55 protein-coding genes (2 of these 55 running past the window's edge) are annotated in these 56,918 nt (G+C 52.0%); 19 read left to right on the top strand and 36 right to left on the bottom strand.

Annotated features, from left to right (window positions below; translation table 11 throughout):
• Both E1N14_RS21820 and E1N14_RS21815 read right to left on the bottom strand, forming a co-directional pair.
• Positions 1-541, bottom strand: partial view of an alpha/beta fold hydrolase gene (locus E1N14_RS21820; protein ID WP_062793649.1) — the 5' portion only. The gene continues 473 nt to the left of window position 1, outside the view; the window shows 541 of its 1,014 coding nt (coding positions 1-541); the start codon lies at positions 539-541; the stop codon falls past the left edge of the window.
• A 67-nt stretch (positions 542-608) separates the two neighbouring features.
• A complete protein-coding gene (locus tag E1N14_RS21815) occupies positions 609-2,387 on the bottom strand; it encodes a DUF885 domain-containing protein (protein ID WP_037436247.1) in 1,779 nt (592 codons plus the stop codon).
• Between the two features lie 198 nt (positions 2,388-2,585).
• On the opposite strand from E1N14_RS21815, the gene add reads away from it, so the two are divergent.
• The gene (gene add / locus E1N14_RS21810; RefSeq protein ID WP_062793650.1) at positions 2,586-3,581 is read left to right on the top strand and encodes an adenosine deaminase; all 996 of its coding nucleotides are present in this window, start codon (positions 2,586-2,588) and stop codon (positions 3,579-3,581) included.
• Positions 3,582-3,644: 63 nt separating this feature from the next.
• Here the strand turns inward: add and hemN are convergent, their stop codons facing one another.
• The 6 genes from hemN to E1N14_RS21780 form a co-directional block, all read right to left on the bottom strand.
• Positions 3,645-5,021 carry an oxygen-independent coproporphyrinogen III oxidase gene (gene hemN / locus E1N14_RS21805; RefSeq protein ID WP_025009061.1) on the bottom strand — a complete coding sequence of 459 codons (1,377 nt, stop codon included), beginning with the start codon at positions 5,019-5,021 and terminating at the stop codon, positions 3,645-3,647.
• A gap of 349 nt (positions 5,022-5,370) precedes the next feature.
• On the bottom strand, positions 5,371-5,838 hold the full coding sequence (locus E1N14_RS21800) for a DUF2489 domain-containing protein (RefSeq protein WP_025009062.1): 468 nt from the start codon (positions 5,836-5,838) through the stop codon (positions 5,371-5,373).
• A gap of 11 nt (positions 5,839-5,849) precedes the next feature.
• Positions 5,850-6,374, bottom strand: a complete 525-nt coding sequence (yihI, locus tag E1N14_RS21795) for a Der GTPase-activating protein YihI (RefSeq protein WP_025009063.1) — start codon at positions 6,372-6,374, stop codon at positions 5,850-5,852.
• 47 nt (positions 6,375-6,421) lie between these two features.
• A complete protein-coding gene (locus E1N14_RS21790) occupies positions 6,422-7,108 on the bottom strand; it encodes a methyltransferase domain-containing protein (protein WP_025009064.1) in 687 nt (228 codons plus the stop codon).
• Between the two features lie 107 nt (positions 7,109-7,215).
• Entirely contained in the window at positions 7,216-7,470 is a 255-nt protein-coding gene (locus tag E1N14_RS21785) for a hypothetical protein (RefSeq protein ID WP_025009065.1), read from the bottom strand.
• A gap of 398 nt (positions 7,471-7,868) precedes the next feature.
• Positions 7,869-8,489 carry a c-type cytochrome gene (locus E1N14_RS21780; protein WP_025009066.1) on the bottom strand — a complete coding sequence of 207 codons (621 nt, stop codon included), beginning with the start codon at positions 8,487-8,489 and terminating at the stop codon, positions 7,869-7,871.
• Positions 8,490-8,658: 169 nt separating this feature from the next.
• Between E1N14_RS21780 and yihA the strand changes: the two genes are divergently transcribed.
• Positions 8,659-9,309, top strand: a complete 651-nt coding sequence (yihA, locus tag E1N14_RS21775; RefSeq protein ID WP_025009067.1) for a ribosome biogenesis GTP-binding protein YihA/YsxC — start codon at positions 8,659-8,661, stop codon at positions 9,307-9,309.
• Positions 9,310-9,962: 653 nt separating this feature from the next.
• Here the strand turns inward: yihA and polA are convergent.
• Complete coding sequence (gene polA / locus E1N14_RS21770) at positions 9,963-12,731, bottom strand: DNA polymerase I (RefSeq protein WP_025009068.1); 2,769 nt, start codon at positions 12,729-12,731, stop codon at positions 9,963-9,965.
• Between the two features lie 385 nt (positions 12,732-13,116).
• On the opposite strand from polA, the gene elbB reads away from it, so the two are divergent.
• Positions 13,117-13,770: an isoprenoid biosynthesis glyoxalase ElbB gene (elbB, locus tag E1N14_RS21765; protein WP_025009069.1), complete on the top strand. Its 654-nt coding sequence runs from the start codon at positions 13,117-13,119 to the stop codon at positions 13,768-13,770.
• A 112-nt stretch (positions 13,771-13,882) separates the two neighbouring features.
• Here the strand turns inward: elbB and glpG are convergent, their stop codons facing one another.
• From glpG to E1N14_RS21740, 5 genes are all read right to left on the bottom strand, one after another.
• A complete protein-coding gene (gene glpG, locus E1N14_RS21760; protein ID WP_062793651.1) occupies positions 13,883-14,716 on the bottom strand; it encodes a rhomboid family intramembrane serine protease GlpG in 834 nt (277 codons plus the stop codon).
• 3 nt (positions 14,717-14,719) lie between these two features.
• Complete coding sequence (gene glpE, locus E1N14_RS21755; protein WP_025009070.1) at positions 14,720-15,022, bottom strand: thiosulfate sulfurtransferase GlpE; 303 nt, start codon at positions 15,020-15,022, stop codon at positions 14,720-14,722.
• A gap of 78 nt (positions 15,023-15,100) precedes the next feature.
• Positions 15,101-16,126, bottom strand: coding sequence for an L-threonine 3-dehydrogenase (tdh, locus tag E1N14_RS21750; protein ID WP_025888990.1), 1,026 nt, complete (start codon positions 16,124-16,126; stop codon positions 15,101-15,103).
• 23 nt (positions 16,127-16,149) lie between these two features.
• Complete coding sequence (locus tag E1N14_RS21745) at positions 16,150-17,343, bottom strand: glycine C-acetyltransferase (RefSeq protein WP_025009071.1); 1,194 nt, start codon at positions 17,341-17,343, stop codon at positions 16,150-16,152.
• Between the two features lie 199 nt (positions 17,344-17,542).
• Entirely contained in the window at positions 17,543-18,187 is a 645-nt protein-coding gene (locus E1N14_RS21740; RefSeq protein ID WP_025009072.1) for a TetR/AcrR family transcriptional regulator, read from the bottom strand.
• 119 nt (positions 18,188-18,306) lie between these two features.
• Between E1N14_RS21740 and waaA the strand changes: the two genes are divergently transcribed.
• Positions 18,307-19,578, top strand: coding sequence for a lipid IV(A) 3-deoxy-D-manno-octulosonic acid transferase (gene waaA, locus E1N14_RS21735; protein ID WP_062793652.1), 1,272 nt, complete (start codon positions 18,307-18,309; stop codon positions 19,576-19,578).
• Here the strand turns inward: waaA and E1N14_RS21730 are convergent.
• Positions 19,564-20,280 (bottom strand): 3-deoxy-D-manno-octulosonic acid kinase, encoded by a 717-nt coding sequence (locus tag E1N14_RS21730; protein WP_062793653.1) that lies wholly within the window; start codon positions 20,278-20,280, stop codon positions 19,564-19,566. The two genes, waaA and E1N14_RS21730, sit on opposite strands and share 15 nt — an antisense overlap.
• A gap of 85 nt (positions 20,281-20,365) precedes the next feature.
• On the opposite strand from E1N14_RS21730, the gene E1N14_RS21725 reads away from it, so the two are divergent.
• The 3 genes from E1N14_RS21725 to E1N14_RS21715 are packed head-to-tail and all read left to right on the top strand — an operon-like array spanning position 20,366 to position 23,612.
• Positions 20,366-21,412: a glycosyltransferase family 9 protein gene (locus E1N14_RS21725; protein WP_025009075.1), complete on the top strand. Its 1,047-nt coding sequence runs from the start codon at positions 20,366-20,368 to the stop codon at positions 21,410-21,412.
• A 23-nt stretch (positions 21,413-21,435) separates the two neighbouring features.
• Positions 21,436-22,506 carry a hypothetical protein gene (locus E1N14_RS21720; RefSeq protein WP_062793664.1) on the top strand — a complete coding sequence of 357 codons (1,071 nt, stop codon included), beginning with the start codon at positions 21,436-21,438 and terminating at the stop codon, positions 22,504-22,506.
• Complete coding sequence (locus tag E1N14_RS21715) at positions 22,503-23,612, top strand: glycosyltransferase (RefSeq protein WP_062793654.1); 1,110 nt, start codon at positions 22,503-22,505, stop codon at positions 23,610-23,612. The genes E1N14_RS21720 and E1N14_RS21715 overlap by 4 nt, the downstream gene beginning before the upstream one ends.
• Positions 23,613-23,711: 99 nt before the next feature.
• Here the strand turns inward: E1N14_RS21715 and E1N14_RS21710 are convergent, their stop codons facing one another.
• The 6 genes from E1N14_RS21710 to E1N14_RS22130 are packed head-to-tail and all read right to left on the bottom strand — an operon-like array spanning position 23,712 to position 28,639.
• Positions 23,712-24,674 (bottom strand): WavE lipopolysaccharide synthesis family protein, encoded by a 963-nt coding sequence (locus tag E1N14_RS21710; protein ID WP_062793655.1) that lies wholly within the window; start codon positions 24,672-24,674, stop codon positions 23,712-23,714.
• A 36-nt stretch (positions 24,675-24,710) separates the two neighbouring features.
• Positions 24,711-25,436 carry a glycosyltransferase family 2 protein gene (locus tag E1N14_RS21705; RefSeq protein ID WP_025009076.1) on the bottom strand — a complete coding sequence of 242 codons (726 nt, stop codon included), beginning with the start codon at positions 25,434-25,436 and terminating at the stop codon, positions 24,711-24,713.
• Positions 25,433-26,989, bottom strand: a complete 1,557-nt coding sequence (locus E1N14_RS21700) for a capsular biosynthesis protein (protein ID WP_144128846.1) — start codon at positions 26,987-26,989, stop codon at positions 25,433-25,435. The genes E1N14_RS21705 and E1N14_RS21700 overlap by 4 nt, the downstream gene beginning before the upstream one ends.
• Positions 26,990-27,024: 35 nt before the next feature.
• On the bottom strand, positions 27,025-27,399 hold the full coding sequence (locus E1N14_RS21695; protein WP_025009077.1) for an HAD hydrolase family protein: 375 nt from the start codon (positions 27,397-27,399) through the stop codon (positions 27,025-27,027).
• Between the two features lie 24 nt (positions 27,400-27,423).
• On the bottom strand, positions 27,424-27,948 hold the full coding sequence (locus tag E1N14_RS22135) for a glycosyltransferase (RefSeq protein WP_247600979.1): 525 nt from the start codon (positions 27,946-27,948) through the stop codon (positions 27,424-27,426).
• Positions 27,908-28,639 carry a glycosyltransferase family protein gene (locus E1N14_RS22130; RefSeq protein ID WP_247600981.1) on the bottom strand — a complete coding sequence of 244 codons (732 nt, stop codon included), beginning with the start codon at positions 28,637-28,639 and terminating at the stop codon, positions 27,908-27,910. The genes E1N14_RS22135 and E1N14_RS22130 overlap by 41 nt, the downstream gene beginning before the upstream one ends.
• A 764-nt stretch (positions 28,640-29,403) precedes the next feature.
• Here E1N14_RS22130 and coaD point away from each other — a divergent pair.
• From coaD to E1N14_RS21665, 5 genes are all read left to right on the top strand, one after another.
• Complete coding sequence (gene coaD, locus E1N14_RS21685) at positions 29,404-29,895, top strand: pantetheine-phosphate adenylyltransferase (protein WP_025009078.1); 492 nt, start codon at positions 29,404-29,406, stop codon at positions 29,893-29,895.
• 5 nt (positions 29,896-29,900) lie between these two features.
• Positions 29,901-31,394 (top strand): capsule assembly Wzi family protein, encoded by a 1,494-nt coding sequence (locus tag E1N14_RS21680; protein ID WP_025009079.1) that lies wholly within the window; start codon positions 29,901-29,903, stop codon positions 31,392-31,394.
• Between the two features lie 256 nt (positions 31,395-31,650).
• Positions 31,651-32,382, top strand: a complete 732-nt coding sequence (locus tag E1N14_RS21675) for a glycosyltransferase family 2 protein (protein ID WP_025009080.1) — start codon at positions 31,651-31,653, stop codon at positions 32,380-32,382.
• A gap of 1 nt (position 32,383) precedes the next feature.
• Complete coding sequence (locus tag E1N14_RS21670; RefSeq protein ID WP_025009081.1) at positions 32,384-33,058, top strand: TVP38/TMEM64 family protein; 675 nt, start codon at positions 32,384-32,386, stop codon at positions 33,056-33,058.
• Positions 33,058-34,779, top strand: coding sequence for an ArnT family glycosyltransferase (locus E1N14_RS21665; protein ID WP_062793657.1), 1,722 nt, complete (start codon positions 33,058-33,060; stop codon positions 34,777-34,779). The genes E1N14_RS21670 and E1N14_RS21665 overlap by 1 nt, the downstream gene beginning before the upstream one ends.
• 7 nt (positions 34,780-34,786) lie before the next feature.
• Here the strand turns inward: E1N14_RS21665 and mutM are convergent, their stop codons facing one another.
• Genes mutM through E1N14_RS21625 form a run of 8 tightly spaced genes read right to left on the bottom strand, consistent with a single transcriptional unit; the run spans position 34,787 to position 41,750 of the window.
• The gene (mutM, locus tag E1N14_RS21660) at positions 34,787-35,602 is read right to left on the bottom strand and encodes a bifunctional DNA-formamidopyrimidine glycosylase/DNA-(apurinic or apyrimidinic site) lyase (RefSeq protein WP_025009082.1); all 816 of its coding nucleotides are present in this window, start codon (positions 35,600-35,602) and stop codon (positions 34,787-34,789) included.
• Between the two features lie 16 nt (positions 35,603-35,618).
• Positions 35,619-36,077, bottom strand: a complete 459-nt coding sequence (locus E1N14_RS21655; protein ID WP_025009083.1) for a hypothetical protein — start codon at positions 36,075-36,077, stop codon at positions 35,619-35,621.
• 53 nt (positions 36,078-36,130) lie between these two features.
• Complete coding sequence (gene moaA, locus E1N14_RS21650) at positions 36,131-37,117, bottom strand: GTP 3',8-cyclase MoaA (protein ID WP_062793658.1); 987 nt, start codon at positions 37,115-37,117, stop codon at positions 36,131-36,133.
• 8 nt (positions 37,118-37,125) lie between these two features.
• Positions 37,126-38,931 (bottom strand): bifunctional molybdopterin-guanine dinucleotide biosynthesis adaptor protein MobB/molybdopterin molybdotransferase MoeA, encoded by a 1,806-nt coding sequence (locus E1N14_RS21645; protein ID WP_062793659.1) that lies wholly within the window; start codon positions 38,929-38,931, stop codon positions 37,126-37,128.
• Positions 38,932-38,940: 9 nt separating this feature from the next.
• Positions 38,941-39,534, bottom strand: a complete 594-nt coding sequence (gene mobA / locus E1N14_RS21640) for a molybdenum cofactor guanylyltransferase MobA (RefSeq protein ID WP_025009084.1) — start codon at positions 39,532-39,534, stop codon at positions 38,941-38,943.
• Positions 39,518-40,225 (bottom strand): ABC transporter ATP-binding protein, encoded by a 708-nt coding sequence (locus E1N14_RS21635; RefSeq protein WP_044735567.1) that lies wholly within the window; start codon positions 40,223-40,225, stop codon positions 39,518-39,520. The genes mobA and E1N14_RS21635 overlap by 17 nt, the downstream gene beginning before the upstream one ends.
• A gap of 8 nt (positions 40,226-40,233) precedes the next feature.
• Positions 40,234-40,941 (bottom strand): ABC transporter permease, encoded by a 708-nt coding sequence (locus E1N14_RS21630; RefSeq protein ID WP_025009085.1) that lies wholly within the window; start codon positions 40,939-40,941, stop codon positions 40,234-40,236.
• Complete coding sequence (locus tag E1N14_RS21625) at positions 40,938-41,750, bottom strand: ABC transporter substrate-binding protein (protein WP_025009086.1); 813 nt, start codon at positions 41,748-41,750, stop codon at positions 40,938-40,940. The genes E1N14_RS21630 and E1N14_RS21625 overlap by 4 nt, the downstream gene beginning before the upstream one ends.
• 281 nt (positions 41,751-42,031) lie before the next feature.
• Here E1N14_RS21625 and E1N14_RS21620 point away from each other — a divergent pair, with 281 nt between their 5' ends.
• Together E1N14_RS21620 and E1N14_RS21615 are read left to right on the top strand one after the other, a co-directional pair.
• The gene (locus E1N14_RS21620; RefSeq protein ID WP_025009087.1) at positions 42,032-43,414 is read left to right on the top strand and encodes a sigma-54-dependent transcriptional regulator; all 1,383 of its coding nucleotides are present in this window, start codon (positions 42,032-42,034) and stop codon (positions 43,412-43,414) included.
• A gap of 2 nt (positions 43,415-43,416) precedes the next feature.
• Positions 43,417-45,525 (top strand): sensor histidine kinase, encoded by a 2,109-nt coding sequence (locus E1N14_RS21615; RefSeq protein WP_028780388.1) that lies wholly within the window; start codon positions 43,417-43,419, stop codon positions 45,523-45,525.
• Positions 45,526-46,223: 698 nt separating this feature from the next.
• On the opposite strand, the gene E1N14_RS21610 is transcribed toward E1N14_RS21615, so the two are convergent.
• Together E1N14_RS21610 and E1N14_RS21605 are read right to left on the bottom strand one after the other, a co-directional pair.
• Complete coding sequence (locus tag E1N14_RS21610) at positions 46,224-46,913, bottom strand: DNA-3-methyladenine glycosylase I (protein WP_025009088.1); 690 nt, start codon at positions 46,911-46,913, stop codon at positions 46,224-46,226.
• Between the two features lie 140 nt (positions 46,914-47,053).
• Entirely contained in the window at positions 47,054-47,923 is an 870-nt protein-coding gene (locus tag E1N14_RS21605) for an SDR family oxidoreductase (RefSeq protein WP_025009089.1), read from the bottom strand.
• A 119-nt stretch (positions 47,924-48,042) separates the two neighbouring features.
• On the opposite strand from E1N14_RS21605, the gene E1N14_RS21600 reads away from it, so the two are divergent.
• Positions 48,043-48,948: a LysR family transcriptional regulator gene (locus E1N14_RS21600; protein WP_025009090.1), complete on the top strand. Its 906-nt coding sequence runs from the start codon at positions 48,043-48,045 to the stop codon at positions 48,946-48,948.
• Positions 48,949-49,040: 92 nt separating this feature from the next.
• Positions 49,041-49,694: a glutathione S-transferase family protein gene (locus E1N14_RS21595; RefSeq protein WP_025009091.1), complete on the top strand. Its 654-nt coding sequence runs from the start codon at positions 49,041-49,043 to the stop codon at positions 49,692-49,694.
• Positions 49,695-49,702: 8 nt separating this feature from the next.
• On the opposite strand, the gene E1N14_RS21590 is transcribed toward E1N14_RS21595, so the two are convergent.
• Positions 49,703-50,233 carry a thioesterase family protein gene (locus E1N14_RS21590; RefSeq protein WP_025009092.1) on the bottom strand — a complete coding sequence of 177 codons (531 nt, stop codon included), beginning with the start codon at positions 50,231-50,233 and terminating at the stop codon, positions 49,703-49,705.
• 114 nt (positions 50,234-50,347) lie between these two features.
• Positions 50,348-52,387 carry an oligopeptidase A gene (gene prlC, locus E1N14_RS21585; protein WP_062793660.1) on the bottom strand — a complete coding sequence of 680 codons (2,040 nt, stop codon included), beginning with the start codon at positions 52,385-52,387 and terminating at the stop codon, positions 50,348-50,350.
• 364 nt (positions 52,388-52,751) lie between these two features.
• Here prlC and E1N14_RS21580 point away from each other — a divergent pair, with 364 nt between their 5' ends.
• From E1N14_RS21580 to gorA, 3 genes are all read left to right on the top strand, one after another.
• Positions 52,752-53,459: a hypothetical protein gene (locus E1N14_RS21580; RefSeq protein ID WP_025009093.1), complete on the top strand. Its 708-nt coding sequence runs from the start codon at positions 52,752-52,754 to the stop codon at positions 53,457-53,459.
• An 80-nt stretch (positions 53,460-53,539) separates the two neighbouring features.
• Entirely contained in the window at positions 53,540-54,064 is a 525-nt protein-coding gene (locus tag E1N14_RS21575) for a hypothetical protein (RefSeq protein ID WP_025009094.1), read from the top strand.
• 128 nt (positions 54,065-54,192) lie between these two features.
• Positions 54,193-55,551 (top strand): glutathione-disulfide reductase, encoded by a 1,359-nt coding sequence (gene gorA / locus E1N14_RS21570; protein WP_025009095.1) that lies wholly within the window; start codon positions 54,193-54,195, stop codon positions 55,549-55,551.
• 199 nt (positions 55,552-55,750) lie between these two features.
• Here gorA and E1N14_RS21565 read toward each other — a convergent pair whose 3' ends face one another.
• The 3 genes in view from E1N14_RS21565 to E1N14_RS21555 are tightly spaced (at most 35 nt apart) and all read right to left on the bottom strand, a layout consistent with a single transcriptional unit that may run on beyond the window.
• Positions 55,751-56,005, bottom strand: coding sequence for a hypothetical protein (locus E1N14_RS21565; RefSeq protein ID WP_062793661.1), 255 nt, complete (start codon positions 56,003-56,005; stop codon positions 55,751-55,753).
• 17 nt (positions 56,006-56,022) lie between these two features.
• Positions 56,023-56,787 (bottom strand): hypothetical protein, encoded by a 765-nt coding sequence (locus E1N14_RS21560; protein ID WP_025009096.1) that lies wholly within the window; start codon positions 56,785-56,787, stop codon positions 56,023-56,025.
• 35 nt (positions 56,788-56,822) lie between these two features.
• Positions 56,823-56,918, bottom strand: the end of a protein-coding gene (locus tag E1N14_RS21555) for an alkaline phosphatase D family protein (protein ID WP_025009097.1). 1,386 nt of this gene lie beyond the right edge of the window; 96 of the gene's 1,482 nt are visible here — the last part of the coding sequence; its start codon lies off the right edge, out of view; it ends in the stop codon at positions 56,823-56,825.

The following is a 56,918-nucleotide window of genomic DNA, read 5'->3' as shown; positions in this document are numbered from 1 at the left end:
TATTGAGTTTCCCCGCCAACCAACGTACGAAGTTGCGCGGCATTGGCAAACGGATCCCATACATGGGGGCAGAGAAGGCCGCGGCAGTAAATCTCTGGGGATATTGCTGCAAATACAGAGTTCCTATCGCTCCTCCCATGGAGTGGCCTACCAGAAAATACTGTTCATATTGGTTTGAAACTACTACTTGCTCAACGAAACAGTGCAAGTGATCAACATAGTCCTGAAACTTATCTATGTGCCCTTGGTGAGGATTGGCGGTTAGCCTGCTGGATAGCCCTTGCCCAATATGATCCAAGGCGTAGACACTAAAACCTTGCTGATAGAAGTCATGGATCAGCTCCCGATACTTGAGATAACTCTCAACCCGGCCATTGCTGATGACGACGGCCTGTTTCGCCTTTGGGTGGCAAATATAACCGTAGGCCAGCTCTTTACCGAATCCCACTGCCAGCTTGGCATGGGTGACACCTTGCCAGAAAGTCTCCAATTGAGACAGGGTTGAAGCGGGTTCTGCGTTGCGGGCCTGGGTCGTTACCATCCAATATTTCCTGATCTAAAAAAGCCAGTGCTCAAAGGCACTGGCCGAGTGTATCAGAAACAGGGCTTCATTGCTGTGAGGCGATAAAATCGGCTATCTGTTGTTCCAGCACAGACATGGGCACAGAGCCCTGTGCCAAAACTGCATCGTGGAATTGGCGGATATCGAACTTTTCCCCCAGGGCGTCTTCTGCTTGCTTTCGCAGACGTTTGATAGTCAGCTCGCCAATCTTGTAGGCCAGCGCCTGCCCAGGCCAGGAGATATATCTGTCTATCTCTGTGGTGACATTGTGCAGCGACAGAGCCGTATTACCGGCCATAAAGTCTATTGCCTGCTGACGGCTCCAGCCTTGGGTGTGCATACCTGTATCGACTACCAAGCGAGCGGCGCGCCACATCTCGTAAGTCAGGCGTCCAAAGTTGCTGTAGGGATCCTGATAAAAACCCCCTTCCAGCCCCAAATATTCACTGTATAGTCCCCATCCCTCGCCAAAGGCCGAGATATAGCTGTAGCGGCGAAAATCGGGCAGTTGCTCCAACTCCTGATTGAGGGAAATCTGCAGGTGGTGACCCGGAACAGCTTCATGCAGGGTGAGTGCTTCCAACTCATAGAGAGGGCGCTTATCCAAGGCATATGTGTTCACCCAATAAAAACCCGCCACAGTCTCCGAGTTGGAGCCGGAATAGCGCCCGGTTGTATATTTGGGGGCAATTTCTGCCGGTACAGGGGCTACGCCATAGGGTTTGCGTGGCAGCTTGCCAAAATAGCGTGGCAACATGGCGTCGGCTTTTTTGGCAATATAGGAGGCCTCTTTGAGCAGTTGCTCCGGCGTGCTCACATAAAAGCGTTTGTCTGTGCGCATAAAATGCAGAAACTCGGCAAAGCTGCCTTTAAAACCGGTTTGTTTGATGATCTGTTCCATCTCGGCGCGGATCCGTTTTACTTCACTCAGCCCCAGTTGATGGACTTGCTCAGGCGTCATATCCAGAGTGGTGTAGTACTTGACCCTGTTTTCATAAAAGGCCCGACCATTGGGCAGAGCTGATGCGGCAATGCTCTGACGGGCGCCAGGGATATATTCCTCGATCATAAAGTCGTAGAAGGCTTGATAGCTCGGTAACACATGCTGCTCGACACTGACGTACCCGGCATGGCTCAGTTCCTGTTTAAGATTGGCAGAAAAGTGTTCTGGAAACGTCTCAAACGGCTTGAAATAGCTGCTTTGCTGCACTGGTACCATATAGGCCTGAATACTCTGTTCAAACCCTCTCAGTACAGATTGCGGCTGAGTGATGCCCTCGGCAAGCCCTTGGCGCATCCAGTGTATCTGTTGCTGGAAGTAGCGCGGCAGAGATCGCAGCTTCTGCAGGTAATGACGGTAATCGGCTTCTGTCTTGAATGGCCCGAAGGCCATAGAAGCAATGTAAGCGTGAAAGCCACTCTCTGAGGTAATCGGCAGGTAATGGGCCTTGAACCTGAAGCTATCCACGCTCTCCTGCAATTGGTATTCGAGAATACTGGTATTGATGGCGGCTTCTTTGCTCAGCTGTTCTCTGGGTATGGCCTTTAGCCGTTGCAAAAGTGCTGAATTGGCCGCAGCATCGGCCGCCAGAGCTTCAGCTGACAAGTCTGCTAACTTACCCGCGGCCGAGTCATCGCCAAACTGGAAGGCCATCTGTGGGCTTTCTGCCAGCCTTTGCTGCCAGGCATCGGCTATTAGCTGCTGGAGTTGGCTATCGGCTTGGGATAGTTGCTTGCCTATTTCTGGCGTGTTGGCTTCATGAGTAGGGTGTTGGCAGGCGCCCAAGAGTCCGGTGAGCAATAGGGGTAGCAGGAGTTTTTTCATTTGATTTTGTTCCTTTTTTATCCTTGAGAACGGATTATGCCTCAAGCTTGGTGGCAGCCCCAGCCATTCGAGCTCACCTTTTGGTAACAAAGCCTGTCTGCAGACTAAGAGGTGTTAACAAAAGGCGTGTTACACTTAAGCGTCCCCAGACCAAAAAATAACTAAATTGGCGGGGTAGTTCATACAGGGGTTATTTTTATGATTGATACTTCAATTCCGTTGGTCGATTTACATCGCCATCTGGACGGTAATGTCAGGGTTGAGACCATATGGGAACTGGGTCACCAACATGGCATTGCCTTGCCGGCGGCCTCGCTTGAGGCCTTGGCACCTTATGTACAGATCCAGGGTAAAGAATCCAGCCTGGTGGCTTTCTTGAAAAAGCTGGACTGGATGGTTGCCGTGCTGGCCGATTTGGATGCGGTAAAGCGGGTGGCCTATGAAAATGTCGCCGATGCGGCATTGTCCGGGTTGGACTATGCCGAATTAAGGTTCAGCCCTTACTACATGGCAATGAATCACAAGCTGCCGATAGAAGGCGTGGTGGAAGCCGTTGTTGATGGTGTAAAAGCCGGGCTCAAGGACTATCAGGTTAAGATAAAACTGATAGGTATTCTGTCTCGCTCATTTGGTCAGCAGGCTTGTACTCAGGAGTTGGATGGCTTGCTCGCGCACAGGGAGTCTCTGGTCGCGGTTGATTTGGCCGGTGATGAATTGGGTTTCCCCGGTGAGTTGTTTAATGAGCATTTCAAACGGGTACGCGATGCTGGGCTTCAGATAACGGCTCACGCCGGAGAAGCCGCCGGTGCCCAAAGCATGTGGCAAGCCATCAAGGAGTTGGGGGCGACTCGCATAGGCCATGGGGTCAATGCTATTCATGATCCCAAATTGATGGAGTATCTGGTGGAACACAAGATAGGTATCGAGTCATGTCCCACCAGTAATCTACATACTTCTACTGTGAGCAGTTATCAAGAGCATCCGCTGCGAACCTTTATGGAAGCCGGTGTGCTGGTTGGCTTGAATACCGATGATCCAGGCGTCAGTGCCATAGATATCAAGCATGAATATCGTGTGGTTAAGCAGGAGATGGGCTTCACCGACGCTGAGTTGGCCAAGCTGCAGCGTAATGGCGTGGAGATGGCCTTCCTCTCAGACAGCGAGCGCCGGGAACTTTACGCCGCTAAAGCATAAAAGTTTGGTTAAGACACAAAAAAGCCGATGGATGATTCATCGGCTTTTTTATTCTACTCAGGGTTAAATTACCCGGGAGAACTGTTGCTGACGTGCCTTTTCTCGGAAGTAGACATCGAAACAGATACAGATATTACGGATCAACAGGCGCCCGGTTGGGCTGATGCTGATCTGACGGTTTTCAATGTTAACCAGTTTATCGTCGATAAAGGTTTGCAGCAGCTTGAGATCTTCGGCGAAGTACTCTTCAAACTGGATCCCCAGTTGTTGCTCCATCTTGACCATATCAAGCTCAAAGTGACAGATAAGCTGCTTGATCACCGCGCGACGGATTTCATCATCACGATTGAGTTTACAGCCTTTCCACAGAGCGTGGCCCTGCTCATCTATGGCTTCATAGTAAGGGCGAATATCTTTCTGGTTCTGCGCATAACAGTCACCAATCTGACTGATGGATGACACCCCTAGTCCAAGGAGGTCACACTCTTCCTGGGTGGTATAGCCCTGGAAGTTACGGTGCAATCGGCCTTCTCTTTGCAGCTTGGCCAGCTCATCATCGGGTTTGGCGAAGTGATCCATGCCTATGTATTGATAGCCGGCGCCGGTCAGGGTCTCAATAGTCTGATGCAGCATGTCCAGCTTCTGTTGTGGGCTGGGCAGGTGCTCATCTTTGATTTTTCGCTGGGCCGCGAAGCGGGCCGGCAGGTGAGCATAGTTGAATACAGACAGACGGTCTGGAGACAGATCCAGAATTCGCTGAATGGTTTCGGCAAAGGTTTCCGGTGTTTGATGAGGCAAGCCGTAAATCAAATCGACATTGGTAGAGACAAAGCCCATCTCTTTGGCCTTTTTGATCAGCGCAAAAATGAAGTCTTCATCCTGTTCACGGTTAACTGCTACCTGAACCTCTTTATTGAAGTCCTGCACCCCAATGGATATACGGTTGAACCCTGCCTCTTTGAGGGCATCCAGCATAGACAGTTCGATTTCTCTAGGGTCGACTTCGATAGAGTATTCACCCTGTTCGGCAAAGTTGAAGTGACTCTTCAATAGTGACGATAACTTGATGATTTGCTCTGGGTTAAGGAAAGTCGGTGTGCCACCGCCCCAGTGCATCTGAGTCACAGTGTAGTGCTTGAACAGAGGCGCCCGCTTGACGATCTCGGCTGCCAGGTACTCTATGTACTGATCGGCTTTGTGCTGATGCCGGGTGATTACCTTGTTACAGCCGCAGTAGTAGCACAGCTTGGCGCAGAAAGGGATATGGATATACAGAGACAGTTTGTCGCTTTTGCTGCCGGCTATGGCCGACAATAGATCGCCTTCGGTGAATGAGTCGTCAAACTCCAGCGCCGTTGGGTAGGAAGTATAACGGGGACCGCTGTAGTTATATTTCTCGATCATTGATTGATCCCAGCTGATATGAGTGGGCTGCTTCAAGGCGTGTCCTCCGACAGTAAATTAGCAATGAGCGAAGTATGCAGGGTTATAGCTCAAATAACCTTGATCCAGGTTGTAAAAATTACATGTACACAACTGGACGTTAGGGAATATCCATGAAAACGCTTTCGATGTCTGTTGTCTTATTGAGGTTTTGTGCACCGACTCACGCCGGGGAAGGGATTCAGCGGGTGCGATAGCTACTCGGCTGAATAGATAGAGGGTTATTAACCCACTATCTATTAAACTGACATGTTTGGGCCAAGAAGGCCATATGGGCAGAAGGTTTGAAGAGCGTTAGTGTAGAAAGCGCTGCCGACTGCTGAGAAGCAAGCCGGCAGTTGAAACCTTAGTGGGTTGGCTTTAGCTGAAACTCGGAGAGTTTCTTGGCATCGGCCAATATGCCTTGTTCCAGCTCGGCTTCAGACTTCATTCTGGCCAGGTCGAGCCGCATCCGTTCTTGCTTGGGCAACTGAGCCCTGGCCTCCAGAATTGGATGATCCTTGATGCGCTCAAAATGCATAAACACATCCGGGTAATCACCACTGACTCTTTCTGTCAGCGACAGCAGATCGAACAGTTTAACGATTCTGACCACTCCTTCAGACAACTCACAACGCTCTTCTGTCATTGCGGCAGCAATATAGCGAATATCGGCAAGCAGGGATGCCTGTTTAGCTTCCATAACCGCCTTTTGCTCAGCCATCGCTTGTTCTCTGGCTTGAGTTTGTTTCCTCAGACGCAGCAGCAACACTGTGGCATAGGCGCTGAGGCCTATGATGATCAACATGGCTAAGGTGATAAGGATAAACTGCATCCCGGCCTCCGTTAGTTGTCTTGGTATTGTTTCAGAAGCTCAGCACCGGATTCGAATTTCTCCAGCAATTCGTCATCGCTATGACCCTTGCTTGGGGCTTCATCGGCCTGATCCAAATCGGTAATGCCAAGTTTTTCCATCAATTTCTCTATCTTGGCCAATTGCCGCTCCAGCCATTGCTGGTCATCGGCGGCCAGTTCCCGTCCTTCTTCCAGCTGATCCAGCAGCTTATTCAGGCGCGGATCTTCCTCCAGTTGCAGCAGCAACTGTTCATCGGTCAGTTTGGGTTGTTTGGGCTGTGCAACCTTTTCTTTGACTATATCCAGAGCGACAGGCTTTTTACTGCCAAGGCGGATATCCTGTTTGTCAGAGCCAGCCCGCTTTTGCCCCTTTGGAGCAGCAGGGTTTTGGCGACTGCCCGCCTTATTGCCTGAATCCTGCTTCTTACGGGCCGGAGCGCGCTCAGATTTCTTGGTTCTGGGGGCTAGTTTGGGGTTGTTCTCGCCGACTTTACGGGTCTTTTTACTACGGGACATAATTCTCTCGATAAAAAGTAGTTGGTTGCGTCCGAACCGTGCCGGGTTCAGTCTACAAGCGGCGGTTCTGCATCAAGGTCGCGTGTTATAGCAGATCCTGATGTTTTTTGCATCAAGATGAAGTCCTGCGCTGCAAATATTAGCTTAAATTTACCCAGAGATGCCAAGTAAGCAAAAGTCTGCTGCTGGTAGAAGCTGACATGAGTCGGATTGTTCTTGTAATGCCATTTGGCAAACGCCGTCAAAGATGTCAGCAGCGGAGTGGATATGGCCAGCCAACCCCCTGGTTTCAGCAGCGTTTCGATTAAGCTCCACTCTTTTGCAGGGGTTCTGAAGTGTTCGAACACCCGAAAACAACAGATAAAGTCATATTGGTGGTGTAGTAGCTGGTGGTCTGCCGCAAAAAAGGGATCGAATTGTTGTAAATGGTGACCGGCGTTGCTGATCTGCTGCAGTCCTTCTTCGCTTAGCACCCGGCCGAAGTTGAGACCAAATAGCGGCGTGGGTTGCAAAGATTGAAGTTGTTCCAACAAGGGGTGGATAAAGCGTGCCAACTGCTTTTGCTTTCCTGCTTGGCGGGCTCTGCCGTAACGCTGTTTCTCGGCATCGGGTAACAAATAACTGCTGGAATCTGCAAACAACAGCCGACATTCGGGACAGAGATAAAAACCTCGTTTCTTATCCTGAAAGCTGAGTTCAGCATGATCGTTATGACACAGTGGGCAACGACGCATGGACTAATTAATATCTGCTCAACGGTGGTTAATAAATTATGCCATAAAAAAAGGCGGCAGTATGGCTGCCGCCTTATGATGGTGCTAACTAACACCCTATTCTGATTTCAAGTTTCCTTACTTGCTATGCGACTTTCCCGGTCGATATCCTTCTTTTTTTGACAGCTTTCCCTGCAGCTTTTCTCGTTATCGGTCTTCCAGACACTTTCTTGGGTTTCCTGCAAATAGCGATGGCCAAATTGGCTCATCATTATCCAGTCGTCTTCTGTGACGCCTAACAGACCATCCTTGTCTACTAAGTACCTTCCAGTGATAACAAGCTTCCAGCCAGTGCATCCAAAGCGCGTTGCTTCCTGTGCCAATGTTTGAGTCCTGCAAACATCTTCCTGTTGGAGCAAGTTCCCCTGTTAATTCGTAAGGACAATGCTAAAAAGCGGTTTGGCAAAATCGCCGGTTCCTTACTTTTATTGACCTGGATTTCAAACTGAAATCTCGACTCGTTATTATTATTTGCGAGTGGTCTTAGTAGTCTTATTGTTATTGGATTGCTTTATTCTTATATCTTGAATGTAAATTATACCGAAACCTGAATGTTGTTGGTAAAGTTTTTATACAAACAGATGGGTTTATTTCGGTACGGGCACATTAAACCTAAATCTGTGATCTGTGTCAAGCATTAATATTTTCAGTTTACGTAAACGTAAACTTTATGGCTTAAGAAAAGGGTGAAACGTCACCCCTTTCCAAGCTACAGCAAAAATTACTTCAGGCTGGAGATGTACTTGGCCAGCGCTTCAATGTCTGCATCATTCAGCTTTTTAGCTGTGTCCTGCATCATTCCGTTTAAGTCGTTATGACGGCTCTGATCACGGAACTTATTCAGCTGGATCTTGATGTAGTTGGCGTGCTGCCCAGCAACTGCCGGGAAACCGGCCAGTTCGCTGCCTTTGCCTTCAGGACCGTGACAAGCGGAACAAGCGGCTATGCCACGAGACATATCACCACCCTTGAACAGCTTCTCGCCGGCATCAGGAACATCCTTAACTTCAGCAACCTGCAATGTTTGGCTGGCAAAATAAGCTGCAACATCGGCAATATCCTGATCGCTCAAGGCTACCGCCATGCCGCCCATGATAGGATCCATACGGCCATCTTTGCCACCGGTTTGGGCTGCACTACGAAACTCCCGCAGCTGTTTTTGCAGATAGGTTGTGTGCTGACCAGCCAACTTGGGATACATGTCGATCATGCTGTTGCCATCAAGGCCATGGCAGGCAGAGCAGACAATGGCTTTGGTTTTTCCCGCTTCAGCATTACCTTCAGCAATCGCAGGTGAAGATATGGCGGCGACTACAGACAGCGCAAGGGCTAACTTTTTCATGGCGTTCCAACTTCTTTCGTTAAATTATTGTCCTGAGCTTACTAGGGTGACCCGCAAGCGTGGTAAAATACAAATAATGTGATCGGGCTAATATTTTACACGAAAACGTGGAAAAGTAAGCAAGTCTTCAATATTTATGCTATCACCCAGCAAAATTCCGGAGTCAGAAGTGACAGCAACTCGTATCGATTTTCGCAAGACAAAATTCCTTATCAGTGCGCCTGATATTGCCCATTTGGACAAGCACTTACCGGGCGACACCGGCGTGGAAATCGCCTTTGCCGGTCGCTCAAATGCCGGTAAATCAAGCGCTTTGAATGCTTTGACCGAGCAGAAAAACCTTGCAAGAACCAGTAAAACCCCAGGTCGTACTCAACTGATCAACGTGTTTGAGCTCGATGAGCAGCGCCGTTTGGTGGATTTACCCGGCTATGGTTTTGCTCAGGTACCACTGGCCATGAAGCTCAAATGGCAAGAGTCGCTGGGTGAGTATTTACAAAAGCGTGCCTGCCTGAGTGGTGTGGTGGTGCTGATGGATATTCGCCATCCGTTGAAAGACTTGGACTTGCAGATGATTGAATGGGCTGTTGCCAGTGAGATCCCTGTGCTGGCACTGCTGACCAAGGCTGATAAGCTGCCACAGAGTGCCAAGATGAAGACGGTCAATGAGGTACGTAAAGCGCTGGCTGACTTTGGTGATTGGGTCAGAGTCGAGCCTTTCTCATCACTTAAGGGAACCGGGAAACCTAAGGTTCTGGCGATTCTGGATGAGTGGTGCCATCCAGCTTGGTTGGAGCAAGAAGAGAACGAACAAGAGTGATGGACTCAAACTATGCAAACGGCAGCCATATAGGCTGCCGTTTTTGTATCTGCTGTGTGTGCCGGGAGAATTCAGGACAAAAAAAACCGGCGACTCAGTCACCGGTTAAATTAGCTCTTTTGGGGAGAAGCTAAAATTTCAACAAGACTCAAGTACCATCAAACTTGGACTTCGATGGCTCTCAATGGCGGTAGCATAACGCGAACTGAATCAGTTTTAAAGTAATTACTCTAAAAAATATTGCAGACGAAAAAAAGCCCCAGCAAATGATTGCTGGGGCGCCAGAATTTGGCTGATCACTAAAAGTGAAATAAAGGTCTGAAAGATAGAACATCTTAACCTCTGTACCCTACGCCGAGAATAATACTGTATTTATCTCTAATGGGAAAACTGTTTTTTCAAAAAGACGACAATAATGTGCAGTCGATCACAAGAATCGTTGGCTAGAAAAGCGCCTTTTGATCTTTAAATTACAAAAATGAGCTTAAAATGCAGGCTTTTAGCGTTTTTTTGTCGATTTTTTGCCAAAAATTGTTGTTTTTAGTTCAGGTAGGGTAGCTAATGACGGGAGCAAATGCGGATAATCATAGCCTTGTGTTCAAAACACAAAAAAGCCATCCCGAAGGATGGCTCTTGATGGAATAGATAGATTATCAGTGAGCCTGATCCCAGCTGTCACCCAAGCCGGCTTCGGCCAGCAAAGGTACATCCAGGGTAGCGGCTTCAGCCATGAGTTTGCAGATCTGTTGTTGCAGCTCTTCGGCTTTCGCTTCATTGACTTCAAACACCAATTCATCGTGAACCTGCATGATCATGGTGATTTCCCCCTTGGTATCAGAGGCTATCCAGTCGGCAACTTTGATCATCGCCTTCTTGATGATGTCGGCTGCTGTTCCCTGCATAGGAGCGTTGATTGCAGCCCGTTCTGCGGCTTGACGCCGCATGGCATTGCGATCACGGATTTCCGGCAGATACAGGCGCCGACCAAAGAGTGTGGAGACATAACCTTGCTCGGCAGCGAGTGCCCTGGTCTCTTCCATATACTTGAGCACGCCGGGATAACGCTTGAAGTAGGTATCCATATAGCTTTGTGCTTCAGTGCGGGGAATATCCAGTTGGCGTGCCAAGCCAAAGGCGGACATGCCATAGATAAGACCGAAGTTAACCGCCTTGGCCCGTCGGCGCTGCTCTGGAGTGACAGTTTCAAAAGCCACATCAAAGACTTCAGCCGCCGTTGCTCTGTGAATATCTTTACCCTCGGCGAATGCCGCCAGCAGGCCGGCATCCTGGGACAGGTGAGCCATGATCCTGAGTTCAATCTGTGAGTAGTCGGCGGCCAGAATCTTGCGCCCTGAAGGTGCGATAAAGGCCTGACGAATTCTGCGCCCCTCTTCGGTGCGGATAGGAATATTCTGCAGGTTAGGGTCGCTGGACGACAAGCGGCCGGTGGCAGCGTTGGCTTGATGATAGCTGGTATGCACCCGGCCGGTTTTGCCATTGATCATCAGCGGTAACTTATCTGTATAAGTGCTCTTGAGCTTGGTCAGGCTGCGATGCTCGAGAATGATCTTTGGCAATGGATAATCCAGCGCCAACTCTATCAATACCTCCTCGGCGGTTGATGGCGCGCCTTTTGGAGTTTTCTTGATCACCGGATAACCCAGCTTTTCGAAGAACAGCGCCTGCAGCTGTTTGGGAGAACCCAGATTGAACTTCTCTCCGGCTATCTCATAGGCTTTTTGCTCCAGTGCATCTATCTTTTGTGCCAGCTCATCACTCTGCTGCGACAGTTGCATACTGTCGATCAACACTCCGTCGCGCTCCATCTGTGAGAGCACCTGAATAAGCGGCAACTCAAGTTCGGTGAAAACGTTGGCTAACTCTTGCTCCCGCTCAAGCCTTGGCCACAGGTGTTGATGTAGCCTGAGTGTGATATCGGCATCTTCGGCGGCGTAAGGCGCCGCTGTTTCCAAAGGGATCTGGTTGAATGTCAGCTGCTTGGCGCCTTTACCGGCAATATCTTCGAAGCTGACACATTTGTGCCCCAGATACTTGAGCGCCAGGCCATCCATGTCGTGTCTGGATGCTACAGAATTGAATACATAGGATTCGAGCATGGTATCGAAGGCGACACCGGCCAGTTTGATACCGGCATTGGCCAGAATACTGATGTCATATTTCAGATTTTGACCGACTTTCTTTATCTCGGGATCTTCGAGAATAGGCTTGAGTTTGGCCAATACCCCTTCTCTAGGCAGCTGCTCGGGGGCATCCAAGTAATCGTGTCCCAGTGGCAGATAGGCGGCTTCTCCAGCCTTGACGGCAAAGGATAAACCCACCAGTTTGGCGTCCATATAGTTGAGGCTGGTGGTTTCAGTATCTACCGCCATCAGTTCGGCATCGGCCAGCTTTTTCAGCCATTTTTCCAGTGCGGTTTCTGTCAGTATGGTTTCGTATTCTGTCTCTATAGTGACTTGAGATGGAGTTTCTTCCTGAGTCTCTGGCGCTGCTGTGTTGGCCGCCTTGGGGTGCGGCATCTTGTTGTCCAGAACTTCTGCCAACCAACGCTTGAACTCCATCTCGCCGTAAAGCTGTGTCAGTTGGTCTTTATTGGGCTCGGTAATATTGAGTTGATGCCAATCCAAATCCAGCTCGCAATCTGTTTTGATAGTTGCCAGATCGTAGGATAGTTGCAGCATCTCAGCATTGTCGGTGATTTTCTTGGCCATGGTCTTGGCACCACGGAAGCCAAGTTCCGTGACACAATCCGGTTGCTGCAGTAGCTTGGCGACACCACCAGCCCCTGTCAGCATGGCCAACGCGGTTTTCTCACCCACACCAGGCAGTCCCGGGATGTTATCGGCCTTGTCGCCCATCAGTGCCAACAGGTCGATGATAAGCTCGGGGCCGACGCCAAATTTACTGGTGACCTCTTCCGGTCCCATTATGGTGTCTGTCATTGTGTTGATCAGGGTGACATTGTCATCCACCAGTTGCGCCATATCCTTATCGCCTGTGCTGATCAGAATGGCACGGCCTTCCTTACTGGCCCTGGAGGCAAGAGTGCCTATCACGTCATCGGCTTCAACCCCGGGAATACAAAGGAGTGGCAGGCCAAGAGCCTCGATGATGGCATGCAGGGGGGCTATCTGACTTCGCAGATCATCAGGCATTGGTGGCCTGTGGGCCTTATACTCGGCGTACATCTCGTTACGAAACGTGGGACCCTTGGCATCAAAAACAACCGCCATCTGTTGTGGCTTGTATTTGCCCAGCAAGCTGCGCAACATATTGACTACGCCATAAACAGCCCCGGTAGCTTCACCCTTGGAATTGGTCAGGTGAGGTGGTGCATAGTAGGCCCGATAGAGGTAGGAAGAACCATCCACAAGGACGAGGGGGTTTTCTGCTATTGTTGGCATAGTTTTGTTTCAATCTAAGCTGTCTTAAGTGCTGCTAAGCATGCCATATCAAGGCATTTTCGGCCATGACAAAATCACCCACAGCCTGTGGATAAGTCTGTGAGTGAAAAAATCAACATAGAGAAAGGCGGTAGAGAACAACATAAAGTTGTTTTTATAACTTGTTGATATTTATTTGTTATTTGTTTTTTTGTGAGTCAGGTAAAAGTTTTACTAAATCTTATCGGTTGTGGATTTTTTAAATTCCTTTTCCAGATTCGCACCTTGGTAGCGGTAAAAATCGCCTCTTAGCAGAGACGATGAATTAAGTTAGCATGATTTTTAATCAGATCAACCAGTTTGTAACTGGTTTGTTAAACCCAAATGACATAAGAGGGAATTTTTAATGAAAAAAATCGCAGTTCTTCTCAGTGGTTGCGGTGTCTTCGATGGCAGTGAAATCCATGAGGCGGTGTTGACCCTGCTGTCCCTGTCTCGCTCGGGCGCGGCTTACCAGTGTTTTGCCCCTGATATTCCTCAAATGCATGTGGTCAATCATCTCAAGGGTGAAGTCGTGGAGACTGAGCAGCGCAATGTGTTGGTGGAGGCTGCTCGAATTGCCAGGGGTGATATCAAGGCGACTTCTGAACTGAATGTGGCTGACTTCGACGGCCTGATCATTCCCGGAGGCTTCGGGGCCGCTAAAAACCTCTGTAACTTTGCCGTAAATGGCAGCAATAGTGAGATTGCCGCTCCGGTACGTGAATTTATCAGCCGTTTTATCAGTGCAGACAAGGTGGTGGGTTTTATCTGTATCGCGCCTGTGATGATCCCGAGCCTCTATGGTGAAGGGGCCAGAGGCACCATAGGGACGGACGCCGAAACCGCAGCGGCCTTTGTAGCTATGGGCGGTGAACATCAAAATGCCAAGGTAGATGAAATTGTGGTCGACAGTGAGCGCAAGATAGTCAGCACCCCGGCTTACATGCTGGCAGGTTCCATTGCCGAGGCCAATAGTGGCATTGAAAAGCTGGTGGCCAAGGTGTTGGAGCTGGCCTAAGCCTTGTCCAAGTTACTTTGAACCTATTCAAGAGGGAGCCTGAGCTCCCTCTTTTTACTGTTGCCGGCTGTGCAGAGTGACTTTGGCGTGTACAAACCTGAGCCACATAGGATTATCTTTTCCCGCGGTTGTCGAGCCAGCCTTGGGCCAGCCCGACCAAGAGTCCACCCAGATGCGCGCCGTTGGCTATCGAAAGGCCAAACACATCCATAAAGCCAAGTACCAGCCACAACAGCATAAAACCCATCAAGGCCGGTGGCAGACCTATGCCTTTCTCTGGGCTCATGCGGCCGCTGACCCAGGTATAACCCACTAGGCCATACACAACCCCGGAAAGACCGCCGAAGTTGGGACCACTGAGATAGAACTGCACTATATTGGGCAAAGTGCCGGCGACCAACAGCAGAGTCAGTAAAGGAGCAAGACCGATACGGTTTTCTATTTTGCCACCCAAGACCCACCACCAGAGTAGGTTAAAGGTGATATGCAGCGCCGAGAAGTGCAGCAGGCTCGGGGTAAACAAGCGCCAGAATTGGCTGAAACCGGCATCCGAAGTGGCGCCGAAGAAGGCCAGGGCTTCGAATACTTGATTGCCGTAGCCCAGGTTCATGGCTGCGAAGATAGCTATGCAGACCAGTAGAATGATCAGCGTCAGCGGTCCGGCGCCGGTAATGAATTGACTCAGCAGTTGCAGCGATGGCGCGCCATAGTCAAAGCGGATTCGGTTGTCGCCATGATCCCAAGAGGCCTGCAAGTACTTGGGGTTTAACGGATCTTGGACAAAGTCGAGAAACGCTTTGCGCCCCTTGGCTTGGTCTGTGTCCTCGATAACATGGATGGCCACCCCCTGTTCCAGATGTGTGATGCGACAGGGGATCCCTTCACCCTTGAGGTAGTCTACCAGCGCCTGGGCAGCTCGTTCATTGGGGAGGCGGCCGATTTCCATGTCTCAGTCCTTCGGCCAGGCAGCGAAACCGCCATCCAGGCTGTAGACCTCATCGAATCCTTGATGTTGCAGATATTCCGCTGCGCTTTGGCTGCTGATGCCATGATAACAGCAGACAACCAAGGGCTTATCCATATCGGCGTCCCTGAGATAGTCGGCCAGATTGTCATTGCCGAGGCGGACGGCTCCTGGAATATGGGCCGTCTCAAAACTGGCAGGATCGCGAATATCGACTATCTGCAACTCGGCATCTTCGGCCATCATTTGCTGGAGTTGAACGACAGAAAGGTGTTGGTAACTGGACATACTTTGCCTGTAAAAGAGGTGATGCTTGTTAACAGTGTGCATCAGGGCGCTGCATGAGTACAGCGCCCTGTTTGAGGATCAATCCCAGCTGAGAATGACCTTGCCGGATTGACCTGAGCGCATGGCATCGAAGCCCTGCTGGAAGTCATCCACCTTGTAATGGTGGGTGATAATAGGCGCAATATCCAATCCGGACTGGATCAAACTGGCCATCTTGTACCAGGTTTCAAACATTTCCCGGCCATAGATGCCCTTTATCACCAACCCCTTGAAGATGACCTTGCTCCAGTCTATGGCCATATCGCCACCCGGGATCCCCAACATGGCAATTTTGCCACCGTGGTTCATGGTATCCAACATGGAGTGGAAGGCCGATGGCACACCGGACATTTCCAGGCCGACATCGAAGCCCTCTGTCATGCCGAGCTCACTCATCACATCTTCGAGTTTTTCCTTGGCCACATTGACGGCTCGGGTTGCTCCCAGCTTGCGCGCCAGTTCCAGACGGTATTCGTTGACATCTGTGACAACTACGTGGCGGGCACCGACATGGCGACAAACCGCGGCGGCCATAATGCCTATGGGGCCGGCTCCGGTGATCAGCACATCTTCACCGACGAGATCAAACGACAGCGCTGTGTGTACCGCATTGCCAAAGGGGTCGAAGATAGCGGCCAGATCGTCGCTGATATCATCGGGGATCTTGAAGGCGTTGAAGGCCGGGATCACCAGATATTCGGCGAAGGCGCCTTCGCGGTTAACCCCAACCCCCACTGTGTTACGGCACAAATGAGTACGGCCACCACGGCAATTACGGCAGTGACCACAGGTGATATGACCTTCGCCTGACACTCGGTCACCAATATTGAAGCCACGAACTTCCTGACCCATATCCACAACTTCGCCGACATATTCATGGCCGACAACCATAGGAACCGGGATGGTCTTTTGTGACCACTCATCCCAGTTGTAGATATGCACATCGGTACCACAAATGGCGGTCTTGCGAATCTTGATCAGCAGATCGTTATGGCCCATTTCAGGTTTGGGCGCGTCTACCATCCAGATGCCTTGTTCAGGCTTGAGTTTACTCAGTGCTTTCATCATGTTACTCCATGGGATAGGTATCAGATGATACCCATCTCCTTACCGATTCGGGTGAAGGCTTCGATGGCCTTGTCCAGCTGTTCACGGCTGTGAGCCGCCGACATCTGGGTACGGATACGGGCCTGTCCCTTGGGTACTACCGGGAAGGAGAAGCCGATGACATAGATGTTTTCCTGCAGCAGGCGGTTGGCGAAGTCACTGGCCAACTTGGCATCACCCAGCATGACCGGCACTATGGCGTGATCGGCACCGGCCAGGGTGAATCCGGCTGCAGCCATTTTTTCACGGAAATAACGGCTGTTTTCCCATACCGCTTCGCGCAGTTCCTGGCCCTCTTTGAGCATCTCCAACACCCGAATCGAAGCGCTGACGATGGAAGGCGCCAGTGAGTTGGAGAAAAGGTAAGGGCGTGAACGCTGACGCAGCCAATCGACAACTTCTTTGCGGGCCGCGGTGAAGCCGCCGGAAGCGCCGCCCAGCGCTTTACCCAGGGTGCCAGTGATGATGTCGATACGCCCCATCACATCGCAATATTCGTGGGTGCCGCGGCCGTTCTGGCCGATAAAGCCAACGGCGTGGGAGTCATCGACCATGACCATAGCGCCGTATTGGTCGGCGAGGTCACAGATACCCTTGAGGTTGGCAATAACCCCATCCATGGAAAACACCCCATCTGTCGCTATCAAGATATGGCGGGCACCGGCATCGCGGGAGGCGATCAGTTGGGTTTCCAGGTCGGCCATATCATTGTTGGCGTAGCGGAAACGCTTGGCCTTACACAGGCGGACACCGTCAATGATAGAAGCGTGGTTCAGGGCATCCGACACTATGGCATCTTCCGGGCCCAGCAGGGTTTCAAACAGACCGGCGTTGGCATCGAAGCAGGAGGAGTAGAGGATGGTATCTTCCATGCCGAGAAACTCGGACAGATTGGCTTCCAGCTGCTTGTGAATGTCCTGGGTTCCGCAAATAAAACGTACCGAGGCCATGCCGAAGCCATGGTCTGCCAACCCGGCCTGCGCCGCCTTGATCAATTCAGGGTGATTGGCCAGGCCCAGGTAGTTGTTGGCGCAGAAGTTGATAACTTCTGCTTCGTTGACGCGAATGGCCGGTTGCTGCGGAGAAACTATTACACGCTCGCTCTTGTACAGGCCTTCGGCCTTGACGTCGGCAAGCTGTTGGTTGATCTGATCGTAGAATGAGGTAGATGCCACCTTAAGTCTCCTTGATTGGATTATTCTGTTTATTGGAGTGGTGGCATTTTAACCCTAAAGCCAATGGCTCAACACTCTTTTTTAAGCTGAGCCGACAGGGATAAATCAGATTAGGGCTAGTGCTTGTTTCAGATGAGAAAAACTAAGGAAGTAGAGAAGGAGAAAGGCACCTGAATGACAGATGCCCAAGGCTGCAGCGCTAGTCTTGCTGGTGAGCCAAAGTTTGGTAGTGCTGCTCCAGGCGCTCGAAGGTCGAGGTGGAACTGGGAGTGGCATAGGCCTTGAAGATCATCAGCACCCTGAGCAGGCCTTCATAGAGTGAAGACTTGGTAATATTGGCTATGCTGGATTGGGTCAGCTGATAGCTGATCCAGAAACTGACTATCATCTTGATGGTATCGGCCAGGCTGGAGATCTTGTCTTGCTCCAGCTGTAGAAAGCCATCCTGGCATAGTAGCTGCAGCACATGGCTAGAGCGGGTCAGCACCTTTTGCTGGGCTTCCAGATAGCGCTTTTTCAAGGCCTCATCGCGACTGAGGATGTCGGCCAGGTTGGCGTACATAAAGCGAAATTGCCACAGGGTATAGAACATGGCATCGAAATAGCCAATCAACAACTCGACATCGACTTGCCTGTCTTCATAGGGTTGAAACCCCAGTTCCAGATGATTTTCATACTGGGCGAAGATGCAGCGAATAATGTCTTCCTTGTTGCGGAAGTGGTAATAGAGATTGCCCGGGCTTATTCCCAGATGGGCCGCGATATGATTGGTGGTGATGGAGCGTTCGCCGTGTTCGTTGAAGAGTTCCAGACTGGCCTGGATGATTTTATCGCGGGTTTTCATCTGAGTCCTAAATGGTTGCGGCATCATCCGCAATCCGGCGAATGGCTCTTGGTTATGCTGCTTCGGGTATTATGCTAGCATTGTGACAATCCATCAGGCAAAACTCAATTATCCCGCCAATGAACCTTAGTCGTTACTCACTCTTGCTGTATCTGTTGTCACCACTCTTACTGCTGTATCTGGCATTTAGGGCCTTGAAAAGCCCGGATTACCGCGGCAGGTGGGGCGAGCGATTCGGCTTGTTCAAGGCCAAACCGACAGACCTGTTGATCCATACTGTTTCCATGGGGGAAACCCTGGCAGCAGTGCCGCTGATCAAGGCATTGATGCAAGCCAACCCTGACTTATCTGTCACGGTAACGACCACCAGCCCCACAGGTTCCCGCGAGGTGAATAAGGCATTTGGTGACACAGTGCAGCATTGTTACCTGCCGTTCGATCTTCCCTGGTGTGTGCGGCGTTTTCTGAACAGGCTCCAGCCTGCCAACCTGATAGTGATGGAAACTGAACTCTGGCCCAACTTACTGCATCAGGCCAAAAAACAGGGCGCCGGCATCATGCTGGCCAATGCCAGGTTGTCGGCCAAGTCGGCCGCCAAATACCAAAAGTGGGCCGGGCTTAGCCTGCCCATGTTGCAGCTACTGGATAAGGTAGCTGTACAGACCCAAGCCGAGGCCGAACGCTTTATCGCCCTCGGGGTTGCCGGCGACAAGCTGAGTGTTTGCGGCAGCCTCAAGTTCGACCTGCAGCTGGATCAGCACAAGATAACCAAGGCCAGAGGCGAAAGGCAGTTGTGGGGGCGCGCCTCGTCCCCGGTATGGGTTGCCGGCAGTGTTCATCCTGGGGAATTTGCGGCCATGCTGGAGTGCCATAAACGCTTGTTGGCATTGTGGCCCGAGGCTTTATTGATCATGGTACCGAGACACCCGGAGCAGTTCGATAATGCCGCCACGGCCATCAAGCAGGCCGGGTTTGCCTATGTGCGGCGCAGCAGCGGCCACGAGCTAGCTGCCGAGACTCAGGTGCTGCTAGGGGATACCATGGGGGAGCTGCTGGGGTTATATGCCTGCGGCGATCTGGCCTTTGTCGGCGGCACCCTGATCACCAATGGCGGGCATAATCCGCTGGAGCCGGCAGCCTTGGGCTTACCGGTATTTGTTGGCCCTCATCATTGGGACTTTGCCGAGATAACCCGTCTGCTGCAAGATGCCGGAGCCTTGCAATTGGTTGAAGATGCTTCCTCGCTGGCGAGTGGCATAACGGCACTGTTACAGGATAGCGATGCGAGACGCCGCGCCGCCCAAGCCGGCTTGGAAGTGGTTAGCAGCAACAGAGGAGCACTGCAGAAGCAATTGCAGTTGGCTCAGGCCTTGTTGTCAGGCACTCGCTGAGCCGCGGTAGCCTTCCAGCAGCCACTGCCAGTTCTCTTCAGTAAATTGCAGCTCGGGCTGTTTGCGTTTTTCCTTGTTGAAGGAGCGCAGCAGCCGACTGAGATTGGCCTGTTGCCAGCCATCGGCCGGGGTTCGCAACTCACCTCGGTCAAAATCAATCAGATAAAAGCCCTGGTTGCTGCTGAGAATGTTTTTGGCGTTGAGATCGGCATGGTAGACACCGCGCTGATGAAAACGGCCAATCAAGGCGCCGAGTTGTTGCCACTGTGGGCGGGACATGGCCTGTTTTTGCAGCAGAGCCACCAGATCCTCGGCACCATGAATGCGGCGGATCAGAATGTCGGCCCGGTACCAGAGCCCGAAGCGTTCCACTTTGGCGGCAATGGGTTCGGGCACAGGTAAACCTTCTTCAAAGAGTTGCTCCAGCAGCGCCAGTTCTGCCATGGCGCGGGTCTTGGTGAGGCCTGTGAACAGGTAGGCGTCTTTGCTGAACTTTTCCATCAAGCCACCGCGCCAATAGTGGCGCAATACCCATTGCTGTTTCTCATGCTCAACAAACCAGGTGGTGTAACGCCCCTTGGATGAGCCGACAATCGCTTGCTGTTGCCGCCAAAAAGATTCGTCAAACCAGGTTTCATCCAGGGCTTGTGGGGCGGCAAGGCTCAGCGCCAGGCAACCCTTGGCGGTGTTTTTAATCTGCATCGGCTATTTGTTCGTTATAAGCGTGGAACCTGGGTCTATTCTACATTAAGATCTGGGGTTTGCACCCAAGAAGCCGATTCTGTCCATGAGCCTTGACCCCGCGAAAATTCAATCTCTCTGTTTGCTGCGCCTGTCGGCGATTGGTGATGTTTGTCATGCCGTAGCCATGGTGCAGGCGATTCAGCGCCAGTACCCGCAACTGGCCATCACCTGGGTGATAGGCAAGATAGAATATCAGTTGCTCAAGCACCTGCCCGGAGTTGAGTTTGTGGTGTTCGACAAAGGCCAAGGCTGGAAGAGTTATCTCAATCTGCGGCGGGCGCTCAAGGGACGTCGCTTCGATGTGCTGTTGCACATGCAGGTGGCGCTGCGGGCTACCATAGCCTCATTGATGATCCCCGCCAAGGTGCGCATAGGTTTTGACCGGGCCAGAGCCAAAGAAGGGCAATGGCTGGTGACCAATGAACAGGTGGCTCCGCTGGCAACGCCACACGTGCTGGAAGGTTTTATGGGTTTTGCCGCCAAATTGGGAGTAACAGATTTGAGCCCCAGCTGGCATATCCCGCTGCCGGAAGAGGACAAGGCGTTTGCTCGTCAGTGGGTCGCTGATGATGACAAGACTTTTATCATCTGCCCGGCGGCGAGTAAGGCCGAACGCAACTGGTTGCCGGAGCGGTATGCCGCCGTGGCCAACCATGCGTTTGAACGCGGGTTCAAGGTGTTGCTCTGCGGTGGCCCAAGTGCATTGGAAAAACAGCTGGCTGAGGACATCAGCGCCCAGTGTCAGCAGCCGCCAACTAACTTGATTGGCAAAACATCTCTGGTGCAGTTGCTGGCTATTCTGGAGCGGGCCAGCCTGGTGTTGGCTCCGGATACTGGTCCGGCGCATATGGCGGTGACCCAAGCGACGCCGGTTATCGGTCTCTATGCCCATTCCAACCCCGGGCGCACCGGGCCATACACTTGGAAGGAATATGTGGTGAGTGCCTATGAGCAAGCGATAGCGCAGCAGTTCCCGGGCCATCAGGTTCCTTGGGGCACACGAGCCAAAGGTGAACATCTGATGGAGTTGATCTCTGTGGAGCAGGTGTGCAGCATGTTCGATCGCGTGGCCGCCGACTTTCGTCTTTGAAGTATCAGTCTATGAATAAGCCTATGACAGCCCAATCCGCAGTAAAGTTTTTGTTTGTGCCCGTGTCTTCTGCCGAAGGCATGGGTGAGTATATGCGCTCCTTGATCATCGCCGATGAAGTGAAGCGGGTTTGGCCACAGGCGGATATTCGCTTTGTTCTCAGCCGGGAAGCTCCCTACGCCAAGACTTGCCCCTATCCGGCAGATTTGCTGGCCCGGACGCCCACCAAGGAGGTCAAGGCAGTCAATGGCATTATGGATGAGTTTGCTCCCGATGTGGTGCTGTTTGACGCCTCTGGCCGTAAGTCACAACTGAGCCATGCCCACAACTTGGGCGCCAAGGTGATCTTCTTCAGTCAGCACAAGCGCAAGCGCAGCCGGGGTATGAAAGTAGGGCGCGCCAGGGTCACAGACAGCCACTTGGTCGTACAGCCTGAGTTTGTTATCGGCCCTATCGGCGCCTGGGAAAGTATCAAGCTAAAGCTAATTGGTAAGCCGGAACCTGTGTGTATCGGCCCTGTATTTACCCCGCCGGATGAAGCGCGGCAGCAGACTTTGCTGCAACAGTATGGCTTGAATGAGGGCGAATTTTTGCTGTTCAACGCCGGTTCCGGCGGCCATAAACTCAATGACAAGCTGGCAGCCGATTATTTCTTTGCCGCCGCCGAGGCTTGTTACCAAGCCTCGGGGATCCCTGTGGTGATGGTGTTTGGCCCCAATTATCCCAAGGATTTACCGCAGGCTCCCGGTGTCATAGCTATTTCCTCGTTGGCCAATGCCGACTTTATCAATTTGCTGGTGGCTTCGCGCGCGGCGGTTCTCAGTGGCGGTGATACCCTGCTGCAGGCCATAGCACTGCGTAAAAATACCCTGGCCGTTGCCGTGTCCAAAGATCAGCCGGCGCGAATTCGTGTCTGTTCAGACAAGGGGTTGGTGCTGCAGGCCGAGGCCGAACAGATGAGTTCGGCAGTACAGGCCCTGTTGTCGCCGGATATGGGGCAGAAGTTGCAACAAGCCATGGCCGCAGAACCGGACATGAACGGGCTACAGCTCACTATAGATGCGCTTAAGGCGTTGCTGGAGAATCAAGCATGACAGGCAGAAGAATCGCCATTGCCATAGACAGTCTCGCCGGTGGCGGCGCCGAAAAAGTAATGCTGACGCTGGCCACAACCTTGAAGCAGATGGGACACGAGCCTCATCTGCTGGTGCTGCATAACGACTGTCACCACGAAGTGCCCGCCGCCCTGGCGGTGCATTTCTGTTTCGATGCCAAAGAGCGCAATATCGACAGTTTCTGGCGCCTGAAATCATCGGTTGCCAGAGTGCAGAGCTGGATTGAACAACTACAGCAGCAACATGGCACATTCGAGTTGTTTCTCTCCAATCTGGACAAGACCAACCTGTTGATGACTCGCGCCTGTGTGGCGCCACTCTACTGCATAGTGCACAACTCGATTGAAGAGGAGTTGCAAAGGCAGCGCAAGTTGGGGCCATTTGCCTATCTGAGTATGCTCAAGGCCAAGAAGGCGCTCAATGGTCAGAAATTGGTGACGGTTTCCAAAGGGATCGCCGGGGAGATAACGGAAGTGGGCCGGATCAAGCCCGCTTCGGTGCAGACTATTTACAATCCGTTTGAGCTGGACAAGATCCAGGCCTTGTCACAACAAGTGCCAGCAGATATGCCGACAGGGGATTATATGATCCATGTCGGCCGTTTTGCCCGGCAGAAACGCCACGATGTGCTCTTTGCTGCCATGAAGCAGATGAAAAACCCTATGCCATTGGTATTGTTGTGTAACAACAAGAAGAAGGCACTCAAGGCGGCGCATAAGTTTGGGGTCAGTGACAGGGTGATCATCCCGGGATTCCAGACCAACCCCTACCCCTGGATCAAAAATGCCCGTCTGTTGGTGCTCAGTTCCGACTATGAAGGCTTGCCAACGGTATTGATAGAATCACTGGCTGTGGGAACCCCTGTGGTGAGCAGCGATTGCCGTCATGGCCCGAAAGAGATCTTAACCGGGGAGTTTAGCCGTTATCTGGTACCCCGTAGGGAACCTGCTGCGCTGGCCAAGGCCATGGATGCGGCGCTGAATGATTATCCGGACTGTGCTACGGCCGAGATACTGCAGCAGGTGGGTGCCAAGCGGGTTGCTGAGCAATATCTGGCATTACTCAACGGGCCGGACTCAGAGTAACAAAGATTAAAAAAGGGCTGATTCGGCCCTTTTTATTTAGGATTGTACGAACGAACCCGGCCTGCTCTCTGGCGTGCAAGGGCTATTTGCCGGAACCCGTTAACCGAGTCTGAACTTGAGGTAGCTGAAAGGCATTTTCAGCATGCGTCGCCATCCCAGAGTACTGAACAGGGCCAGTTTGGAAGCCGGAAACTTAGGGTCACAATAGTGCTGGTAGAGCAGTTGCCAGTCGAGATGACTCATCTCGTTGGGGCGCTTGCTCTTGGGGATAAAGCGCTTTATCAGACCAAGCCCAATCTGCTCAGGCTCCAGCACCAGTAGATTGGAAGCCATAAATCTATCCCACTGCTCATCCATAGCGGCATCAAAATGGTGCCTGTGCTCCAGCTTGGGCCATGCTGGATCCAGGCGTCTCAGCCAGATATCACAATAAATCTGCTCTGCATGGGGGCAGGTCAAAGGGGCGCCATGATATTGCGCCTGACCGCTTCTCGAAGGGTCGTATTCGAGATCGGCAAACAGTGGCAGGTCCCATATCTTCAACAGATCTTCCTTGAGCCCAAAGTGGAAAAAGTCACTCGGGTGCCTGACGACTCTCTGCCCTTCGGCATAACGCCGAAAGTAGCTGGTATTGACTACGACTCTTTCCTGGAAATAGCTGTCGGCGGCATTGCGGACGGGATACTTGCCCTGGGCTGCCACAAAACCCTTGCCGGTCAGGAAATTGTCCGAGCGCAGTTTGACGGCATAGCGGGTTTTTACCCGTTTGAGTCCTTCGGCGGAGGAGACAATTTGGCGGTTGAAGTTGAGTTTTTGCGGTTTGCCGGCGGCATCATAGGCCACTATGTTGCCACCTGGGTCCTGATTGAGCAGCAGCAGATCCGGCTCCAGCCCACTGCAATCCTGCCCCTCCCAGGTGGAGAGAATAATCTTGGCACCGGGCAGGTGCTCTCTGATGCTTTGCAAACACTTATGGGTAATGCCTGTTTCCTGGGCTCTTTCCTGGTAGCTTTGAACCGGGCCTTGCACTACCACTGTGATATCGCTGAAATTGATTGCCATAATTAAGCGTCTGAATTGTCGTCGAAAGGGGCCTGGCTAATCGGCTTGTGCCAGCAGGGATAGATATTCTTCAGGAACACCACAAAAAATCACTTCATCGCGTTCAATCAGATGGTAATGGATCTGCTTACCCTGACTTATCAGGTAGTTGTATAAAGGCGCTATATACAGCTCCTGCTTTTGCCACTCGCTGGCGGGCTTGGCGGCCTCCTGGGTATAGGCTGTGCAAAAATCGGCGGCATGGCGAAAGTAGTACAGACCTGTACTGCACAGATCGGAAATCGGCCTTTTTTCTGCGGTTTCAACGACGAGCGTCGAATCTACAGCGGCAGGTTTGGCGTATGACCAGTTACTGCCTTCACCCTTGAACACTTCAAGATAGCCGTCGCAATGCTCTGTGATGGCAGGAAAGCTAAAGCCCGGGCGGAAAGTATCGATATTGAAGATGGTCAGCGGGGTTTGCGGGTCGACATCCGTTAACCCCAAATAGACGGTTTCGGCCTGTCCTCGAGTCGCTTCCGTGAGCGAGACGATACGGTAATCCTTGATCCCCAGTTGCCGGCAGCGCTTTTCAACAAACTCCGGAGTGTTATAGACATCGCGCACGATAAATAGAAACGGCATGGTCGCAAAATAGCGGCTGAAACTTAGCAGCGCATGGTCAAATAGAGGCTTGCCATGGGCCGGCAGCATATACTTGGGTTCCTGGTAGCCAGCTTTGAAGAAACGGGAACTGAGTCCGGCCATGGGGATGACTATCATAATTGGGCTCCTGTGCAGCTTTGCAGGCGATCATACAGGCGATAGGCATTGCCGATAAAGCCCAATTGTCTGTCGGGTCTGTCATTGTGCAGTGGCAGCATGGACAGAAATAGCTGGATCTGCATGGCGTAGAGTTGGCTTTCGCTGACACCGAATTCACTGGCCATCAGTTGGGTGAAGTCGGCCATGATCTGTTCCCGTCTCTCTGTCACCGCAATATCGAAGTTGAGCGCTTGACCGTCGAGCTGCGTCCGAAAGTAGCCGGCGATAATGGAGTCGTACAGTCCCATCACAGAATGGGCCAGTTTGGCGATGTCGTAGAGGCTGTTGCCATATATGGTTTGCTGCTCGTCGCCGTCTATGCCGCGAGGATCTATCACCTTGATATTACAGGTGCGAAAGTCGTAGAGAATATTACTGAAGCAAAAATCACCGTGCAGCACATTGAGTTGACCACTGTCACCAGGAAGTTGCGCCTGAGTCGCTTCGGCCAGTTGATAGATGCTGGGCCTGAGTTGGCCGTTAAAAACGATGGGTTGGTGGAGATCCAGCGGCGTTTGCTTGGCAAACTCCTTGAGGCGTGAGCGGGTCTTGGCCATAAACAAGCCATCCAGGGTCGGCTTGGGTTGCGCCTTTTGACTGGCTGCATCCTTGATAAACTGGCTGCAGGCTCTGAGTATTTTACGCCAGGCAAACGCCGGCAGTTGGCTGAAGACGTACAGCTCGTTGAGCGCCGTCAGATGCAGGTATTCTATGCTGTAGCCAAAGGATTCAGTGGTTTCCTGGGTGCCGAGTAATTGTGGAATATAACTGCGCAGCGGCCCTGGCAGCTCAGTGTACCAGTTGGCCTCGGCAGCCAGTTTACGCTTTTTGTGGCTGTATTTACTGACCACCTGTCCCTGAATCGACATCTCATTGAAGGCTCTCTGGGTGGTCATTCGGCTCTTGGACTGATAGTAAGTATGACTGTGGCCGAAGTCATACCAATGCTCGAAGCGCTCGGGGGTGAGGCCTTTTTCGGCAATATAGCCGTTGAGTCCGGCGATAAAGTCCCACTTGCATTGGGTGATATGGCGGATCAGGGCTCTTGGTGCAGAAAAACTGAAAAAACCATTGGCGATCAATTCACTGGATGGTGGCTGATCACTATGGTGTTTATTGAGCATGCCGGTATCCGGATTGAATTCGGCCCAATCATAGTTGTCTTCAACTTGGCTCAGGCCGAGCAGATCCGGGGTCTGTGGCAGGGCATCGAACAAGGTGTCTCCATGCAGCACATACAAGGGTTCGGTCGTGGCAAATTCCAGCAGATTGAGGGCATAGACTATCGACTCCCCCAGACTCAAGTGAGTCGGCAGGTACAGGAGTTCTACCTGCTTTTCTGCCAATGTCTGGGTATCATAGGGTCCTGGAATAAAACCCTCTGGCAGTGTCATCACCACTCTCGCTCCCTCGGGAAGCAGGGCCAGTTGATGGTGAAACAGCCGTTTATTGCCTACCGGTAAAAAACAGGGCGGCAGTGGCCCGAATTCAGACTGGAGTTCAGATGCCACGAGTGCTGCAGAAGTTATCAGATACATGCTTGGCCCTATGCTTTGTCGTCCGCCAGTAACTCTTCTATCTGCTCCCGGCTCAACTTGGCAAATTCTGATGGTCTTATCGCCCGGTCATCAATATGGAAACCCTCATGACCACACCAAGGCTTACCCACCAGAATTTCATCGTAGGGAACCTGGTGCTTATCGAGCCAAGCGGTGATCACCGGCAGGGTATGAATATTGATCTTGCCAACATTCCCCTCAAAGGTGCGCATATTGCGAGCGGTGGAGATAACAATGTCAAACCCCTGCGCCTGATATTCACGCAATTTGGCTATCACATCCAAGCGCGGTGACACCGCGCTGTAATCCTTGCTGTCACCTTGAGTGAGGGTGCCGTCAAGGTCGACTATGAGTCGTTTCATCTCTGCCCCAATAGGATAAAAACCTTATTGTACTGTGCGAGGCCAGGCTGAGCCAGTTGCATGCGGACTTTGCACTTGCCGGCTTTGGGACTTAAGTGCCCGTATCTCTTTGGACATATCTTGCTTGAACTTGTCCAGATGGTGCACCTTTTTGATGTAGGCAATGGCTTCCTTGGCCAGAGTCTGGCGTTTGGCTTCATTCTGCAGCAACTGCTCAATCCCTTCGATGAATAGCGGCAATTTGTCGAAGCCATCCCCCAAAACTTTGCCGGTATAAATGCCGAAGCGACTGGTCAATTCATCCGGGTTTTGACAACTGACCAATAAGGTTCCGTATGACAAGGCCTCGAGAAATGACACGGGCAAGGCTTCATGAATAGAGGTATTGACCAGCAGCTTGGCATCTTTCAGCAGCTGATTTTTACGCTCGCCTTCAACGTGACCGACAAAGTGCAGGTTGGGTATGTCTTGATACTTGGCCATCACGGCGTTGTTCTCATCGGCCTGTCTATGTGCCTGCCCCAACATGTAGAATTGGTACTGTGGCATGGCTCGGGCAATTTCGGCAAACAACCAACCCGCGTTTTACTGATTCTATTCGGCCAAGGAACAAAATATTGTCTTGTTTTTGATGATAATCCGGGTCGAAATTTTCATCTATTTCAATAGGGTTGGGCAGATACTGAATCTCGGTATCGGCTGGCAGGCGATACAAGTCTTTGGCTTTTTGGTCTAAACATCTGGCCTGACTGATAAAACGAATATTGCCCGTCTTAGCGTATTGATGTACAAAATCATAGACTTGTTGATCCCAATAGCAGGGTTCTGGAAACAGCTTGACGGTATTTATTTCATCCCATTCATAAGTGGGACGTGGATCCTGAATCCAAAACAGCAACTTCTTGTTTTTACCAGGGGCCTTGCTGAATATACGATATGAGTGAGTCGTCATTTCAATAGACAGGAAGACATCATATTGCTTTTTTTTCAAGAACAAATAGTTAATAAAATCGAAAGCCCTGGCGGCTAATTTATAGACTTTGATACCGTCTATCATATGGCATTTGGGAATGAGCCTGACTTTACCACAGTCTTTTTTAAGCAGCACTTCGACATCAATATCGTCGCCGGGCAGATATTTGGCAACCAAATGACGGGCAAGAAAACCATATCCCCCAAACTTTGTTTTGGCTCCACCAAAATACTCATCAACCAGAAGTGCTACTCTTAACTTACTCATCAGACCTGACCCAAACATATTGCTGAAGACGGCATTTTAGTTAGCCAAGACAACTAATTCAAAATTTATATCTGGAATAAAGTCTTGGTGTTTTTAATAAGATAATGATGTTGCCTTTTTATTCTTAATGTTTTCTATTTGTTGTTTTTTTGGTTTGGTTTTTATCTTGTTTTTAAGGGCGTGGATACTGTAATTGTTGGTTGGGTTTCAATGCTTTCTGTCATGGTAAAATACTTTTTATTATTCTCCATGGCCGAATGCTATTCCGGGTTAATTATATCTATAGTGGATTTCGGCGTTATTTGATGTAGTACACGTAGGAAGCATCGAGGACTTATTCGTACTTTCATGAATAATAAGTCATAGGTTCAGTGGCTTATATTTCAGTATTCCGCTCGTTACATCACTCTCAATTTTATGTAGTCATAAAGGATTTCAGTGTATGGAAGCCTTAGGGAAGGTGCGAACAAGTCCTCGTGGCACTCTGGCTTTCACAGCAACCGGTTCTCTGCGTTATCCGACTTAGGCAGGCTTTCAGTCAGATGCCTTGAACGCCAATGCTGTGCAAGCCACTCTCTACAAAAGAGAAGGCCACAAGGACGTTACCAAGCACAAAAGTTGGGTAGATCTCAGGTCGTAGAGGATTGACTGGGGTTGGCTTGAGCCGTAAGCCGTTATGTGGACGCCTAATACGTATTCACAAACACAGTGCGAGCGGTTAGGATCTGGCCTCTGTATTCGAGTAATATTACGTCGGTATCCTTATGCTCACACGCGCCATCTATCCCGGAACTTTTGATCCCGTTACCAATGGTCATGCGGATCTTATTCAACGTGCCGCGGCACTGTTTTCTCACTTGGTGATAGGCGTGGCAGCCAGTCCATCCAAGCAGCCTTGCTTCACTCTGGAAGAAAGGGTCGCCATGCTAAATGAGGTGACTGCGCACCTGGATAATGTGGAGGTGGTTGGTTTTACCGGGCTACTGGTAGATTTTGCCAAAGAACAAGGCGCCAATGTACTGGTTCGTGGGCTGCGCGCGGTTTCTGATTTCGAATATGAGTTTCAATTAGCCAATATGAATCGTCGGCTCCACCCAGAACTGGAGAGTGTCTTTTTGACTCCGGCGGAAGAAAACTCGTTTATTTCATCTACCCTGGTTAAAGAGGTCGCGCTGCATGGCGGCGATGTCAGCCAGTTTGTTCATCCGGATGTTGCCAAGGCTTTGGTTGCCCGAGTCAAAAAGCAAGGAAGTTAAAGTTAATGAGAAGTCTTTTGTACAAGAGCCTGATGCTGGCCGCAGGCCTGGGTATGAGCGCTGCGAGCCATGCGGCACCTTGGGTCGATAGTTCAGACATTTATTTGAGAGCCGATATTCAGGCGCTGGCTGATGCCGGGGTGATCACGGTTCCCGTTAATACTTACCCCTTGATGTGGGCCGGTATCGGTGCCGATTTGGCCAAGGTTGAGCCGGCAACCCTCACTCCTGCGTTGACTGATGCTTTTTCCAGAGTGAATTTTTACTATCGTCAGGCGATAGAAAATCGCGGCAATGCTGTTATCAAGGCGACGGCAGCCACGGATGCCGCCCGGTTTCAACATTTTGGCTCTGACTACCGTGAAAAGGGCCAACTGAGCGCCTCATATGAATATGTCGGAGAGCGTTTTGCCTTCAAGGCTGCGGGAACCGGCGCCTATGACGCCCAGGATGATGAGAGTGCCCGTTTGGATGACTCCTACATGGCGCTGGTGCTGGGCAACTGGATAATGACTGCGGGTGCAGTGCAGCAGTGGTGGGGCCCTGGGTTTGATTCGGCTTTGCACAAGTCAAACAATGCTCGCCCTATGCCATCTATCATGCTCAGTCGTAATAATGCTGCGGGTTTTGAAACCCCTTGGCTATCCTGGATTGGCCCCTGGACCCTGACCGCAGGTGTCAGTTGGATGAATGACGACAGAGCCGTTGAAGACACACTGCTGTGGAATATGCGCGGCAGTGTCAGGCCCTTCAAACAGTTGGAAATAGGCCTTTCCTGGACCACACAATTCTGTGGAGAGGGACAGGATTGCGGCTTTGGTTCATTCTGGGATGCTATTTCCGGTGGAACCGAGTGTGCTGATGGTGACCCGAACTGCGACCCTTCAATGAATACCAAGATAGGCAACCAGATGGCGGGCTTCGACGTTCGTTATGCCGATACCCTGTTTAACGTGCCTTTTGGTCTCTATCTGGAGCGCACCTGTGAAGACTCCAGCGGTTCGGCGCCATGGCAGATTGCCGACTGCGCCGTGTTGATGGGCGCCGATACCCGCTTCAACCTGGCGCAGCAGCAATATAAGCTGTTCTTTGAGTATACGGATACTCTGGTTGCCTGTGGCGGAGATCCCAATGTGTTCAACTGTTTCTATGAGCACAGCACTTATTTGAGTGGTTCCCGTTATTACAAACGTTCCTTGGGTTCTACCTATGACAGCGATGCCAAGGTCTACGTTCTGGGCTTGGTGGGTCAATTTGCCGACAGCCATGGTATTAACGCCTACCTGCGCTATGCTCAGCTCAACAAAGACGGTAAAAACCGAAATAATGGTTGGGCCCCAAAACCCGCCAAGGAAGATCTGCTGATGTTGGAACTCAGCTATCGTATGCCCTTGCTGAAGGGGATGATGACTTTTGGTGGCACAGCTTCCCGTTCAGAGTTTGCAACTTATAACGATAACGATGCCAGTTTGTTTGGTAGTTATGAGTACAGGTTCTGAGTGACAACTGCTTAACTAAGCCGGTATAGCCGGCTTTTTTAATCCCAGCCATAAGAATGTTACCAAGTGTAGCCGGCCTAGCCGGCTTTTTTATGCTCGTAAAGAAAATGTTACCAAGTTTAATCGGAATGATTGCGTAAAAAACGGCATTGACGTAATTTGGCCTTAAGAAACTACAGTTATATTGCATCCAGACCTACTTCCTGTGTAGGTTGTTTTTTAATCAGTCCCAAGTTTGGAACCCGGGAGCTTATTTTTGATTTCAGTCGTAATACCCGCCAAAGACGAAGCCGGCAATATAGGCCCTCTCATTAATGAGATCTGTCAGGCCTTGGCAACGACAACCCCTTTTGAAATTCTGGTTGTAGATGATGGCAGCAGCGATAGTACTGCCGACGAAGTGTTGCAAACTGCAAAGCAAAACAGCTGTGATGCCAGAGTTATTCGCCATAAACGCAGTACAGGCCAGAGCACGGCTATCTGCACAGGTGTGCGCGAGGCCAAAGGGGAATATATAGTGACCCTAGATGCCGATGGTCAAAATGATCCTGCCGACATTCCCGCCATGATCCGGCTGATCCCGGAAATGAACAGTGCTGATTTTTGCATCGCTGGTTATCGAAAGCACCGTAAAGATACGGCTTGGAAACGCTTTCAATCCCGTTTTGCCAACAGGGTACGCGATGCCTTATTGCACGATGGCGTTCCGGATACCGGCTGTGGTCTTAAGCTCTTTCCGCGAGCCAGTTTTCTGAAACTCCCCTATTTCAACCATATGCATAGGTATATTCCGGCGCTTATCCGACGTATGGGCGGTGATGTGCGGATTTCTGTGGTTAATCACAGAGACAGACAAGCCGGTATTTCCAAATATACCGCCTGGAATCGACTCTGGGTGGGAATCGTCGATATCCTCGGGGTGATGTGGTTGATTCGCCGGGCCAAAATTGCCGAGATAGACAGCATTGAATACAGCCGCCGGGACTAAACTGAAGCGCCTGCTAAAGACGCTGTTGCTGATATCCGTCTTGCTTGGGCTGATGTTGGCCGTTCAGGCCGGCTGGTTTGAGCATCTCACCGACAGTAACTGGGTCGCTAACTTTATTCACCGCCAAGGGCCTGCCGGAGTGGCGTTACTGTTTGCTGTCGGCGCTCTGTTTACCGCAGTGGGTGGCCCGAGGCAGATCATCGCATTTGTTTTCGGCTTCGCGCTTGGTGGTGCAGTGGGCGCCCTGTTTTCCACCTTTGCCGCCTTGGCGGGTTGTCTCCTCAGCTTTTATTGTGCCCGTTTGACGGTGCGCGAGTTTCTACAGAAGCGCTTTGGGTCGCGGCTGCAACGTTTTGAACGGCTGATCATTCATCGCACCTGGCTTAAAGTCTTAATGATCAGGCTGTTACCTGTTGGCAGTAACCTGTTGACCAATCTCTTTGCCGGGGCAACCCGGGTGCCTGCCGGCGGTTTCTTAATCGGCAGTTTCATCGGCTACCTGCCGCAGATGCTGATCTTTGCCTATGCGGGAGCCGGCCTGGGGTTGTCCGATCAGTATCAACTCGGGATCAGTCTGGTGTTATTGCTGCTTTCCAGTGCCATAGGAACTTACCTTTACCGTAATCGCCAGAGTCGTCAGGTGGATGATTTACTCTCCGATAAACAGGGGCTTTGATGAATTGGCTGCGTAGCTACTTTGACAGTGATGATTACACCAGAGTGTTTTGGGCACTGTTCTGGCTGACCCTGCTTATCATGTTGTTGGGAATAGGATTCCGCTCTCCCTGGCCTGCCGACGAGCCTAGATTTGTCGAAGTCGCCAGAGAGATGGTCAGCAGCGGTCAGTGGTTGTTTCCCAGCCGTGGTGGCGAATTCTATCCGGACAAGCCGCCGGTTTTCATGTGGGCCATAGCGCTTTGTTATGCCCTGATTGGTGACCTCAAGCTGGCTTTCTTACTGCCCAATGCCCTGTGTGGTTTGCTGACAGTGATGCTGGTCTATGATTTGGGCGCCAGGTTGTGGAATGTTCGCACCGGGCGCAACGCCGCTCTGCTGCTGCTGTTGGTGCCGCAGTTTTTGATGCAGGCCAAGAATGCCCAGATAGATGCCATGGTGATGTGCTGGATAACTTTAGGGTGTTATGGCTTGCTGCGCCATTTCTTCAAAGGGCCTAGTTGGGGCTGGTACTTTGCCGCCTGGGGCTTTATGGGGCTGGGAGTTATCACCAAGGGAGTTGGTTTTCTGCCCTTGCTGATGTTGTTGCCCTTGGCCCTATACAGTTGGCAAAGGGGCTTGTGGCGAGAGGGTTGGCGCTGGCGGGCGGCATTGGGGCCGGTCGTTATGCTGGCTGTAATTGCGCTCTGGTTGGTTCCCATGGTGTTGACGGTTCAAGCATCTGCAAGCCCGGAACACCTGGCATATATGAACAATATTCTGTTTAAGCAGACGGGTGAGCGTTACGTCAACGCCTGGCATCATATCAAACCTTGGTATTTCTTTGTTTTCAGTGTCATTCCCTGGCTCTGGTTCCCGCTGCCCCTATTGGCATTGGCTTACGGAAAGCGACTCTGGACAGCCATCAAGGCCGACCCCGGCATTGCTGTCTTGCTATTATGGGTCTTGTTGGTGGTGGTGTTTTTCAGCATCAGCCCAGGTAAGCGTAATGTCTATATTTTGCCGGCACTGCCGATGGCCGCGCTGGCCATTGCAGCAGCACTGCAGGGAGCACAGTTGTGTCTATGGTTTGAGCGCCTGGTTTCCGCCTTGCTGTGGTTGCTGGGGGGGCTACTGCTGGCTCTGGGCGTGCTGGCATTGCTGCACCATCCCAAATTGCTTGAGAGACTGGCTGATTATACCGATGATCTCACAGGTATTGGTTACCTGTTTATGGTGCTCGGTTCCTCCTGGCTTATTTTGCTCTGGTGGTTAAGGAAACAGCCTTCGCTGCTCCGCTCCGGCGTGGTGACTATTCTTGGTTGGGCCTTGGTCAGTAGCTGGGGCTATCTGTTGCTCGATGGGATACGTACTCCCAAGGCCTTGATGCAGCACACGGCCGAGGTAATAGGTGAAGATGCCGAGCTTGGACTGATCCGCTTTAAGGAGCAGTTTATTCTGTTTTCTCCCATGAGTATTACCCACTTCAGTTATCTGGCTTCCACTGCCGAGCAGGAGCGCAGGGCCTGGCAGTGGCTGCAACAAGGTAAGCAACGTTATCTCCTGGTTCCCGGTGAGGTAACGCTTGAATGCTTTGATATGAGCAAGGGCCAGAACATGGGCACGGCCCACAGAGAGGAGTGGTATTTACTTGGGGCTTCGGCGAGTTTGCCCGAGTGTCAGGCCCCCAAGACCATGGTCAGTTACCACACGCCGCACCCGGGACAGTGGATGCGGGAGTGATTGTGCTTCAGCGTGTCTGGCACAGGCTGCAAAACACTGTGGTGCGCTGTCCCAGGCGTATTTCGGATAACAGATGGCCGCATTGGGTACAGGTTTCCCCACCGCGGCCATAGACATGCAGCTTCTGGGCAAAGTAACCCGGTTTACCTTCGGCATTGGTAAAGTCTTTCAGTGTGGTGCCCCCCTGCTTGATTGCCTGGGCCAGGATCAGCTTTATCTCGGCGACCAGCACTGTCAGCCGCTCTTTATCCACTTTACCGGCCTCGGCCTGCGGGTGGACCCCGGCGGCAAACAGGGCTTCGTTGGCATAGATATTACCGACACCCACCACAATGGCATTGTCCATCAGACAGAGTTTTATCGCCTTCTTCTTGCCCTTGAGCGCCGCGTGTAGTTGCTCGACATTGAAGGCATCCGTTAAAGGTTCGGGCCCCAGTTTGGCCAGCAGCGGATGAGCCGTTTCCGGCAACTCGCACCAGAGCCAGGCACCGAATCTGCGCGGATCGTTGAACCTCAGCACCCGGCCGTTTTCCAATTCCAGATCTATATGATCGTGTTTCTCAGCCGGTGTGCTACGGGGCAAAATCCGCAGGCTGCCGGACATCCCAAGATGCACTATGCAGGTACCGGCATCTGTATCCAGCAGCAGGTATTTGGCGCGGCGACGCACGGCTCTGATGGTCTGTCCTATGATATTGCGGGCCGTTTCGGGTACCGGCCAACGCAGCGAAGGATTACGAACGATAAGGTTACTGACGGTCTGATCAACAAGATACGGCGCAACCCCGAGGCGGGTCACTTCCACTTCCGGCAATTCTGGCATAAGGCTCTCTGCTCTATCAGCTTGTGGATACACTCAGCAGAGGTACAACACCACTTCTGAGGCTGGGGGGAATAAGATACCAGTTCCCGGCGGCAGATTTAAGCAGTCCCTGATGGGGATAGAACAGCCAAAGTTGTGGCTCGGCAGCGCCGCTGACTTTCAGCAGCAACTCTCGTGGTCGCTCATCTTGGGTGAGTTCTGGTTTACTTGCCAATGGTGATACCCGAATACTGAGCCAGGCTTGACTCCAGTCGGCACAATTGAGCACCTTGGGATCACACTGCCATTGGCCATTGGCGGCCTGTGCCAGCCAGATCCCGCCCAGTTGCAGCTGCTGCAGTTCAGTATTGCTGTCAAACAGCTCGCGGGTATCGGGCACCGAGTTCATGCGTTTATCCAGCAAGGTCAGTACCGACACCATCAGAATGGAGGCCAGAATAATGATGTTATTCCACTGTTTGCGGGTCAGTGCCATGGGCAAGAATGTTTGGTTGAGGTCGAATCGCCAGTGTAGCACGGTGGCAGGTATCAGCCACCCGTGCTGTTCATAAACCTCAGGATCTGCACCTGATTGGGATCATCGAAGTGATGCTCTTTGGGTTTGCGCTGAATCGCCTCGAAGATAGCCTGCTTCAATACGTCTATATCACCAGGATGGCTGCGGATGATCTGCTTCAGATCCAGTGAGTGTTCATTCCCCAGGCACAGTAGCAAGCGGCCTTCGGCCGTGACTCTGACCCGGTTGCACTCATGGCAAAAGTTATGGCTGTGGGGCGAAATAAAACCTATATGGATAGGGCTGTCGGCCATGCTGTAGTAACGTGCCGGGCCGCCGGTACGCTTGGATGACAGGCTCAGTGGCCAGCGTTGATTGATAATTTCTCTGACATCACTGCTGCTCATGTGCCTTGGCAGAGAACGCTCTTCCATAACACCCAGAGGCATCTCTTCGATAAAGGCGATGTCCAGCTGCTTTTGACGGCAATATTCCAGCAGATCGATAATTTCGTTTTCGTTGCGGCCCTTGAGGATCACGGCGTTGATCTTGATCTTGTCAAAGCCGGCCGCCTTGGCGACATCTATGCCCTTGAGCACCCGCTCCAGCTTGCCGTTACGGGTCAGGGTGGTGAAGAGTTCGCTCTTTAGGGTATCCAGGCTGATATTGAGGCGGTTCAAGCCAGCGGCTTTCAGCGCCGGAGCCAGCTTGGCCAGCCTGGAGCCGTTGCTGGTCATGGAAAGATCCTTGAGCCCGGGTAGTGCCGCCAGCTGCGCCACCAAGCGGTCACAGTCGCTGCGTACCAAGGGTTCGCCGCCGGTGAGGCGTATCTTGCTGACGCCAAGCTCGGTAAAGGCGCGGCCAATAAAGGCCAGCTCCTCCAGGCTCAATACCTGTTCCCGCTCCAGAAAACAGGGGTCTTCACTCATGCAATAGATGCAGCGAAAATCACACCTGTCGGTAATGGAGAGGCGCAGATACTCTATTTTGCGGCCAAAGCCGTCACTCAGGCTGTTCAAGGGCAGGCTCAGAGCAGGTCTGCAAACGGGTGTACATAGACGGTTTCACCCGCCTCTATGCGTTCATCTGCCTCGCCGATAATCACCAAACAGTTGGCCTTGACCATGGAGTTGAGCATGCCTGATCCTTGGGCACCGGTTGTGCGTACGTGCAATTGGCCGTCATCTCCCAGGGTCATGATGCCGCGGCTGAATTCGGTGCGGTCGCTGCGGCTGCGCATGGCTTCATCGGCAATCGCCGGCAAAAGTCTTGGCTGCCAGCTTGGTTCGCCGGCCAGTTTACGCAATGCCGGTTGAACAAACATCAGGAAAGAGACCATCACGGCCACAGGATTGCCGGGCAAGCCGAAGAACAATGTTTGGTCTATCTTACCAAACGCCAAGGGGCGTCCCGGGCGCATATTGATGCGCCAGAAGTTGATTTCCCCCAGCTTGGCCAGCACTGTCTTGATATAGTCGGCATTGCCGACAGACACCCCGCCCGAGCTGATGATCACATCGGCCTGAGTCGCCGCCTGGCTCAATGTTTGGCTCAGAACCGCTTCCGAGTCTTCGATGATCCCCAAGTCCAGCACTTCACAGCCCAGACGTTTGGCCATCGCCTTGATGGTATAGCGGTTGGAGTCGTAGATGCAGTTGGCCTTGAGCTCTGTGCCGGGTTGGCTGACTTCATCGCCGGTGGAGAATACGGCAATTCTGGGGCGGCGCTTGAGGGGCATCTCAAACAGTCCCAGCGAAGCCAGCAGGCCTTGCTCGGCAGCGCCCAAACGAGTGCCACTGCCCAGGGCAACGGCGCCTTGGGCTATATCTTCACCCGCCAGACGAACGTGCTGGCCGCGGTAGATCTTGCCACTGAAGCTGACCTTGCCATCGGTTTCGGTGGCAAGCTCTCTGGGTTGAATGGTATCTGCACCCAGAGGAACCGGCGCACCTGTCATAATTCGTACCGCTTCACCCGGCTGCAACTGGCCAGAATATTGATGACCGGCCAGCACTTCTCCTTTCAGTTCAAAGGATTGTGACATGTTGTCTTGAAACGCGAAGGCGTAACCATCCATTGCCGAGTTGGTCTGCTGCGGTACGTTCACCGGTGATATGGCATCCTGGGCCAGAATACGATTGTCGGCTTCATCGAGTATCAACAGCTCTGTCTCTGTGACGGGTTTGACTTGCTCCAGAATATGGTCGATGCCCTGACGTACCGACAGATTCTGTTCACTGCCGAGCTCACAGGCGCTTAAGGGCAGGGCTCTTGCTGCAGAGGGCTTGGATTCGGGGCGATAATCGCGAACATACTGCTGCACAAAGTCAGCAATTTGCGCCACATTGTTGAGATCCAGGCGGCGGATCTCTCCCGGCAACTTGGTTTCATCACAGCAGGCGATTGCGAGGATATTGGGATCCTCGGTATGGATAAAGGGTTTGCCATGGGCGGCTCGGTGTAATTCAATTTTGGGCAGCGCCAGTTTCTTGAAGCCTTCCACCAACACCAGATCGGCCTTGTCCTGTTCCAACTGACCGAGTAGATGCAGCAGGTCCGGATCTCTGTCCAGCGGATCTTCCGTCATCAAGGCCCAACGCACATGGGAGGCCACCAACATCTGTCTGGCGCCGGCCTTGCGCATCTCATAGCTATCTTTGCCCGGCTCATCAATATCAAAGTTGTGATGAGCGTGTTTGATCACTGCCAGTCTCAAACCACGACGATTCAGCTCAGGGATCAACTGCTTCAACAGTGTGGTCTTGCCTGTGCCGCTGTAGGCACAGAAGCCCAACACGGGAATGGACAGGGGATTGGTAAAGACAGTGCTCATAAAAACCTCTTAAGCTTGGGATATTTCCGCCGCGAGTTGTTGTTTTTGTTCGTTGGTATTGACGTTAATAAAGGCGCTGGGTTGATCGGCGAATGATTCAACCACTACCGGGTGTTCACTGTACCAGAGATCGATACGGCGCCTGCCGGAATCGAGAAAGGCCTGCATCGAATCCCTCACCGTCGGTTTGAGCAGCATAACCACCGGCTGCTCCCGCTCGCCGTCGGATGCCACGGCGAGATCCGCCTCTGACGCCTGCAGCTTTTGCGCCATACGCTCGACCAGGTCTTTGGGCAGCAAAGGGCAGTCGCAGGGCACCACCAACAGCAGATCGGCATCTGTCTTATCCAGGGCGCTGATCATTCCCGCCAACGGCCCGGGATAACCCTGTTCCAGGTCGGCAATGACAGGAAAACCGAACTCAGCATAACGTGTTTGATTGCGGTTGGCGTTGATCAGGATCTGATTCACCTGAGGTTTTACCCTGTCGATAACATGGGCAATCATGGGGCGCCCCAGCAGGTCCACCAGGCCTTTGTCTTCTCCGCCCATACGCCTGGCCATGCCTCCGGCGAGTATCACCGCATCAATGCGCTGCGACATAGTTGTTCTCCTGCAGTTCTTCCGTGGCCAGAGTCAAATTGGCTGAGGTTGTCAGTTGTTGTGATTCTATATGCCAATGTTGGTGACAAAGTGCCGTTAGTTCTGAGTGCTGGTGGCTACTGATAAGCAGTCCTGTGCCTTGTTGCTTCAATTCGGCAATCATAGCAAAAACGGTTTGCTGCGATGCCCTGTCCATATTGGATATGGGTTCATCGAGCATGAGTAACTTGGGTTTCAACAGCCAGGCTCTGGCCAGTGCCAGCCGTTGCCGTTCACCGCCGGACAGAGTTGAGGCGTTGGTCTTGAGCAGTTGCCCCAACTGGGCATGTTCTATCGCGCTTTGCATCCTAGTGTGCTGTTCGGTCTTATCCAGGCTGCTGTATTTCTGCGCCAGTTGCAGATTGTAGCTGACATTGCCTTCAAACAGGTACGGGTGCTGATGCAGGTAAATAGCCTTGCCGAGCAAGGTATCGCGTCGCCACCAGGGCGCAGCTGGAAATCCTTGGGTATAGATGGTACCGGCACTGGGTTTGAGTAAACCGGCCAGCAGCTTCATCAGAGTGGTTTTGCCGCAGCCATTATCACCTTGCAGATAGATGACCTCGCCCTGGCAAAACTCCAGTTGCCGGGTGCGAAATAACAGGCGTTCACCAAAACGCATCTCTAGATCTTGGGCTATCAGCTTTATCATCAAGCGTCCTAATGGCTTCTGGGATTGGCCCTGCCACGCAGAGTACCCAGAGCAAAATTCAGTATCAGTGCCAGCACCAGCAGCACCAAGCCAAGGGCTATCGCCTGGGCAAAGTCGCCTTTACTGGTTTCCAGTGAAATCGCGGTGGGAATGTTACGGGTGACATGGGCTATGTTGCCACCAACCATCATGGAACAGCCGACTTCAGTAATGATACGGGAAAACGCGGCGATAATCGCCAGTAACAGAGGTACTCTCAGCTCGCGGCAAACCACCCAGATGGCCGAGGTCCAACTGGCGCCCAGAGTTCGGCTGGTTTCCCAGGCGCGGCGGTCGACACTGGTGAAGGCGGCATGGCTCATGGCTATCAGTACCGGGGCGCAGATCATCATCTGCCCGAGGATCATCCCCTTCTGGGTAAAGAGCCAGCGAAGATCACCCAGAGCACCGTTACGGGTCAGCAGTAAATAGGCCAACAGGCCTACCACCACAGTGGGAATGGATTGCAGGGTTTGCACCAGATTGGTTACCAGCCAGCGGCCGGGGAATTGCACAAACGCCAGGGCGAACCCCAGTATCATGGACGGTAGCAAGGTGATCAGCAGCGCCGCGAAAGATACCGAGAAAGAGACGGAGATAATAGACCAGACTTCAGGGTCTCTGGAAAACAGCAGGCCTAGGGCCTGCTGTATAAGGGCTAACCAGCCTTCACTCATTTGCCGTAAGTTGCCTTGAACAGTTGTTCGCCTTGAACTTTATAGCTGTTGATCATGCTTTGTGCTTCTTTGCTAATCAACCAATCACTGAAGGCACGTGCACCTTTGTGATTCAGATCAGGGTATTTGGCAGGGTTGATCAGGATAACCTGGTAAGGGTTGGCCAGAGTGGCACCGCCGTCGAAGTCGATACCCAGGTCCAGTTTGGCTTTGTAAGCCACGAAAGTACCACGGTCAGACAGAGTGTAACCTTGCAGTTCGTTGGCCATCAGCAGGGTTTTGCCCATACCTTGACCTACAGAGGTGTAACCTTTGAAGTCTGGAGTCACGTTGGCGGCTTTCCAGATGATCAGCTCTTTCTTGTGAGTACCTGAGTCATCACCACGGGATACGAAAGGGATGCCTGACTTGGCGATTTTGGCGAAGGCTTCTTCGGCATTTTTGCTGTCACGGGCCTTGGCAGGGTCGTTCTTGGGGCCAAGGATAACAAAGTCGTTTTCCATGATGCCGCGAGGCTCAACACCGAAACCGTCGGCGACGAACTTGGCTTCTGCGCCAGGAGCGTGAGTCATCACCAGATCCACATCACCCTGAGAACCCAGTTTCAGAGCCTTACCTGTACCTGTGGCAATCACTTGTACCTTATAGCCTGATTCAGATTCAAATTTTGGCAGCAGGTAACCCAGCAGACCTGAGTTTTCAGTACTGGTGGTAGTGGCCAGCTTGATGGTTTCCTGAGCGGAAGCCGGGGCAGAGATCATCAGGCCTGCCGCAATGGCAAGACCCAGCAGTTGTTTCAAGTTCAACATTATTGCTCCTTGGCGTGATTTTAATAAGTGGGCCTAACCCATAAGCCTGCGGGCCACGGCCTTGTACTCGCACCCATTAAAGCAATTTGGGTGCCAAAAACGAATGTTTGCTATAAACCGATATTGAGGGATCCAATATGTGAACTGGATCCCAAGCTTGGTAAATAAGTATCAGACAAATTGTCCCAACCGGCTTTTTCTCTGGTTCATAGTGACCAATTTTTACCGTATCAATGATAGAATCTATTTCAATTGAGTCAAAATGTCCTGAAGCCGACAATATGAGCCAGATAGAAAAGCCACTTAAGTCTAAGCCAATGCCTTCTGCCGTGTCCGTGTTGATCGTCGACGACGAGCCCGGTATGCGCAGTTTCCTCAACAAAGCGCTGGCAAAGAAATTTGCCCTGGTAGAAACCGCTGCCAGCATAGAAGAAGCTGAACAACTGCGCAGCCGTTGTCACTTCGATCTGCTGATTGTGGATATACGTCTGCCCGGCCGCTCAGGTATTGAGTGGCGTGAGGCGCTGGATGATCAGGAGCGGCGCTCCGACATCATCTTTATGACTGGCTATGCCGATATGGAAGTGGCGATTCAGGCACTCAGGGCCGGTGCTTCCGACTTCATCATGAAGCCTTTCCATCTGGAGCAGATGATGAAGGCGGTCGACCGCTGCATCGAGCGGCGCTTGCTGAAGCGGGAAAATCTGATGCTGCGCCGGGAAGTGTCCAGTGGCTATTCCTCCACCATCATAGGCAACAGTGATGCCATGATGGAGGTCAAGCGGGTGATAGAGCGGGTGGCACCGACCAATGCGGTGGTGCTTATCGAAGGTGAGTCCGGCACGGGTAAGGAGCTGGTGGCCAGGCAACTTCACCTGCTCAGTGGTCGTCAGGGCCCGTTTGTGCCTGTTAACTGCGGCGCCATCGCTCCCGAGCTGCTGGAGAGTGAACTCTTTGGTCATACCGCTGGCTCTTTTACCGGTGCCAAAGGCAATCGCGAAGGTCTATTCAGCTTTGCCTCCGGAGGCACCATCTTCCTCGATGAGATCGGGGAGATGCCGCTGAAAATGCAGACGGCCTTGCTGCGGGTGTTGGAGCAAAAGGCGATTCGTCCGGTTGGCAGTGAAAAAGAAGTTAATATTGATGTCCGGGTGATAGCGGCAACCAACCGTAAGCTGGCCGATGAAGTGGAAGCCGGGCATTTCCGCCGCGACCTCTTCTACCGTCTCAATGTACTCGACATAGTTATCCCGCCATTACGGGAAAGACCGGATGATGTGGTGGAATTGACCCATCACTTTACCCGCCAGTTGGCCGCAGAGCTCGGGGTGAAAGAGGTGGTCTGGAGCCATGAGGACCTGCTCAAACTGCAGCAACATCAGTGGCCTGGGAATATTCGCGAATTGCGTAACATGATAGAGCGCTGCATTCTGCTGGGTAAACCACCGGCGGAATACTGGAAAGAACAGCCCAAGGCCGAACTGAATGCCCAGCCTGGCTATCCCCACGACTGGGCGCTCAAGGATGTGGAAAAAGACCATGTCACGGCCGTGGTTGACTCCCACGGCGGCAATAAGTCGGCGGCAGCCAGGGTGCTGGGAGTGTCTCGCAAGACACTGGATCGTAAATATAAAGAGTGGTTTGACTGCGAGTCGGAGGTCTGAGCTTGTCACTGTTCAAACGGCTCTTTGGCCTGAGCTGGCAGCAGCTGCAGGCAAAGGTGCGTTATCGCATTCTGATCCTGACTCTGTTGCCTATCTTGCTGACGTTGGTGAGCCTGGTGTTTATCACCATATACTGGAACATCAGCTACACAGGCAAACAGCTGTTTATGAAGGTCAAAGCCGACCTGACAGTGGCCAACAACACACTGGCCGCGGTGCAGGAGCGTCAGGAAAAGCAGCTGGAACATGTGATGCAGTCCTTCGATTTCCAGACCCATTTCCGTTCGATACTCGAAGGTGAACAGCAGAAGCAGAAAGATCTCAATGCTTTTCTGGATCAACAGCGCAAGGCGTTGGATCTCGATTTTCTGCGTCTGGTCAGAATTGCCGATGCTGCGGCCGATCCTGACTTGCGGCAGATGCTGCCCTTGGTTCAGGGGCAAAGCGCCTATTCAGGGCTGATGGTGCTCTCCTCCTCGCGGCTGGCACGAATCGATCCCGAGTTAGCCGAGCGTGCCAAGATCCCGGTAAAAATGACCTTAAGGGCACAAAATCCCGACAGAGAAGTGGAAGAGCGGGGCATGCTCAGTCGCAGCCTGCTGCCGGTAGCCGATGAAAACGGTAAGGTTGGCTGGTATCTGGATGGCGGGATCCTGTTTAATCGCAATACTCGCATCGTCGACCATATTCGCGATCTGGTCTATGACAAAGGCACACTGCCTGAGCGTTCCATAGGCACTGTGACCATCTTCCTCGACAATATCCGCATCAGTACCAATGTGCCTCTGCATTTCTTCCCCAAAGAGGATGAAAATCGCGGCCGGGCATTGGGCACCCTGGTGTCCGAGGAGGTGCGTCAGCAGGTGTTGGTCAAGGGCCAACTCTGGGTCGATAGAGCCTTTGTTTACAACGACTGGTTTATCTCGGCCTATGCGCCGCTGACCGATATTCGTGGTCAGCGGATAGGCATGATCTATTCCGGGTTTTCCGAGTCGCCTTTTATCCACAACTATCTGCTTAATATCATAGAGTTGGGCACCATTTTGATGTTGGTGTTGCTGGTTTCCGGGCTCTTGGTTTATCGCGGCGCCTACAGTTTGTTGCAGCCGATAGAGCGTATTCACCAAGTGGTTAAGGCGGTGCAGTCCGGGCGCAATCTGCGTATCGGCGAGCTGGGACTGGACAGAGACAATGAGCTGGCCAACCTGGCCGAGCAGTTCGACCGCATGCTCGATTTATTGCAGCGCCGCAATGCGCAAATTCAAGCGGCGGCCGAGCAACTGGAGATGAAGGTCGAGGAACGTACCCGTAGCCTGCAGGAAAAAACCGAAGAGCTGCAGCGCAACGTGCAATTACTGAACGAAACCCGTCAGCAGTTGGTGACCAATGAAAAGCTGACAGCCCTTGGGGAGTTGACTGCTGGGATTGCCCACGAGATCAACAATCCTACCGCCGTCATTCTCGGCAATATGGAACTGCTGCGGGTGGAGCTTGGGGATAACGCCGAGCTGGTCGAAGAGGAGATAGATCTCATCATCCAGCAGGTGGGGCGTATCAGCACTATTATCCGCAGCTTGCTGCAGTACAGCCGTCCAGGCGAGTTCAATGCGCCGCTGGAGATGCATCAAATCACACCTATTATCGAAGAGATGCAGCTGTTGGTACGTCACTCACTGGGTAAGCAGGAAGTGGTGTTGTTGCCTGAGCTGAACGCCAGTTATCCGGTGCAGGTAAATCGTCCGCAACTGCTGCAGGTGCTGATCAATCTGGTGGTCAACGCTGCTCATGCTATGGATGGCAAGGGGCGGATCTGGATCCGCACCTATGACTGGGTGGAACAGGACGAACCTGTGGGGATCAAGATAGAGATTGAAGATGAAGGTTCTGGGATCCCGCAAGAGCAGTTGAGTCGGATATTCGATCCCTTCTATACCACCCGTAAGGATGGTACCGGGCTAGGCTTGTCGCTGAGCTACGGTATTATCAAACGCATAGGCGGCACCATAGAGGTTAGTTCGACTGTAGGTAAGGGGACTCTGTTTACTGTCAGTATTTACCATATGGCCAAAGAGGATCAGTCAGGCCCCTATGATGGTTTGCTGTTCGGGTAGGCTCTTGGCTTGGCGTGAAAAAACAAAAAAAGAGCCGGGTAATTAACCCGGCCACAAAGAGTGTGTGAGCAATGTCGTGCTTTGCAAACTCAGGAACACCATAACTCTCAGCGGGTACTGCGGGCCTAAAGCTAAGGATGAGTTTTGGAACGCAAGTTAACGATAATCGTTCTCATTTATGTTTGCAACTATTTTTTGACCTTTGGCGATAAAATTTTCCAGTGCTATTCCTCCTTTCTTGGATGTCCGACCCAAAATCTACCTAACTTATTAATTTTAAATTAGTTTAAATCTAAGGTGCAGGCCGGTAGTCATTGGTAGTTTTGGGGCTAAATCCAGATGGCTGCACCTTCCTTAGTGCCTGACTCCCTCAATATTGGTTTGTAGAGAGGGGCATCAAAATTTAAAAACAGCGGCGAGGGATTAAAATAGTTGGCGGAGAGGAGGAGCATAAAGCTCTGACAATAAGAATCAGCCAAAAAAAGGGCCGGGTAATTAACCCGGCCTAAAAGAGTGTGTGAGCAATGTCGTGCTTTGCAAACTCAGGAACACCATAACTTCAAGCAAATCTCAGTCGACTAGCGGTTAACTGACTCTCAGTTAAGGATGAGTTTTGGAACGCAGAACAAATGATAATGGTTCTCATTTTCGATTGCAACTGTTTTTTGTCTATATTCAAGACAAATTTATCTCAGGCCTCAGATACGATTGTCCCCGGTGCTACAAGCCAAGATACGGCTGATGGCGGCCATGCTCCTACCGCTGCTCTGTTGCCAATGATTGAATACAGCTTGTACCTGGGCCAAGCCGCTCTTTGAGCTGAAGCCTGCGTCCACCAGTTTGTGACTCTTGAGATAGTTTTGAACATCAGTGGTCAACAGGAAGCTGTCTTTACCTATGCCACGCAGAAAATAGGGGCCGGTATTGCCACCCAAGCGTGCACCACGGCGTTTGAGTTCCTGCCACAGTGAGGTGATCTCCTCCACCGGCCAGAGGGCGATATATCGGGCCAGGCTGCCGTGTTCTCTGGCAATATCCTGCACCATGAGCGCGTTATCATAAATGGCCTGGGTCTTTTTCTGGTGGCGAATGAGGCGACTGTCCTCACCTCTGGCCTGCAATTGCTCAGGGGAGAGCATCAACACTTTCATGGGTTCAAAGCCAAAGAAGGCCTCTTCATAGGCCGGCCATTTGTGTTCCACTACCTTCCAGACAAAGCCGCTCTGAAATACCTGTTTGCTGAGTGCTGACAGTAACTCGGCATCTGTATATTCCAGCAATTCTTCTGTGGAACAGACTCTGGGTAACAGGCTCTCCAGTCGCTCGGCGCCGCCTTTGCGATCGCAGGCTCTGGCATAGATGGTGGCAAAATCTTCCGGCTTGCTCATGTGCTTTCCCTTTTGATTGGCTCAATTACTGCTGCACCAGTGTAATACCAATCGGGATAAAGATGGGAGTGATCAATGATGGTTAACAACCAAAGCCCCTCCCAGGCAAAGGGAGGGACTGTGGCACGCGATATCGGGTATCAGGACTGAGTGAGGCTCTGCTCAAACAGGGCCTTAAGTGAACGCCCTGGGCGCCCCAGCAGACGCTCCAGATCTGTGCTTTGCTGCTGATATTCACCATCGGCTATCGCCTTGGAGTTGTTGGCAAACGCCTTGGCCATAAAACCGGGGAGGCCGATCCCGAGGAAAATCTGCTCCAGCTCTGCGACTGAAATGTTTTGCAGCCGAATGTTTTTGCCACTCACCTGCGACAGGTACTGTGCCACCTTGGCCTGGCTCAACAGTTCCGGGCCTGTCAGGGTATAGGTTTGCCCAAGATGGCTGCTTACAGGCGATTCCGATGAGAGAATGCCGGCGATGGCCTCTGCCAGATCGGCCTTCCACACAGGGGCAAACAAACCATTTTCACCGGCATTAAGCATGGTTTCTGTTGCCAGAGTGTGCTCCAACCCGGCCAACTGCAATTCGGCATAGGGACCGTTACGTACCAAGGTGTAAGGCACACCTGAGTGAACTATTGCAGCTTCTGTTGCCGCATGGGTGCGGGCAAAGTCGAATGCCGAGTCCAGGGTCGCCAATTGGAAACTGGTATAAACCAATTGTTCGACAGCGGCGGCCTTGGCGGCGCTGAGCACATTCATGTGCTGCTGCAGTCTCTGATCATTGGGTGCATCACCCGAGATCAATAACAGGCGTTTGACGCCCTGCATGGCTTTCGAGAGTGAAGCCGGGTCACTGTAATCGGCAAAGACCTTCTCTACATCAGCAAACTCGTTCAATTGTTCAGGGTGGCGACTTGCCAATCTCAACTGTTTGGCAGGAACCTTTGCCAATAAGGCTTGGCTGACCAGACGGCCCAATTGACCGGATGCACCTAAGATAAGGATCATGTTTTTTACTCCGTTTTTTACTCCAGTAGGTTTATGGCATCAGTGTATCCCCGTGGCAAAAATTGATAATGAGTGCTTTACTTATCACTTTGGTTATTGAAATTAAACAAAGGTGAGAGATGGATGCGGCACAACTCTATCGTATGTTGGTATTCGCCACTGTAGTGGAACAGGGATCGTTAACGGCGGCCGCAGAAGTGTTGGGGATCAGCCGCTCCATGGTGAGTCAACATTTGAAGAAACTGGAACAGCGTCTTGGCAGCCGTTTATTGCACAGAACCACGCGCAAGATAGGCTTGAGTGAAGACGGTCAGCAGTTCTATCACTATTGTGCCGAGTTGTTGCAGCTGGCCAAGCAAGCCGAAGCCGTGACTCGCCCCAGTGATCAACAGCTACATGGCAGTTTGCGGATCACGGTGCCGGTAGGGATAGGTGAGCTGTCACTGCTGCCCTTGATGGGGGAGTTTCACCAGCGCTTCCCCCATATCCGGCTGACACTGTTGCTGGAGGACAATAAGCTCAATCTGCTGGAGCATAAGATAGATATCGCCATTCAGGCCGGCTGGCCGGAAGACTCTGAATTCAAAGCGATAAAATTGGGCGACTTCGAAGAGTATCTGGTGGCTTCGCCCGAGTATATTAGTCGCCATGGCAAGCCGCTGCATCCGGATAACCTGCATCATCACCAATGGCTGATGCATGCATCGAGTCATTTGCCTCGCAGCTGTACTTTGCACAATAGTCAGGGCGAGCAGTTTCGTATTCGGGTTACTCCCTTTATCAGCTGCAACAGTACCAATGCCATCGCGGCTTTGGCTGCTCAGGGGCTTGGCATAGCCACCTTGCCGGATCATCTGTTGCAAAGGCAATTGGACTCGGGAGCACTGGAACGTCTGTTACCGGATTATCATCTGCGTGAGGGCGGTATCTATGCCATTCACCCTTACCGTGAGGGGATGCCACCCAGAGTCCGGGTCATGTTGGACTTTCTCAAGCAGAAGTTGGGTCAAACAGAGGGGGGATAATGCCTCGCGGCACTCATGGTACCTGTTCACGCCTTCCCTAAGCGGTAGCCAGCAACTAAAGTTAAAGTTGGTAACCATGGGGATCCCTGTCTATGGAGCTTTACTACCATCCATTGTCGCGTTATTCGCAAAAGGTGCTGCTGGCACTTTATGAAAAGCAGGCAAACTTCTTTCCCCGGGTAACAGATCTGCAGGATCCATTGGAGCGCCAACACTATCTGCATTTCTATCCATCCGGTAAGCTGCCACTCTTGGTGTGTCAGGACGGCAGCCTGTTGCCTGAATCCAGCATTATCATAGAGTATCTGGACAATAAAATGGACGCCGGCACCCGGCTGTTGCCCAAGGAGCCCGAGCTCAATCTGCAAGTGCGTCTCTATGACAGAATTGCCGATAACGACCTCAACAACAGTCTCTATCAGCTGGAGCAGCAATATAGCTTACCGGAAGAGCAGCAACTTCCACTGGTGCAGCGTCAAATTGAAAACCGTCTCAGACTTTGCCTGCGGGCGTTGGACTTACGCCTGGTTGAGCATCATTGGCTTTGCGGAGATGGGTTCACTTTGGCCGATTGTGCCTTAATCCCTTGTCTTGGTTATCTGCAGCGCAGTTTCAACTTACTGGATTACCAGCATTTGGGGCGCTACTGGCTGCAGGCGCAATTGCGGGGTTCCTGGATGTTGGTGCAGGATGAAGTGACTCTGGCTCAGGAGGAGGCCAGCAGTGGGCTCAGGCCAATCCCCTGAACAAGAATTCAGCTGTTACGGGCCTTTTTGAGATCCAGGAACGACTTCCACTTGATGATCTCTGCCGGTAACTCGGGCGTGGTTTCATCGAACCCGGCTTCCGTCAACAGGTTTTCCGTGGGTACCGGCTTGCGTTTGCAGACGAACAAACCTCTGACATGCACTATGGCATGCAGGCCTCTGTCCGACAGGAAACGTTGCTCTATGTAGAAATACTTTTCATCCCAGCCAACCACGCGAGAAGCAATTTCAAACTGCTGTAATGGCCTGATATCCCTTACATAGGTGAACTCGGCAGCATTGACTATCGGCATCCATTTCAGTTTTAGAAAGCGCTTCAGCAAGCCCATTTCGGCCATCATATAAGTGCGGGCCAGATCCATAAATGCCGGGTAGCGGGAGTTGGTCAGGTGTAGGTTGATGTCACAGTCACTCGGTAAAGCCCGATAACGGATGCGGCTGGTGCCGAGAAAACCGATATCGTTTGCCCGGCGCACTCGCCAGAGCAGCAGCCAAAACAGGCGAAAGTAGAGGTTCATCAAAGGGTCCAAGAGTTGAGAGGAATTAAAGGCTATCAAAGGTCATACCAGACGGCAAGCGAGAACTGGCTCACAAAAAAGGCGCCCGCAGGCGCCTAATCAATTGCTTCTGCCTCAGGATTGGATCCCTGAGTGACGCAGCAGTGCGTCTATGCTGGGCTCGCGGCCACGGAAGCGGGTAAATAGCACCATAGGCTCTTCACTGCCGCCCATCTCAAGTATGTTGTGCAGGAAGTCGCGTCCTGTGCTCTCGTTGAAAATACCTTCCTCCTCGAAGCGTGAGAAGGCATCGGCAGACAACACCTCGGCCCACTTGTAGCTGTAGTAGCCGGCGGCATAACCTCCGGCAAAGATATGGGCGAAACCGTTCTGGAAGCGGTTGAATTCAGGCGGTGTGACCACTGCCACCTGGCGTCGAACCTCATCCAACATCTGTTGAATATGGGCGCCCTTGGCCGGATCAAACTCCTGATGCAGGCGGAAGTCGAACAGAGAAAACTCCAGTTGCCGCAGCATCATCATGCCGGACTGGAAGTTCTTGGCGGCCAGCATCTTGTCCAGCATCGCCTTGGGCAGCGGCTCCCCGGTCTGATAATGGCCGGAGATCTCCGCCAGCGCCTCTTCGGCCCAGCACCAGTTCTCCATAAACTGGCTTGGCAGCTCCACGGCATCCCAAGGTACGCCGTTGATGCCGGAAACCCCGCCGACATCGATGCGGGTCAGCATATGGTGAATACCATGACCAAATTCGTGGAACAGGGTAGTGACTTCGTCATGGGTAAACAGCGCCGGCTTGTCACCCACAGGGCGATTGAAGTTACAGGTGAGGTAGGCTACCGGCTTTTGCAGGCCAGTTGCCGTCATCCGCCGGGTTCGGCAATCATTCATCCAGGCGCCGCCCCGCTTGCCTTCACGGGCATAGAGGTCCAGATAGAAGCTGCCTCTGTGTTCGCCCTCGGCATCCAGGATATGGAAAAAGCGCACATCTTTATGCCACTTGTCGAAATCCTGCTGCTCTTTGACATCCATACCGAACAAGCGTTTGATGGTGTAGAACAGGCCGCTGAGCACCTTGTCTTCGGGGAAGAAGGGACGTAGCTCTTCCTGAGATATCTCATACTTGTGTTGCTTGAGCTTTTCGCCGTAGTAACCCAGATCCCAGGCCGCCAACTCGGTTACACCATAATGCTCCTTGGCAAACTCCTTGAGTTCGGCCAGCTCGGCCTTGGCCTGAGATTTGGAGCGCAGTGCCAGCTCATTGAGGAAGGCGATAACCTGCTCGGGCGATTGCGCCATCTTGGTGGCCAGGGACTTATCGGCATAGGTATCAAAGCCCAGTAACTGTGCCAACTCATGGCGCAGGCTCAGGATCTCGTCCATCAGCGGGCCATTGTCGAACTCGCCGGCATTGGGGCCTTGATCCGAAGCGCGGGTAACAAAGGCGCGGTAGCACTCTTCACGCAGACTGCGGTTGTCGCTGTAGGTCATGACCGGCAGATAGGATGGAAAATCCAGGGTGAATAGCCAACCTTGCTGTCCTTTGGCCTCGGCCATCGCCTTGGCGGCGGCAATGGCAGACTCTGGCAGACCGGCCAATTCGGCTTCATCGGTAACCAGCTTGCTCCAGGCATGTGTGGCATCCAGCAGTTGGTTGGAATAGGTGCTGCTGAGTTCGGACAGGCGCTTTACAATCTCTCCATAGCGAGCTTTTTGTTCATCATTGAGGCCTATTCCCGACAGTTCGAAGTCTCTCAGGCTATGTTCTATCACAGTCTGTTGTGCCTGGCTGAGCAGGGCAAATTCCGCCGATGCCTTGAGCTCTTTATAGGCCTGATACAGGCCCTGATGTTGGCCGACAAAGGTGCTGTACTCAGACAACAATGGTAGGCAGGCATCGTGCGCGGCGCGCCACTCTTCATTGCTGAGTACAGAATTCATATGGGAAATCGGCGACCAGATCTGGCTCAACTCATCGTCCACCTGCTCCAGAGGGGCCACCAGGTTCTCCCAAGTGTAGGGGCCTCCGGCGGCCAGCACGGCTTCTATCTTATCGCGGCATTTGGCTATGGCCTGTTCGACCGCCGGTTGAATGTGCTCGGCCTTGATACTGGAAAAGGGCGGCAGCTCCTGTGCTGTCAGCAGCGGATTGGTCATTGTCTGTCCTCTCTTTGGGCGTGGGCCATAGGGCCTGCATTGGATGCCTGGTCTTGCCGCCATGGCGGCGAATATTCAGGGGCGTGGCTAATAGATAAGGGTTCCGCTGTGATTTATCAAGGTGATAAAAGCGATTGGTGCCATGGCTGTGGCATAGATGTGAAACATAGCAGTGAAACATAGCCGCCAAACTCGGCAGAGAAATACCCGTGAGTCACTAGTCACTGCTGCCGTGGATGAGAGTCTACCGTCAATGCACAAAAAAATCATAAATGATAACTGGATCTAAAACACGATTCGTTATCATTTACATAATAGGGTGGTGGAATAAAATAAACTTTACTTTGTAAGTTTGGTACGTTTTATGCGCTATCCGCTCTTGTTGCTGGCACTCCTGTGCTGCAATCCATTATTGGCCGATGAGGCCGCCGAAACCCAACTCATGCTGGGGTGGGACAGCCGCTATATTTCCGAGGGGCGTGACAACTTGTCTGCGGGCGGGATTGCCTGGAGTGGCATTCACCATAGCCGTGATGGCCTGGGGGCCTTCGTGTTGTTTGGTCGAGCCGACAGTGTGAACTACGCCGAGCTCAATGCCGGGGTGGAATACTGTTTCAACCCACTCGAATCAGTGGAAGCCGGTGTCGGCATGCAGCGACTGGAGTTTTACGGTGATGAGCGCACCCATGACAATGAGGTGTACGCCTATCTCGCCTATCAGGGGCTGAGCTGGCTGACACCATCGATTAACTATACCTATGCTACTGAAGCCTCTGGTTATTTTGTTGAGTTGAGCCTGCACAGCCATTGGCAAGTGAACGAGCAACTGACTCTTACCCCCTATGTGACCCAGGGATTCGACTTTGGCTATGCCAGCCAGACCCATGATGGCCCCAATCATCTGCAGTTTGGTGTAGAGGCATGCTACTCATTAACCTCTTCTTTGGTGGCTTCCTTGCATTTGAGTCACAGCATAGCGGAGGATGATATCAAGCAGCAGGCGCAAGAGGAGGATTGGCATGGTGACCTGGATCAGTCTTATGCCGGCTTGCATCTGGAGTGGCAGTTTTAAACTGGCTAACATTCACCGCAGCTTCTAGACTCTGATGTGAAGACAAACAGCGTCGAAGGATCGATGCGGGAGTACAGGGAATGTTAACCTACAGAATCGGCGGGCTTTGCTGCCTGCTCCTTTGGTTTGGAGTCGCCCCATTGGCTGAATCCCAGGCCGAATCAAGCTCAGACCTGAAGCTAGTGTCGAGTTCAGAGTCCTCAATAGATAAGCAACTCAGCAACCCGGACAAAGAGCCTGGTTCGCTCCCTCTGGGGTTAGTGCTCGACAGCGAGGGCAATCCTATTGCCATTCCACAGCAGTTTGAAGCCGCACTTGAATATGAGTCTGCGCCCTTGCCCAAGGCCTCGCGCGACAGTAAACCAACGAAATCCAGAAAAAAGAAGGCATCCAAGCCTCGCCGCCAAGTCGCCGATGATCCCAGTTGTCGCTGGTTGGATAAGCGAATGACAGAGCTGGAGCGGCGCCTCAGGCAGAAAGATTCCCACACTGCCAGATTTTTGCAGGCTGAACTCGGCGAGCATCAACAGCAGTTTCGTTGCCTCAAGTGCTCAGGTTCAGGGCCTGAGACCCAGGATTATTCGCGCTGCACCTTGTATCACTGAAATTTTTACCGGCAGACTCTGGTCTGGTCACTTGATCTGAATCCCCCTACAATGGCTCACAAGTATCCCGCCAGACGGGAGGTCGCCCTGTTGGGCGAAAGAATCTGTATCAATCGACGGAGATAAACATGGCACAACATTTTGACTATATCTGCCTGGGTGCGGGCAGCGGTGGTATTGCGTCAGCCAACAGGGCCGCCATGCGTGGCGCCAAGGTGTTGCTGATTGAAGCCAAACACCTGGGTGGTACCTGCGTCAACGTCGGCTGTGTGCCCAAGAAGGTCATGTGGTATGGCGCCCAAGTGGCCGAAGCCATGCATCTCTATGCCAAAGATTATGGTTTTGATGTCAGCGTCAACCTGTTTGACTGGAACACTTTGGTGGCCAGTCGTGAAGCCTATATCGAACGGATCCATGGCTCCTATGAACGCGGTCTGGCCAACAACAAGGTCACTGTGGTTAACGGCTATGGCCGCTTTGTTGATAACCACACCATTGAGGTCGACGGTGAACACTACAGTGCCGAGCATATTCTGATCGCGACCGGTGGCGCGCCCAGCATCCCCGACATTCCCGGGGCAGAACATGGCATAGACTCGGACGGTTTCTTTGCCCTGCGTGAACAGCCCAAGCGGGTAGCCGTAGTGGGTGCCGGTTATATCGCGGTGGAAATTGCCGGTGTATTGCATGCCTTGGGCAGTGAAACCCATCTGTTTGTACGCAAACATGCGCCGCTGCGTAACTTCGACCCCATGCTCTATGAAACACTGATGGAGTCCATGGCCAGCGAAGGGCCTTCGCTGCATACCCAGAGTATTCCCAAGGAAGTGCGTAAAAATGCCGATGGCAGCCTGACTCTGGTGCTGGAAAACGCTGAAGAGTACACAGTGGACTGCCTTATCTGGGCCATAGGTCGGGCACCGGCCACAGGCAATATCGGCCTTGAAAATACCGATGTGCAGTTGGATCCCAAGGGATATGTGATAACTGATGCCCAGCAAAACACCAGCGCCAAAGGGGTTTACTGTGTCGGTGACATCATGGCGGGCGGAGTGGAGCTGACACCGGTTGCCGTAAAGGCGGGTCGCTTGCTGTCAGAGCGTCTCTTTGGCGCCATGCCGGATGCCAAGATGGACTATGACTGCATCCCGACTGTGGTCTTCAGCCACCCGCCAATTGGCACCATGGGGCTGACAGAGCCTGAGGCCAAAGAGCGCTTCGGTGAGGATCAGGTTAAGGTCTACACTTCATCCTTTACCTCCATGTACACTGCGGTTACTGCTCACCGTCAGGCTTGTAAGATGAAGCTGGTTTGTGCCGGCGCCGATGAAAAAGTCGTCGGGATTCATGGTATTGGCTTTGGCATGGATGAAATCCTTCAGGGTTTTGGCGTTGCCATCAAGATGGGCGCCACCAAGGCTGACTTTGATGCCGTGGTCGCTATCCATCCAACGGGCGCAGAAGAGTTTGTTACTATGAGGGGTTAATGTAGAAAACCGTTCGTACTGTAGAAAAACTGATAGGCCAGAGCATCGTTCTCTGGCCTTCATTCATCGACTCATCGATACACAGCTTCTTCTAACACGTTTATGCCCCATTTTGAGTTATGAATGCAAGCTTATGCATCGATGATTTGGTCACTACACTCACGTAAATCCAGGTTCTATCCTTAACACCGTACCTTTGCTACATAAATGCTTTCATTACTTTGCGTACAACTTCTGAAACGTTCTTTAAATTCTTAGCTATGGCAGTGCGTTTAGCATTTGAAGTACTGGCCCGATTAACGGCATCAATCACTTTTTTTAGCTCTTTCTGGTCAGCATGTCTTGGTAGCAACTCTGCTATTTTCTTATCGCTCAGCTGTACAAGTTTGTCTGCCGCGGAACTGAGTTCTTGATCAGTGGCTTTTGCTTCATCACTCAGATCATATCGTCCCATTTTAGTGCTCTCCCATGTTAATCATCATTGTTTTGCAGGCGCGACTTTGCCGACTCGATTAGCTCCAAAAACTTCTCGATGGCTTTATCCGTATCTTCGGAGTTCAATGTGTCTGATAACTTGTCGTTGGCATCAGTCACTTTAGTCATGACTTTTTCGACCTTCTCCAGAGCAACCAGCTTAGACATAACCTGATCTTGCTTCTCTTTCAGCTCCACAGCTGAAGATAAGTAGGCTTTTATCGTTGCCTGCGAGCGCTGCAAGTCTGCAAAGGCACTATTAATCTGCGCCAGTACAAACCTTTCTTGTTCATTGAGCGGGTCAAGTAATGATTTGCGCTTTTTGCTGATTTGGGATTGCGCTTCCTGAGACCACTCAATCAGGATTTGTCCAAGCTTACTGGTCTCTGCAGCCACAGCTTGTTTCACACCCTCCAGCACAATTCGCTTTTGAGGCTCTTGGAGCTCACGACCTCTCCACTGCACAGAAACATCATCCACAGAAATGGAACTTGTCAGGTAGGCGTCATCTAAATCGGAGCGAAAAGCACGGTTGTTGACCGCCTTCGATAAGAACGTAGGTGTCCATTTCTCATCTATAAAGCGGTTAACATCGTCACGAAGCTTGCCATAATACAGTTGAGCAAATTTCACATGAGACTTTTGTAACTCAGCGACCTGATAGTCCGTGATTTCGGCTAACTCTACCGTTTCCTTTGGTGCCGACACACAGCCACTTAATACAAGCAGCATCAGTGGAATAAATTTATAGGTTTTCTTCATTTATCTCTCTCAAATGTCAGTTTTCAATGCCCGCATTACTGAAGCGGGAATGCAGGCTTATCTTTACTTTCATTTATCCAGTTGACCCAGAGTTTTGCATCTGTCCCCTCGAGCAACGTTACAAAATTGCG

Origin of the sequence: Shewanella algae (assembly GCF_009183365.2) — a bacterium.
In the GTDB taxonomy this organism is placed as follows: domain Bacteria; phylum Pseudomonadota; class Gammaproteobacteria; order Enterobacterales; family Shewanellaceae; genus Shewanella; species Shewanella algae.
The sequence above is the reverse complement of the archived record's forward strand: the minus strand, read 5'-3'. Positions and strand labels throughout refer to the sequence as shown.

What these genes read in the sequence shown, in the direction of transcription:
- E1N14_RS21645 (WP_062793659.1), bottom strand. Translation starts at nt 38,931, where the DNA reads ATGAGCACTGTCTTTACCAATCCCCTGTCCATTCCCGTGTTGGGCTTC.
- E1N14_RS21600 (WP_025009090.1), top strand. Translation starts at nt 48,043, where the DNA reads ATGGATGCGGCACAACTCTATCGTATGTTGGTATTCGCCACTGTAGTG.
- E1N14_RS21560 (WP_025009096.1), bottom strand. Translation starts at nt 56,787, where the DNA reads ATGAAGAAAACCTATAAATTTATTCCACTGATGCTGCTTGTATTAAGT.
- E1N14_RS21800 (WP_025009062.1), bottom strand. Translation starts at nt 5,838, where the DNA reads ATGCAGTTTATCCTTATCACCTTAGCCATGTTGATCATCATAGGCCTC.
- waaA (WP_062793652.1), top strand. Translation starts at nt 18,307, where the DNA reads ATGAACCTTAGTCGTTACTCACTCTTGCTGTATCTGTTGTCACCACTC.
- polA (WP_025009068.1), bottom strand. Translation starts at nt 12,731, where the DNA reads ATGCCAACAATAGCAGAAAACCCCCTCGTCCTTGTGGATGGTTCTTCC.
- E1N14_RS21605 (WP_025009089.1), bottom strand. Translation starts at nt 47,923, where the DNA reads ATGATCCTTATCTTAGGTGCATCCGGTCAATTGGGCCGTCTGGTCAGC.
- add (WP_062793650.1), top strand. Translation starts at nt 2,586, where the DNA reads ATGATTGATACTTCAATTCCGTTGGTCGATTTACATCGCCATCTGGAC.
- E1N14_RS21635 (WP_044735567.1), bottom strand. Translation starts at nt 40,225, where the DNA reads ATGATAAAGCTGATAGCCCAAGATCTAGAGATGCGTTTTGGTGAACGC.
- E1N14_RS21610 (WP_025009088.1), bottom strand. Translation starts at nt 46,913, where the DNA reads ATGAGCAAGCCGGAAGATTTTGCCACCATCTATGCCAGAGCCTGCGAT.
- gorA (WP_025009095.1), top strand. Translation starts at nt 54,193, where the DNA reads ATGGCACAACATTTTGACTATATCTGCCTGGGTGCGGGCAGCGGTGGT.
- elbB (WP_025009069.1), top strand. Translation starts at nt 13,117, where the DNA reads ATGAAAAAAATCGCAGTTCTTCTCAGTGGTTGCGGTGTCTTCGATGGC.
- mobA (WP_025009084.1), bottom strand. Translation starts at nt 39,534, where the DNA reads ATGTCGCAGCGCATTGATGCGGTGATACTCGCCGGAGGCATGGCCAGG.
- E1N14_RS21680 (WP_025009079.1), top strand. Translation starts at nt 29,901, where the DNA reads ATGAGAAGTCTTTTGTACAAGAGCCTGATGCTGGCCGCAGGCCTGGGT.
- E1N14_RS21705 (WP_025009076.1), bottom strand. Translation starts at nt 25,436, where the DNA reads ATGATAGTCATCCCCATGGCCGGACTCAGTTCCCGTTTCTTCAAAGCT.
- glpG (WP_062793651.1), bottom strand. Translation starts at nt 14,716, where the DNA reads ATGGAAATCGGCCGCCTCCCCAATGAACGAGCTGCCCAGGCGCTGGTA.
- mutM (WP_025009082.1), bottom strand. Translation starts at nt 35,602, where the DNA reads ATGCCAGAATTGCCGGAAGTGGAAGTGACCCGCCTCGGGGTTGCGCCG.
- E1N14_RS21595 (WP_025009091.1), top strand. Translation starts at nt 49,041, where the DNA reads ATGGAGCTTTACTACCATCCATTGTCGCGTTATTCGCAAAAGGTGCTG.
- E1N14_RS21790 (WP_025009064.1), bottom strand. Translation starts at nt 7,108, where the DNA reads ATGCGTCGTTGCCCACTGTGTCATAACGATCATGCTGAACTCAGCTTT.
- E1N14_RS21580 (WP_025009093.1), top strand. Translation starts at nt 52,752, where the DNA reads ATGCGCTATCCGCTCTTGTTGCTGGCACTCCTGTGCTGCAATCCATTA.
- E1N14_RS21620 (WP_025009087.1), top strand. Translation starts at nt 42,032, where the DNA reads ATGAGCCAGATAGAAAAGCCACTTAAGTCTAAGCCAATGCCTTCTGCC.
- E1N14_RS21630 (WP_025009085.1), bottom strand. Translation starts at nt 40,941, where the DNA reads ATGAGTGAAGGCTGGTTAGCCCTTATACAGCAGGCCCTAGGCCTGCTG.
- E1N14_RS22130 (WP_247600981.1), bottom strand. Translation starts at nt 28,639, where the DNA reads ATGAGTAAGTTAAGAGTAGCACTTCTGGTTGATGAGTATTTTGGTGGA.
- E1N14_RS22135 (WP_247600979.1), bottom strand. Translation starts at nt 27,948, where the DNA reads ATGCCACAGTACCAATTCTACATGTTGGGGCAGGCACATAGACAGGCC.
- E1N14_RS21780 (WP_025009066.1), bottom strand. Translation starts at nt 8,489, where the DNA reads ATGAAAAAGTTAGCCCTTGCGCTGTCTGTAGTCGCCGCCATATCTTCA.
- E1N14_RS21575 (WP_025009094.1), top strand. Translation starts at nt 53,540, where the DNA reads ATGTTAACCTACAGAATCGGCGGGCTTTGCTGCCTGCTCCTTTGGTTT.
- E1N14_RS21710 (WP_062793655.1), bottom strand. Translation starts at nt 24,674, where the DNA reads ATGGCAATCAATTTCAGCGATATCACAGTGGTAGTGCAAGGCCCGGTT.
- E1N14_RS21665 (WP_062793657.1), top strand. Translation starts at nt 33,058, where the DNA reads ATGAATTGGCTGCGTAGCTACTTTGACAGTGATGATTACACCAGAGTG.
- E1N14_RS21720 (WP_062793664.1), top strand. Translation starts at nt 21,436, where the DNA reads ATGACAGCCCAATCCGCAGTAAAGTTTTTGTTTGTGCCCGTGTCTTCT.
- E1N14_RS21695 (WP_025009077.1), bottom strand. Translation starts at nt 27,399, where the DNA reads ATGAAACGACTCATAGTCGACCTTGACGGCACCCTCACTCAAGGTGAC.
- glpE (WP_025009070.1), bottom strand. Translation starts at nt 15,022, where the DNA reads ATGTCCAGTTACCAACACCTTTCTGTCGTTCAACTCCAGCAAATGATG.
- E1N14_RS21590 (WP_025009092.1), bottom strand. Translation starts at nt 50,233, where the DNA reads ATGAACCTCTACTTTCGCCTGTTTTGGCTGCTGCTCTGGCGAGTGCGC.
- E1N14_RS21730 (WP_062793653.1), bottom strand. Translation starts at nt 20,280, where the DNA reads ATGCAGATTAAAAACACCGCCAAGGGTTGCCTGGCGCTGAGCCTTGCC.
- tdh (WP_025888990.1), bottom strand. Translation starts at nt 16,126, where the DNA reads ATGAAAGCACTGAGTAAACTCAAGCCTGAACAAGGCATCTGGATGGTA.
- E1N14_RS21740 (WP_025009072.1), bottom strand. Translation starts at nt 18,187, where the DNA reads ATGAAAACCCGCGATAAAATCATCCAGGCCAGTCTGGAACTCTTCAAC.
- E1N14_RS21725 (WP_025009075.1), top strand. Translation starts at nt 20,366, where the DNA reads ATGAGCCTTGACCCCGCGAAAATTCAATCTCTCTGTTTGCTGCGCCTG.
- yihI (WP_025009063.1), bottom strand. Translation starts at nt 6,374, where the DNA reads ATGTCCCGTAGTAAAAAGACCCGTAAAGTCGGCGAGAACAACCCCAAA.
- E1N14_RS21715 (WP_062793654.1), top strand. Translation starts at nt 22,503, where the DNA reads ATGACAGGCAGAAGAATCGCCATTGCCATAGACAGTCTCGCCGGTGGC.
- E1N14_RS21565 (WP_062793661.1), bottom strand. Translation starts at nt 56,005, where the DNA reads ATGGGACGATATGATCTGAGTGATGAAGCAAAAGCCACTGATCAAGAA.
- E1N14_RS21655 (WP_025009083.1), bottom strand. Translation starts at nt 36,077, where the DNA reads ATGGCACTGACCCGCAAACAGTGGAATAACATCATTATTCTGGCCTCC.
- E1N14_RS21815 (WP_037436247.1), bottom strand. Translation starts at nt 2,387, where the DNA reads ATGAAAAAACTCCTGCTACCCCTATTGCTCACCGGACTCTTGGGCGCC.
- E1N14_RS21625 (WP_025009086.1), bottom strand. Translation starts at nt 41,750, where the DNA reads ATGTTGAACTTGAAACAACTGCTGGGTCTTGCCATTGCGGCAGGCCTG.
- coaD (WP_025009078.1), top strand. Translation starts at nt 29,404, where the DNA reads ATGCTCACACGCGCCATCTATCCCGGAACTTTTGATCCCGTTACCAAT.
- prlC (WP_062793660.1), bottom strand. Translation starts at nt 52,387, where the DNA reads ATGACCAATCCGCTGCTGACAGCACAGGAGCTGCCGCCCTTTTCCAGT.